The sequence below is a fragment of the Klebsiella sp. BIGb0138 genome (assembly GCF_004342285.1).
Taxonomy (GTDB): domain Bacteria; phylum Pseudomonadota; class Gammaproteobacteria; order Enterobacterales; family Enterobacteriaceae; genus Klebsiella.
This window is the reverse complement of the sequence record NZ_SMCV01000008.1, coordinates 113,179-170,849: the sequence shown is the minus strand read 5'-3', so window position 1 is coordinate 170,849 and position 57,671 is coordinate 113,179. Positions and strand designations below refer to the sequence as shown.

45 protein-coding genes (2 of these 45 only partly in view) are annotated in these 57,671 nt (G+C 57.8%); 29 read left to right on the top strand and 16 right to left on the bottom strand.

The features are described 5' to 3' along the window. Positions 1-955 carry the 3' portion of a 23S rRNA (cytidine(2498)-2'-O)-methyltransferase RlmM gene (rlmM, locus tag EDF73_RS18370; RefSeq protein WP_132730496.1) on the top strand. The gene continues 146 nt to the left of window position 1, outside the view, so only the last 955 of its 1,101 coding nucleotides appear in the window; its start codon lies off the left edge, out of view; its stop codon occupies positions 953-955. Positions 956-1,028: 73 nt separating this feature from the next. On the opposite strand, the gene fucR is transcribed toward rlmM, so the two are convergent. The 5 genes from fucR to fucP form a co-directional block, all read right to left on the bottom strand. Further along, positions 1,029-1,745, bottom strand: a complete 717-nt coding sequence (gene fucR / locus EDF73_RS18365) for an L-fucose operon activator (protein WP_132730495.1) — start codon at positions 1,743-1,745, stop codon at positions 1,029-1,031. A 69-nt stretch (positions 1,746-1,814) separates the two neighbouring features. Beyond that, complete coding sequence (gene fucU, locus EDF73_RS18360; RefSeq protein ID WP_132730494.1) at positions 1,815-2,237, bottom strand: L-fucose mutarotase; 423 nt, start codon at positions 2,235-2,237, stop codon at positions 1,815-1,817. A gap of 1 nt (position 2,238) precedes the next feature. Then, positions 2,239-3,657 carry an L-fuculokinase gene (fucK, locus tag EDF73_RS18355; RefSeq protein WP_132730608.1) on the bottom strand — a complete coding sequence of 473 codons (1,419 nt, stop codon included), beginning with the start codon at positions 3,655-3,657 and terminating at the stop codon, positions 2,239-2,241. Positions 3,658-3,710: 53 nt separating this feature from the next. Next, positions 3,711-5,486, bottom strand: coding sequence for an L-fucose isomerase (gene fucI / locus EDF73_RS18350; protein ID WP_132730493.1), 1,776 nt, complete (start codon positions 5,484-5,486; stop codon positions 3,711-3,713). A gap of 30 nt (positions 5,487-5,516) precedes the next feature. Continuing rightward, positions 5,517-6,827 carry an L-fucose:H+ symporter permease gene (gene fucP / locus EDF73_RS18345; RefSeq protein WP_132730492.1) on the bottom strand — a complete coding sequence of 437 codons (1,311 nt, stop codon included), beginning with the start codon at positions 6,825-6,827 and terminating at the stop codon, positions 5,517-5,519. Between the two features lie 597 nt (positions 6,828-7,424). Between fucP and fucA the strand changes: the two genes are divergently transcribed. Both fucA and fucO read left to right on the top strand, forming a co-directional pair. Next, a complete protein-coding gene (fucA, locus tag EDF73_RS18340) occupies positions 7,425-8,072 on the top strand; it encodes an L-fuculose-phosphate aldolase (RefSeq protein WP_132730491.1) in 648 nt (215 codons plus the stop codon). A 26-nt stretch (positions 8,073-8,098) separates the two neighbouring features. Further along, entirely contained in the window at positions 8,099-9,247 is a 1,149-nt protein-coding gene (gene fucO, locus EDF73_RS18335; protein WP_132730490.1) for a lactaldehyde reductase, read from the top strand. A 58-nt stretch (positions 9,248-9,305) separates the two neighbouring features. Here fucO and xni read toward each other — a convergent pair whose 3' ends face one another. Together xni and EDF73_RS18325 are read right to left on the bottom strand one after the other, a co-directional pair. Beyond that, positions 9,306-10,061 (bottom strand): flap endonuclease Xni, encoded by a 756-nt coding sequence (gene xni / locus EDF73_RS18330; RefSeq protein ID WP_132730489.1) that lies wholly within the window; start codon positions 10,059-10,061, stop codon positions 9,306-9,308. A 123-nt stretch (positions 10,062-10,184) separates the two neighbouring features. Next, positions 10,185-12,128, bottom strand: a complete 1,944-nt coding sequence (locus EDF73_RS18325; protein ID WP_132730488.1) for a sigma-54-dependent Fis family transcriptional regulator — start codon at positions 12,126-12,128, stop codon at positions 10,185-10,187. A gap of 271 nt (positions 12,129-12,399) precedes the next feature. On the opposite strand from EDF73_RS18325, the gene ssuD reads away from it, so the two are divergent. From ssuD to EDF73_RS18285, 8 genes are all read left to right on the top strand, one after another. Continuing rightward, entirely contained in the window at positions 12,400-13,572 is a 1,173-nt protein-coding gene (ssuD, locus tag EDF73_RS18320; RefSeq protein ID WP_132730487.1) for an FMNH2-dependent alkanesulfonate monooxygenase, read from the top strand. Positions 13,573-13,618: 46 nt separating this feature from the next. Further along, positions 13,619-15,019, top strand: coding sequence for an FAD-dependent oxidoreductase (locus EDF73_RS18315; protein WP_132730486.1), 1,401 nt, complete (start codon positions 13,619-13,621; stop codon positions 15,017-15,019). A 71-nt stretch (positions 15,020-15,090) separates the two neighbouring features. Then, entirely contained in the window at positions 15,091-16,497 is a 1,407-nt protein-coding gene (locus EDF73_RS18310; RefSeq protein ID WP_132730485.1) for an LLM class flavin-dependent oxidoreductase, read from the top strand. Beyond that, positions 16,494-17,513: a methionine ABC transporter ATP-binding protein gene (locus EDF73_RS18305; RefSeq protein ID WP_132730484.1), complete on the top strand. Its 1,020-nt coding sequence runs from the start codon at positions 16,494-16,496 to the stop codon at positions 17,511-17,513. Before EDF73_RS18310 ends, EDF73_RS18305 begins: the two co-directional genes overlap by 4 nt. Continuing rightward, positions 17,510-18,208 (top strand): methionine ABC transporter permease, encoded by a 699-nt coding sequence (locus tag EDF73_RS18300; RefSeq protein ID WP_132730483.1) that lies wholly within the window; start codon positions 17,510-17,512, stop codon positions 18,206-18,208. The genes EDF73_RS18305 and EDF73_RS18300 overlap by 4 nt, the downstream gene beginning before the upstream one ends. Then, positions 18,205-19,083: a MetQ/NlpA family ABC transporter substrate-binding protein gene (locus tag EDF73_RS18295; RefSeq protein WP_132730482.1), complete on the top strand. Its 879-nt coding sequence runs from the start codon at positions 18,205-18,207 to the stop codon at positions 19,081-19,083. The genes EDF73_RS18300 and EDF73_RS18295 overlap by 4 nt, the downstream gene beginning before the upstream one ends. 171 nt (positions 19,084-19,254) lie before the next feature. After that, complete coding sequence (locus EDF73_RS18290) at positions 19,255-20,676, top strand: MFS transporter (protein WP_132730481.1); 1,422 nt, start codon at positions 19,255-19,257, stop codon at positions 20,674-20,676. A gap of 10 nt (positions 20,677-20,686) precedes the next feature. Next, complete coding sequence (locus EDF73_RS18285; RefSeq protein ID WP_132730607.1) at positions 20,687-21,910, top strand: acyl-CoA dehydrogenase family protein; 1,224 nt, start codon at positions 20,687-20,689, stop codon at positions 21,908-21,910. Between the two features lie 40 nt (positions 21,911-21,950). Here EDF73_RS18285 and EDF73_RS18280 read toward each other — a convergent pair whose 3' ends face one another. The 5 genes from EDF73_RS18280 to queF all read right to left on the bottom strand — a co-directional run bounded on the left by EDF73_RS18280 (position 21,951) and on the right by queF (position 28,595). Continuing rightward, positions 21,951-22,889, bottom strand: a complete 939-nt coding sequence (locus tag EDF73_RS18280; RefSeq protein ID WP_132730480.1) for an aliphatic sulfonate ABC transporter substrate-binding protein — start codon at positions 22,887-22,889, stop codon at positions 21,951-21,953. A gap of 154 nt (positions 22,890-23,043) precedes the next feature. Beyond that, positions 23,044-24,411: an L-serine ammonia-lyase gene (locus EDF73_RS18275; protein ID WP_132730479.1), complete on the bottom strand. Its 1,368-nt coding sequence runs from the start codon at positions 24,409-24,411 to the stop codon at positions 23,044-23,046. A gap of 54 nt (positions 24,412-24,465) precedes the next feature. Continuing rightward, entirely contained in the window at positions 24,466-25,755 is a 1,290-nt protein-coding gene (locus EDF73_RS18270; RefSeq protein WP_132730478.1) for an HAAAP family serine/threonine permease, read from the bottom strand. A gap of 513 nt (positions 25,756-26,268) precedes the next feature. After that, positions 26,269-27,636 (bottom strand): nucleotide 5'-monophosphate nucleosidase PpnN, encoded by a 1,368-nt coding sequence (ppnN, locus tag EDF73_RS18265; protein ID WP_132730477.1) that lies wholly within the window; start codon positions 27,634-27,636, stop codon positions 26,269-26,271. Between the two features lie 113 nt (positions 27,637-27,749). Beyond that, positions 27,750-28,595: an NADPH-dependent 7-cyano-7-deazaguanine reductase QueF gene (gene queF / locus EDF73_RS18260; RefSeq protein ID WP_132730476.1), complete on the bottom strand. Its 846-nt coding sequence runs from the start codon at positions 28,593-28,595 to the stop codon at positions 27,750-27,752. A gap of 68 nt (positions 28,596-28,663) precedes the next feature. On the opposite strand from queF, the gene syd reads away from it, so the two are divergent. The 8 genes from syd (at position 28,664) to EDF73_RS18215 (ending at position 37,302) form a co-directional block, all read left to right on the top strand. After that, positions 28,664-29,209: a SecY-interacting protein gene (gene syd / locus EDF73_RS18255; RefSeq protein WP_132730475.1), complete on the top strand. Its 546-nt coding sequence runs from the start codon at positions 28,664-28,666 to the stop codon at positions 29,207-29,209. Between the two features lie 776 nt (positions 29,210-29,985). Continuing rightward, on the top strand, positions 29,986-30,315 hold the full coding sequence (locus EDF73_RS18245) for a YqcC family protein (protein ID WP_132730473.1): 330 nt from the start codon (positions 29,986-29,988) through the stop codon (positions 30,313-30,315). Beyond that, entirely contained in the window at positions 30,315-31,109 is a 795-nt protein-coding gene (gene truC, locus EDF73_RS18240) for a tRNA pseudouridine(65) synthase TruC (RefSeq protein ID WP_132730472.1), read from the top strand. Before EDF73_RS18245 ends, truC begins: the two co-directional genes overlap by 1 nt. A gap of 2 nt (positions 31,110-31,111) precedes the next feature. Further along, positions 31,112-31,555, top strand: coding sequence for a flavodoxin (locus EDF73_RS18235; RefSeq protein ID WP_132730471.1), 444 nt, complete (start codon positions 31,112-31,114; stop codon positions 31,553-31,555). A 483-nt stretch (positions 31,556-32,038) separates the two neighbouring features. Further along, positions 32,039-33,391, top strand: coding sequence for a galactarate/glucarate/glycerate transporter GudP (gene gudP, locus EDF73_RS18230; RefSeq protein ID WP_132730470.1), 1,353 nt, complete (start codon positions 32,039-32,041; stop codon positions 33,389-33,391). A 2-nt stretch (positions 33,392-33,393) separates the two neighbouring features. Then, on the top strand, positions 33,394-34,734 hold the full coding sequence (locus EDF73_RS18225; protein WP_132730606.1) for an enolase C-terminal domain-like protein: 1,341 nt from the start codon (positions 33,394-33,396) through the stop codon (positions 34,732-34,734). Positions 34,735-34,752: 18 nt separating this feature from the next. Further along, the gene (gene gudD, locus EDF73_RS18220; RefSeq protein ID WP_132730469.1) at positions 34,753-36,093 is read left to right on the top strand and encodes a glucarate dehydratase; all 1,341 of its coding nucleotides are present in this window, start codon (positions 34,753-34,755) and stop codon (positions 36,091-36,093) included. A gap of 69 nt (positions 36,094-36,162) precedes the next feature. Then, a complete protein-coding gene (locus EDF73_RS18215) occupies positions 36,163-37,302 on the top strand; it encodes a glycerate kinase (RefSeq protein WP_132730468.1) in 1,140 nt (379 codons plus the stop codon). A gap of 110 nt (positions 37,303-37,412) precedes the next feature. Here EDF73_RS18215 and barA read toward each other — a convergent pair whose 3' ends face one another. Continuing rightward, the gene (barA, locus tag EDF73_RS18210) at positions 37,413-40,166 is read right to left on the bottom strand and encodes a two-component sensor histidine kinase BarA (RefSeq protein ID WP_132730467.1); all 2,754 of its coding nucleotides are present in this window, start codon (positions 40,164-40,166) and stop codon (positions 37,413-37,415) included. A gap of 167 nt (positions 40,167-40,333) precedes the next feature. Here barA and rlmD point away from each other — a divergent pair, with 167 nt between their 5' ends. From rlmD to eno, 5 genes are all read left to right on the top strand, one after another. Continuing rightward, a complete protein-coding gene (rlmD, locus tag EDF73_RS18205; protein ID WP_132730466.1) occupies positions 40,334-41,638 on the top strand; it encodes a 23S rRNA (uracil(1939)-C(5))-methyltransferase RlmD in 1,305 nt (434 codons plus the stop codon). Positions 41,639-41,746: 108 nt separating this feature from the next. After that, positions 41,747-43,984, top strand: a complete 2,238-nt coding sequence (relA, locus tag EDF73_RS18200) for a GTP diphosphokinase (RefSeq protein ID WP_132730465.1) — start codon at positions 41,747-41,749, stop codon at positions 43,982-43,984. Positions 43,985-44,099: 115 nt separating this feature from the next. Beyond that, positions 44,100-44,891 (top strand): nucleoside triphosphate pyrophosphohydrolase, encoded by a 792-nt coding sequence (gene mazG, locus EDF73_RS18195; protein ID WP_132730464.1) that lies wholly within the window; start codon positions 44,100-44,102, stop codon positions 44,889-44,891. A 223-nt stretch (positions 44,892-45,114) separates the two neighbouring features. After that, on the top strand, positions 45,115-46,752 hold the full coding sequence (gene pyrG / locus EDF73_RS18190) for a CTP synthase (glutamine hydrolyzing) (RefSeq protein WP_132730463.1): 1,638 nt from the start codon (positions 45,115-45,117) through the stop codon (positions 46,750-46,752). Between the two features lie 81 nt (positions 46,753-46,833). Then, positions 46,834-48,132 carry a phosphopyruvate hydratase gene (gene eno, locus EDF73_RS18185; protein WP_132730462.1) on the top strand — a complete coding sequence of 433 codons (1,299 nt, stop codon included), beginning with the start codon at positions 46,834-46,836 and terminating at the stop codon, positions 48,130-48,132. Between the two features lie 68 nt (positions 48,133-48,200). On the opposite strand, the gene EDF73_RS18180 is transcribed toward eno, so the two are convergent. After that, the gene (locus tag EDF73_RS18180) at positions 48,201-49,310 is read right to left on the bottom strand and encodes an SDR family oxidoreductase (RefSeq protein ID WP_132730461.1); all 1,110 of its coding nucleotides are present in this window, start codon (positions 49,308-49,310) and stop codon (positions 48,201-48,203) included. Between the two features lie 514 nt (positions 49,311-49,824). Here EDF73_RS18180 and queE point away from each other — a divergent pair. Beyond that, a complete protein-coding gene (queE, locus tag EDF73_RS18175) occupies positions 49,825-50,496 on the top strand; it encodes a 7-carboxy-7-deazaguanine synthase QueE (protein ID WP_132730460.1) in 672 nt (223 codons plus the stop codon). A 69-nt stretch (positions 50,497-50,565) separates the two neighbouring features. Here the strand turns inward: queE and queD are convergent, their stop codons facing one another. Further along, positions 50,566-50,928 carry a 6-carboxytetrahydropterin synthase QueD gene (queD, locus tag EDF73_RS18170; protein ID WP_132730459.1) on the bottom strand — a complete coding sequence of 121 codons (363 nt, stop codon included), beginning with the start codon at positions 50,926-50,928 and terminating at the stop codon, positions 50,566-50,568. 318 nt (positions 50,929-51,246) lie between these two features. On the opposite strand from queD, the gene cysJ reads away from it, so the two are divergent. From cysJ to cysH, 3 genes are all read left to right on the top strand, one after another. Then, entirely contained in the window at positions 51,247-53,046 is a 1,800-nt protein-coding gene (gene cysJ / locus EDF73_RS18155; RefSeq protein ID WP_132730456.1) for an NADPH-dependent assimilatory sulfite reductase flavoprotein subunit, read from the top strand. Continuing rightward, entirely contained in the window at positions 53,046-54,758 is a 1,713-nt protein-coding gene (gene cysI / locus EDF73_RS18150) for an assimilatory sulfite reductase (NADPH) hemoprotein subunit (RefSeq protein WP_132730455.1), read from the top strand. Before cysJ ends, cysI begins: the two co-directional genes overlap by 1 nt. Positions 54,759-54,838: 80 nt before the next feature. Next, positions 54,839-55,573 (top strand): phosphoadenosine phosphosulfate reductase, encoded by a 735-nt coding sequence (cysH, locus tag EDF73_RS18145; RefSeq protein ID WP_132730454.1) that lies wholly within the window; start codon positions 54,839-54,841, stop codon positions 55,571-55,573. Between the two features lie 86 nt (positions 55,574-55,659). Here cysH and EDF73_RS18140 read toward each other — a convergent pair whose 3' ends face one another. Next, on the bottom strand, positions 55,660-56,703 hold the full coding sequence (locus EDF73_RS18140; RefSeq protein WP_132730453.1) for an aminopeptidase: 1,044 nt from the start codon (positions 56,701-56,703) through the stop codon (positions 55,660-55,662). A 247-nt stretch (positions 56,704-56,950) separates the two neighbouring features. Between EDF73_RS18140 and cysG the strand changes: the two genes are divergently transcribed. Then, positions 56,951-57,671, top strand: the 5' portion of a protein-coding gene (cysG, locus tag EDF73_RS18135; protein ID WP_165905744.1) for a siroheme synthase CysG. Its footprint extends 686 nt past the window's final position; the window shows 721 of its 1,407 coding nt (coding positions 1-721); its start codon is at positions 56,951-56,953; its stop codon lies beyond the right edge, outside the window.

Here is a 57,671-nt window from a genome sequence, read left to right as displayed (position 1 = left end):
GGCAGATGGCGACAAACTGGTGCGGGAGCTGCCGTTCAGCTCGCTGGTTTTCGCCCGTCAGATGTTTGTCGCCGGCGAGCTGCTGCGCGATCTGCCGCCGGAAGATCGCATTACGCCGATTGTCGGGATGCTGCAAGGCGTGGTGGAGAAGGGCGGCGACCTGCGGGTTGAAGTGGCCGACACCAACGAAAGCAAAGAGCTGATGAAGTTCTGCCGCAAGCTGACGGTGCCGCTGCGCGCCGCGCTGCGCGAAGCGGGCGTGCTGACCAACTATGAAACGCCGAAGCGCCCGGTGGTACATGTGTTCTTTATTGCCCCCGGCTGCTGCTATACCGGGTATTCCTACACCACCAACAACTCGCCGTTCTATATGGGGATCCCGCGTCTTAAGTTTCCCGCCGATGCGCCGAGCCGTTCAACGCTGAAGCTGGAAGAAGCGTTCCACGTCTTTATCCCGGCAGATGAGTGGGATGAGCGTCTGGCCAACGGGATGTATGCGGTGGATCTGGGGGCCTGCCCGGGCGGCTGGACCTATCAGCTGGTGAAACGCAATATGTGGGTCTCTTCCGTGGATAACGGTCCGATGGCGCAGAGCCTGATGGATACCGGGCAGGTGACCTGGCTGCGTGAAGATGGTTTCCGCTATCGCCCGAGCCGTAACAACATCTCGTGGATGGTGTGCGATATGGTGGAAAAGCCGGCAAAAGTGGCGGCGCTGATGGCGCAGTGGCTGGTGAACGGCTGGTGCCGGGAAACCATTTTCAACCTCAAGCTGCCGATGAAAAAACGCTACGAAGAGCTTTCGCGTAACCTGGACTACATCCAGGAGCAGCTGGATGAGCACGGTATCAATGCTCAGATCCAGGCGCGTCAGCTGTATCACGACCGTGAAGAAGTGACCGTTCACGTCCGCCGTCTGTGGGCGGCCGTCGGCGGCCGTCGCGACGAGCGCTAAGACCCGACGCGATCCCGGATGGCGGCGCGGTTCATCTGCGACCTGTCCGGGCTATTGCTTTCCTCGTCCCGCGTTATCTCGCCGCGATCTGCGCATCGGAAATAATATGAGTCACATCATCCAGATGGCCAATGCTGGCCTCTCCCGAACGATTAAATTTACTCTTGTCGATCAGCAATAATGACTGCGCCGAGCGTTTGAGCAGCAGCGATTTAAAATCGGCATTCACCGTATTTGAGTCCCACAGCGCGCCGTGGCTATCGATGCCTTCGCAGGAAAAAATGAACAGATCGATCTCCAGCGATTTGAGCTGTGGAATAAGCGCGGGGCTGACGTAGCAGCCATATTTGCGCTGCAAGGTCCCGCCTGAGCAGGTGAGCTGAATATTTTCGCGTTTACTCAGCTCCTGACAAATCGGCTGGCTATTGGTAAAAACGTGCAGGTTGATATCCGGCAGCTGGCGCGCCAGATACCAGCAGGTAGAGCTGGCATCAAGGGCGATCACCATCCCTTCTTCAATCCAGGCCAGCGCGCCGCGGGCAATGTCCGCTTTATGGGCATAATGGCTTTTGAGGCGGATATGGAAAGGATCGCCGCTGTCCTGGCTTTCCCGATGGATGATTTTGACCCGTCCGTGGTTACGCAGCACTTTCCCCCGCGCCTGCAGTTCGCTGAGATCGCGGCGAATGGTCTCTTTGCTGACGTTAAGCTGTCGTGATAAGGCGTCCGTGGTCAGGCTGCTATGGTTGATCAGCAGGTCGACTATCGCTTGCTGGCGTGCCGCTTTCATTTTCTCACCCTGTTCTCACCCTGTCATTCGATGAGCGCCCGCATCAGGCGGACGCTCCGACAGGTGAGATTACGGCGTTACCCCTTTTTTTAAAAGAATATTCCCATACTTAGCGCGTTCGCCTGTGATAACGATCGCAAAGGCTTTTTGCGCGCGCTCGTAGAAGGCAAAACGGTCGATCCGGGTAATATCCGGGCACGGGCGCTGTGGCGAGAGGGCATCGCGGTAGCGGGTTTCCACCTGCGGATCGAGGGTATCACCTTCGACTGCGGCCATCATCACCAGCGGCGGCGCATAGCTGTCGAGCTCAAACAGCGGAATAATTGCCTGTAACAGCGCGCTGACCGACAGACCGTCGGCACGGAGCACCTGCGGTCCCAGACTGTGGGCCGGGAAGTGTGCGTCAGAAAAAATAATTTCATCCCCATGGCCCATCTCGGCCAGCACCTTCAGTAGCTCGGGGGAAATGAGCGGCGAGATCGTTTTGAGCATTTCATACTCCCTCTATTCGTTCGGGTTCGCTTTGCGGGTAGAAGTAACGGTACTGATAATGCACCTGCGCTCGGGCCTGGCTGGCGCTGACGAACTCGCCGGCACCAAACCAGCCATACATTGCGGCGCCCAGCACGGTGGTTTCGGCGTCATCCAGCACTTTAATCGGTATATCAAGCACGTTGGCTTTGATTTGGTTCCACAACACGTTACGGCTACCGCCGCCAACCAGCAGCAGTTCACTGGCTTTAAAGTGGCCGATTTTCTCCAGGGTGCGCAGATTGTGCTGCAGCTGTGTCGTTAATCCTTCCAGCGCGGCGCGATAAAAATGACCGCGGGTGGTATTGAGCGTGACCCCTTGCCAGCCGGCATTCTGGCAGGCCAGCAGATCGCACTGCATTTTCACCCCTTCGGCGCCGGCGGGAACGAGACGCGCCTCGTCAATCAAGGTTTGCCACGGCGTTTCTGGCGTCCAAAGCAGCTGGCGTACCCACTCCAGCACACCTGATGCCAGCCACTGCATGCCGGGGTTGCTCAGACCGGCCTGGCTGTCCAGCTCGCAGGTTGAACCGGGATACTGGCTCAGCAATGCTGTGTTGACTTCGGCGCTACGCACCATCAGAATTTCCCAGGTGCCGGACGAGAGGACCGGTTCATCCTGCTGTGCGCCGGCGCCAAACAATGCAAACTGGGTGTCGTGCCCGGCGGAGAACACCGGTATCCCGGCGGGGAGCCCCAGCAGCGCGCCGGCATCGGCACGCAGCGATCCAATTTGTTCTCCCGCTTCCACCAGCGTGGGAAACAGGCGGCGCGGTATCCCGACGGCCTGCAGAATTTCCGGGCTGAAATCCCGTTGCTGAATATCCAGCATCTGGCTGGTACCCGCCATGGTGATATCGGTGGTGAACTCTCCGGTCAGACGATGGTTGATTAACGATGAGATAAATAGCCAGGCATGCGCTTTTTCCAGCAGCTGCGGATGATTCTCTTTGAGCCACACCAGTTTATAAAGCGTATTAAAGCTGAAGGCGCCGACGCCGGAGATTTCCTGCAGCCGCTGGGGGGCCACCAGCCGGCCGATGTTGTTGATAACGGCAAGCGTGCGCGGGCATTTCCAGCTGATGGTCGGGTAGAGCAATGCCCCACGTTCATCAACCAGCGCCCCGTCGACGCCAAAAGTGGTGACCGTAATACCGCGAATCCGGCATGCCGCCAGCTGATGTGAAATCTGCTGGCAGCAACGGGCGAAGCGTTGCAGGATCGCCTCCAGCGACCACTGATGCCAGGCGCTGTTTTCCGCCGCGCTTTCGCTGGCATTGGTGGTCGACGCGCGGGCGACAATTTTCCCCTGGCGATCGACGGCGATAGTCCGGACGTTGGTTGCCCCGCAATCGAGGACCAGAATAACCTCTTGTTTCATCATTGCTCCTGAAACAAAAAAGGGGCCCTTTCGTGATGAAAGGGCCTGACGTATTAACGTTTGTACAGCGGACCATAGTTCTGGCAGGCGCGGTAATCCTGGCCTTCGCTATCCATACCGTGTGCCGCCCAACTGGAAGGGCGATAGATTTTTGCCTCTTCCACGTTATGCATGCACACCGGGATACGCAGCATTGACGCCAGAGTAATAAAGTCCGCGCCAACGTGGCCAATGGTCAGTACCCCGTGGTTCGCACCCCAGTTGGCCATCACCGAATAGACGTCGGCAAACGGACCTTTGCCGGTGAGGCGCGGCGCAAACCAGGTGGTCGGCCAGGTGGAGTTGGTGCGGGCATCCAGCTGGTCGTGCATCTCTTTGGGGAGCTCGACGCTCCATCCTTCGGCGATTTGTAGTACCGGCCCCAGACCTTTGATGATGTTCACCCGGGTCATGGTGAACGGCACACCCCCTTCGGTCAGAAAGCGTGAGGAGTAGCCGCCGCCGCGGAAATATTCGTGAATCGCCGGGCACCACTCGGTGGCCGCGAGACAGGCGTCCGCTTCTTGTTGCGAAATTTCCCAGTGCGGCTTCATCGTTGGCTTACCCGCGGCGTCCCGCTGTTTACAGGAACCGTCCAGCGCCGCAGAACCTGAGTTAATCAGGTGAATAATGCCATGTTCCGCCAGTCCGCTGAGAGGTTGGCCGGTCACGCGTTCGACGGCATCCGGCGACCAGTAGGTCCGCACGTCGGCAAACACCTGGGCTGTCCCGGTCAACTGGTGCCCCAGCAGCATCGCCACCCCGTTCAGGCTATCGTTCTCGGTGGCGACGACCAGCGGTTCGCGCACGCCATTCCAGTCAAATGAACTGTTCAGCAGCGCCTCGGCGGTATCGCCATTGGGATATTGATCGGTCCAGTGGCGCTGGCCCTGAAAACCGGCGGCAATGGCGTTGTAGCCCAGCGACTCTTCGATCAACCCTTTTTCCACCAGCTTCGGGTTGCCCTGCATCATGTCGCGAATGCACATTGCCATCAGCAGGCTCTCTTTCAGCACCGACCGGCTTTGCTCTGCGTTGCGCTTATAGTGCTCAGCATTCTGATCCTCGCCGTAGCGAAAGTTTTTATCCGCCCATGCCAGTGCCATTTCCAGCTCGACTTCATCATAGATTTTCTGGTCGATACGACGGCGCAGCTCGGTCATATCTACGGCTTGCACCTTCATTCCAAGCCAGGATTCAAAGAAATTGTGATCGACAATCGAGCCGGCAATCCCCATCGATACGCCGCCAACGGAGAGGTAGCTTTTGCCTTTCATACTGGCGACCGCCAGCCCGGCGCGGGTGAAACGCAGCAGTTTTTCTTCGACATCGACGGGGATGGTATTGTCATCGGCATCCTGGACGTCATGGCCGTAAATAGAAAACGCCGGAATTCCTTTCTGCGTGTGCGCCGCCAGCGCGGCGGCCAGATAGACAGCGCCGGGTCGTTCCGTGCCGTTAAAGCCCCAGATCGCTTTCGGACGCATCGGATCCATGTCGATGGTTTCGCTGCCGTAGCACCAGCAGGGGGTGACGGTAATCGTCACACCGACGTTTTGACGGCTGAATTTCTCTTCGCAAGCGGCGGACTCTGCCATCCCTGCGATGCAGGTGTCGGCAATCACGCACTCAATCTGCGCGCCGCAGGCATGGCGGAGTTTTTCGCTAATCAGCGCGGCAGTGGCCTTCGCCATGTTCATGGTTTGCTCTTCCAGTGACTCGCGTACTCCCATACGACGTCCGTCAATCACCGGGCGAATCCCAATTTTCGGTAAGCTGATGCTTTTCATTCCTGACTCCTCACGTTATTCGGAAAATGTTCAGTTCGTTGCCGCTTGTGAACGGAAACGGGCAAAAATAAAGATGATGGCGAAGCACAGCGCTGGGACCAGTTCAGCGCTGGGGATATTGCCGGCGGCGTCGCTGACAAAGCCCATCACTGGCGTGACGATCCCGCCGCCGATAATGGTCATGACGATAAACGACGAGCCGTATTTGGTGTCCTGTCCCAGGTTTTTGATCCCCAGAGAGAAGATGGTTGGGTACTGAATGGACATGAACGCGCTGCACAGCGTCAGGGCCAGCAGGCCGAGATGCCCGCCGCTGAGCGCGGAGATCAGGCACAGCACCATCGACAGCAGAGCGTAGGCCGCGAGGACTTTATGCGGGGCAAAGCGGCTGATAAGCCAGGTCCCGCTAAAGCGGCCAACGAAGAAGCACACCATGGTGCCGGTCAGATAGTTGGCGGCGAAGCCTGGGGTCATACCGGGAATTTCTTCAATGGCGTAGCGGATCAGATAGCTCCAGCAGGCAGTCTGCGCGCCGACGTAGCAGAATTGTGCCAGCACGGCCCAGCGCCAGTGGCGGATGCGGGCAAGTCTGGCGAACGAGGCGAAGAAGGAGCTCTGTCCGGTTTCATCGTTGTCATCGCTCTGTAACGCCGGGAATTTTGTCAGCATGATCAGCAGCGCGACCAGTAGCACCACGCCGACGATAATCATATACGGGGTCTGGACCGACAATACCAGGCTGTGTTTATAGGCGCTGAGTTGCTCAGGGGCCATTTTATCGAGCACCTCCTGAGATTGATGTGGCACGTGCGACAAAATAAGACTTTGCCCAAATACGACCGCAATAATGGCACCGAAGGAGTTAAATGTTTGCGCCAGATTGAGGCGAAAGTGGCCGCCGCTTTCCGGGCCTAATACTGTCACAAAAGGGTTGGCTGCAGTTTCCAGACATCCGAGTCCAGCTGCAATAATAAATAGCCCGATGAGAAACAGAGTGTAATTCATTATTTCAGCAGCGGGCCAGAATAGCGCGGCGCCGAAAGCATATAAGAATAGTCCGGTGATTATCCCAGCTTTATAGCTGAGTTTCTTCATCAATATCCCGGCAGGGATCGGAATGACAAAGTAACCGAAGTAAAATGCCGACTGAATCAGTCCGGCCTGAAAGTTGGTTAAGGTAAAAGCCTGTTGAAACTGCGGTAGCAGAATATCATTAAGGTTATTGGCGACAGCCCAAAGGAAAAATAATGAGCACAGCAGGGCGAATGGAATAATGTAGCGCTTACTTTGACCGACATCCACCGCGCGAAAGCTGTGCGTCTGTATTGTTGTGTTTCCCATAGCATCCTCATCAGTTCAGAAGAGTGTTCAGCATATTAAGAGCGCGACTGGTAGTGCTCACCAGACCGTCAACAAGGTGAGTTCCTGTATGCCTATACTTGTTATTCATTGCGCGCCGCGGCAGCGCATCTTGAATAATTAGGGTGTATGAATGAACTCATGGATCCATTTTCAAATAAAAAAGGGCCATTAATATGATAATGGTCACACTTTCCTCAATAACGATGATTTTATGTGATTGCTATCACTTTAATTTTTATAAAACAATGACCGTTTGCGATAATTTTATTTAAAAGCCACAGCTTGCATGCCCGATTTAATTAATTATGGGGAAAACGGTCAATTGTTAAGGGGAAAGGGGTGACCGTTTGGAAAAAAGAATAATAATAACGGTCATTTTTTTAGAAGTGAAAATATCCCGCATTAATTAAACTCATTTAATTAATTGATGACGGTCACAGAATACGCGTATGTAAATTCCCTTCTGAGTATTAAATATGATCATAGAGAGTAAAGAAAAGGCTTATTCAACAGGACGCGAGAGCAACATACCGCGGGTCCGTTGGTCTGTTTTTGAATCACTGAAAGAGGTAAATAATGGAACGGAACAAACTGGCGCAGCAGATTATTGAAACTTGCCTGGAAATGACCCGTCTGGGGCTGAATCAGGGGACTGCGGGTAATGTGAGCGTACGTTATCAAGGCGGCATGTTGATTACGCCGACGGGTATTCCTTATGAAAAGCTGACCGAATCCCACATCGTGTGGATCGATGCGGACGGGCGGCATGAGCAGGGTAAACTGCCGTCTAGCGAATGGCGCTTTCATATGGCGGCTTACCACACCCGGCCAGATGCCCAGGCCGTGGTTCACAACCATGCGGTTCACTGCACGGCGGTGTCGATTCTCAACCGGCCGATTCCGGCCATCCACTATATGATTGCCGCCGCTGGCGGTAATTCCATTCCCTGTGCCCCGTACGCCACATTCGGGACGCGCGAGCTGTCGGAATTTGTCGCCGTCGCATTAAAAAACCGTAAGGCGACCCTGTTGCAGCACCACGGACTGATTGCCTGCGAAGAGAATCTGGAAAAAGCGCTGTGGCTGGCGCACGAGGTGGAAGTCCTGGCGCAGCTCTATCTCAGTACGCTGGCGATTGTCGACCCCGTCCCGGTGCTGGATGACGAGGCCATTGCCATTGTGCTGGAAAAATTTAAAACCTACGGGTTACGTATCGAAGAGTGATTCGCGAAGCGGACAGGAGACGGACGATGGCGAACAGAATGATTCTCAATGAGACGGCATGGTTTGGCCGGGGGGCGGTCGCGGCGTTGACCGGGGAAGTCGCACGTCGCGGTTATCGTAAGGCGCTGATAGTCACCGATAAACACCTGGCGCAGTGCGGGGTAGTGGAGAGCGTGACCCGCAGGATGGATGCTGCGGGTCTGGCATGGGAAATCTTTTCCGGAGCGATTCCTAACCCGACGATTGCGGTGGTGCAGGAAGGGCTGCGCGTTTTTCAACACAGCGCGGCGGATTATCTGATCGCGATTGGCGGCGGCTCTCCGCAGGATACCTGTAAAGCTATCGGCATTATCCATAACAACCCGGAATTTGCCGATGTGCGCAGCCTGGAAGGGCTATCGCCGACCCGCAACCCGGGAGTGCCGATCATGGCTATCCCGACCACCGCAGGCACCGCGGCGGAGGTGACTATTAACTATGTGATTACTGACGAAGACAAGCGACGGAAATTTGTCTGCGTCGATCCGCATGATATCCCCCAGGTGGCGTTTATCGATGCCGATATGATGGACGGTATGCCGCCGACGTTAAAAGCGGCGACCGGTGTGGATGCGCTCACCCATGCGATTGAAGGATATACCACGCGGGCGGCATGGGCGCTGACCGATGCGCTGCATATTAAAGCCATTGAGATCATTGCCGGCGCGCTGCGCGGCTCGGTGGCTGGCGATAGTCAGGCGGGAGAGGCGATGGCGCTTGGGCAGTATATTGCCGGGATGGGCTTTTCCAACGTTGGGCTGGGGCTGGTGCATGGTATGGCGCATCCTTTAGGCGCTTTTTACAACACTCCGCACGGCGTCGCGAATGCCATTTTGTTACCTCACGTTATGCACTACAACGCCGATGAAAGCGGTGAGAAATTTCGTGATATCGCCCGGGCAATGGGCGAGAACGTGGAGGGCGTGAGCCTGGAGCAGGCACGTAAGCTAGCCGTTGCTGCGGTTTTCCGCCTTAATCGCGACGTGGGTATTCCGCTGCATTTACGTGATGTTGGGGTACGTAAAGAGGATATTCCGGCGCTGGCGCAGGCGGCCTTTGACGATGTCTGCACCGGAGGCAACCCTCGTGAAGCCAGCCTGGCGGATATTATTGCCCTGTATCATACCGCCTGGTAGCCCAACGCCGGGCCAGTGCGCAGGGCGATGCTGGTTCGCCCTGCTTATTCAGCAGCGCTCAGGGCCCCAGCCGCAGCTGCTGTAAATTGCCGTCGAGCTGTAAATCGGTCTGCAGACGGGCTATCTCGCGGCAGGTGAAGGCCATCTCTTTATGCTCTTCCAGTTTTTTGCGCCACTTTTCCGGGACCTCGGCAAGGCGCGCGTAGAGCCCTTCCAGATCCTGATACTCCGTCAACAGCTGCGCGGCGCTTTTGGGCCCGATCCCCGCGACGCCCGGAACTTTGGAACTGCTGATCCCCGCCAGCCCCCAGTAATCAGGCAGTTGCTCCGGCGTCACGCCAAACTCTTTGGCGATAAAAGGGGCGTCCAGCCAGCGTTTCTGGAAGTAGTCGCGGATCAGAATCGTCGGCGACAGCAGCTGACAGTAGCCTTTATCGGTGGACACGATAGTTGCCTGATGCCCGGCGTGCGCGACTTTAACGGCCAGCGTTGCGGCAAGGTCGTCCGCTTCACTGCCGGCTAAGGCCCAGCAGCGAACCCCGCGTTGTTCGAATGCGGCGCGCAGCGCGGGCATTTCAGCTTCCAGGGTTTCCGGCATCGGCGCGCGCCCGGCTTTATATTCCGCCAGACGCTGGTGCCGCCAGCCGTGGGCGCGATCTTCATCGTCAAACACCGCGACGGCATGCGTGGGCTGGCTATGGACGATGAGCTGTTCCAGCGCGTGCAGGCAGGTGTCGACGCAGGGGGAGCCCTGTACCGCATGGATGCGGCGAATCAGGTTGAGCGCGTCGACGATTAACAGATGAACAGCCACAGAGACCCCCTTTGAGCCCGCGGCGCAGGCTCTGATTCATAATATCTTAAGGGTATCATCGCCGCGCGCGGGAGGCTATCGGCAGGGGGATAACCAGGAACAAACCTCGCAAAAAGCTTAATCTTAATCAACGTGCAGTAGCAGACCCAGCTCGCTGTTGGTCGCTTCGCCGTACCAGACCGCATCGCGGACCGTGACGGGTTTGTTGATAAGACCCAGCGCATAAAAACGATCGGCGATGGTCTGCTGTGCGCGGATAACTTTCAGGTCCATCATCCGCGGACGGTGGCTGCGGCGCGCCAGCGCCAGGGCCAGCGAAGCGACGTTAATCCCCAGTTCGGCGGCGAGCAGCCCGGCGGCCTCATCGCGACGGCGGTCGATAAACTGCCCGGTTTGCGTCAGCTCGTGCAACAGCCGCTGCATGATGTCGCCATGTCGGGTGACGTAGTCGCGGCGCGAGAGATAGAACTGGTGGTTATGGACCCGACCTTCGCCGTTGGCCACCACCCGCAGCTCCCCGGTGTGTTCGGCATCGCTTAGCAGCGGGTCCCACATCATCCAGGCGTCCACCGCCAGATAATCGCTGGCGGTCAGCGGATATTTCGGCGGGATGTAGACAATTTTGACGTCATTCAGCCCCAGCCCGGCCTCCTCCAGAATCTGCAACAGCAGCCAGTGAACGTTGGAGCCCTTATTCAGCGCAATGCGCTTGCCGCGTAAATCGCCGAGGGTGCGGATATCACTGTGCTGCGGGACGACCATAGCGACGCTTTGCGGCGCCGGCGGCTCCCAGGCCACATACACCAGCTCGCTGTTGCTGGCCTGGGCAAACACCGGCGGGGCTTCGCCGGTTGTGCCAAAATCGATTTCGTTACAGGCGAGAGCGTGCAACAGCTGTGGTCCAGCCGGGAATTCGCTCCACAGCACGCTCACGCCGAGATGGGCGAAGGCGCTCTCCAGACTCTGCCGGGCCTTTAAAATCCCCAGGTTGCCGAACCGCTGATAGCCAATGCGCAGCTCGCGGTCCGCGGAGACGGCGGCGGGCAGGTGACGCAGCGTTGGCTCCCCTCGCCGGCGGCTCTTTATCAGGCCGAAGTTCGCCAACTGGGTACGTAAGGTGTGGCGACTGATGCCCAGCAGCGCCGCCGCCTGGCTTTGATTGTCATCGCAGTGGGCCATTGCCCCGCGGATCAGCGCCCCGGTGACCCGTTCCCACAGTGGCTCGCCGGGCTGGGTCAGCTGCTGATGGATAAAGTCATCGAGGGCATTATCCGTTGCCGCCATCGGCGTATCGTGCAGGGTGGTCAGGCGCAGCTGCGCGGGCGTGATCTCCTCTTCCTTACTCAGCAGCACCGCATTATGCAGGGTGTTTTCAAGCTCGCGGATATTGCCGGGCCACGGGTAGTCCATCAGCCTCGCCAGCGTTTCCGGCGCCAGGCGGCGGGTCGGACGCCCAAGGCGACGGGCGTACAGCGTTAAAAAGTGATTGGCCAGCTGGGGAATATCCTGGCGGCGCTGGCGCAGCGGCGGCAGCGGCACGATGGCGATATTCAAACGGTAGTAGAGGTCTTCACGAAAGCGGCGTTCGCGGATCGCCTGAGCTAAATCGACATGCGTCGCGGCGATGACCCGGACGTTAACTTTGATGGCTTTACGCGAGCCGACGCGGGTGATCTCCCGCTCCTGCAGCACGCGCAGCAGTTTGACCTGCAGCGGCAGGCTGAGCTCGCCGATCTCATCGAGCAGCAGCGTCCCGCCCTCGGCGGCTTCAAACCAGCCGGGGTGGCTCTGAACGGCGCCGGTAAAAGCCCCTTTTTCATGGCCGAAGAGCTCCGCCTCCGCCAGGCTCTCGGTCAACGCGCCGCAGTTAACGGCCAGAAACGGCTGCTGGCGACGCGTGCTGTGGTGGTGCAGATAGCGGGCGACCACCTCTTTGCCGGTGCCGGTTTCGCCGACGATCAGCACGGTGGCCTCCGTTGGGGCCAGCTTATCCAGCAGACTCTGAAACGCTTTCGACGCCGGGTCGACCAGCACGGGCGTATCGGACAGGGATTCAGGATTGAGCATGGTGGACCTCCGGTAAATGACGCCTTGAACTTATCCTTTGCCAGCGACAGAAACCAGAGGTGCATGACGCCGGGCTGTTGCAAAATCAACAGCGGGCGCACATGAACTGGCGCATTTGCAACAGCAAAATGGGCAAGGTTAAATTATAATTATATGATTTTATTGGATTAATTATTCGTTCACCGTTGGCATGATTATCGCTAACACTCATATAACCAAATTAAAACATCTCTTCGATGAATATCGAATATGGTTATATAGGAAATGGATAATGACGCAGAAAGCGAACGATACGATCAATGTGTTCTGGTTCTTGCCCACCCACGGTGACGGCCGTTATCTCGGGACCACCGAAGGCGGACGCCCGGTGGATTTACCCTATTTACAGCAGGTAGCCCTCGCCGCCGACAGTCTGGGCTATTACGGCGTGCTGATCCCCACCGGAAAAAGCTGCGAGGACTCGTGGCTGGTGGCGTCGGCGCTGGCGCCGTTGACCCGCCGCCTGCGCTATCTGGTGGCGGTGCGCCCGGGTTTACAGCCGCCGACGCTGGCGGCGCGGATGGCGGCCACGCTCGACCGGCTGTCGGAAGGCCGGCTGCTGATCAACGTGGTGACCGGCGGCGATCCGGTGGAGAACAAAGGCGACGGGATTTTCCTCGACCACCGCCAGCGCTACCAGGTGACCCGCGAGTTTCTCGACGTCTACTCCCGCTTGCTGAAAGGCGAAAAGGTGGATTACCACGGGGAACATATTCACGTTGAAGGGGCGGAAGTGCTCTTTCCGCCGGTGCAGGAAAACGGCCCGCCGCTGTACTTTGGCGGCTCGTCGGAGGAGGCCATTGACGTCGCCGCTGAGCAAATCGACAGCTACCTGACCTGGGGAGAGCCGCCGGCGCTGGTGGCGGAGAAGCTGGCTATCGTCCGTGAACGCGCCGCGGCGCGCGGGCGTACCCTGCAATACGGCATTCGTCTGCATGTGATCGTCCGTGAAACGGAGGAGGAGGCCTGGGCCGCCGCCGACCGTCTGATTGCCCATCTGGATGATGACACCATTGCCCAGGCGCAGAAGATCTTCGCGCGGATGGATTCCGCAGGCCAGGCGCGTATGAGCGCGCTGCATAACGGCTCGCGCGACAATCTGCGTATCGCGCCGAATCTGTGGGCCGGCGTCGGACTGGTACGCGGCGGGGCGGGGACAGCGCTGGTCGGCAACCCGCAGCAGGTGGCGGAACGCATTCGCGAATATCAGGCGCTGGGGATCACCAACTTTATCTTCTCCGGCTACCCGCATCTGGAAGAGGCGCACCGCTTTGCCGATCTGGTGATGCCGCTGCTGCCGCTGGCCAGCAGCGCCCAGCCAAAGGCGCGCAGCGTCAATACCGGGCCGTTCGGCGAAACCATCGGCGGCGACAAACGGCCGGTGAAACAGGTCAGCGCCAGCTGAAGGGAGGTGGGTATGTTTCGCTTGTTCCTGCTTAAGGCGGTGGCCTATGCGCGCTGAGCCTCATATCGCTATCGTCGGCGGCGGCTTTAGCGGCGCGGCGGTGGCTATTCATCTGCTGCGCCTGGCGCCGGAACGGTTGCGGGTCACGCTGCTGGAGCCGCGCGCCGTGCCGGGGGCCGGCGTGGCCTATTCCACCGTGGAACCGAGCCATCGCATCAACGTCCCCGCCGCGCGGATGCAGCTGGCCGGCGAGGAGGACGGGGCATTTGACCGCTGGTACCGCCAGCAGCCCGCATTTGCTGAGGATCCGCAGGCGCAGCGTGAGGATGGTTCATTGTATCCGCAGCGCGGCCAGTTTGGCCGCTACGTCAGCCAACGCTTCGCGGATACGCTACGGGCGAGCGCGGGGCGGCTGGTCCACCTGCGCGAACAGGCGCTGACCTTTGACGAACATGGCATCATCACTACCGATAGCGGCCGTCTGCTGAAAAGCGATCTGTTGATCCTCGCGGTGAGCCATCCGCCGCCGGCGCTGCCGCGGCTGGCGGCTCCTTTTCACGACCATCCGGCGCTGATTGCCAACCCGTGGCGTGCGGACAGCCTTACGGCGATCGCCCCCGACGCGCGGGTGGCGGTGATGGGAACCGGGCTGACGATGGCGGACTGCATCGCCACCTTATCCCGGCTCGGGCACCGCGGGCCCATTACCGCTTTTTCCCGCCACGGTCTGTTGTCCCGGGGGAACGTCAGCAGCGCGGCGGCGCCATGGCCGGGCGATTATCGCCAGGGCACGCTGCGCCAGCGGCTGCGGCAGGTCCGCAGCGATGTCAGGCGTGCCGCAGAGCAGGGGCTCCCCTGGCAGCTGGTACTGGACGCGGTGCGTCATCAGGGTCAGAGCATCTGGCAGGCGCTGACGTTTGCCGATCGCCAGCGCTTCCTTCGCCACCTGCGTCGCTACTGGGACGTGCATCGTTACCGGATTGCGCCGCAGGTCGCCGAGGTGCTCGACCAGCGGCAGCGCGACGGCAGCCTGCAGGTGCTGGCCGCGAGGCTGACGGCGCTGGAAGGCGATTCCCGTACGCTGAGCCTCACCCTGACGCCGCGCGCGGGCGAGCGCATCGCGCTGACCGTCGACCACCTGATTCTGACCACCGGCCCGGCCCACGGCGGGTTAACCGACAGCCAGCCGCTATTGCGCGACCTGACCCGCCGCGGGCTGATTCGCGCCGATGCCCTGGGGCTGGGGCTGGATGTCGATGCCCACTCCCGGGCGATTGGCCGCGAGGGACGCGCGACGGCGAACCTCCTGATCTCGGGCCCGGCGGCACGCGGTTATTTTGGTGAGCTGATGGGGCTGCCGCAGGTGGCCGATCATGCCGCCGCCGTGGCCGCTGAAGCTTTACAGGCGCTGGGGATCGGGCAATCCGCCCGATGTCCGACGATCTGAACCCTCACCCCCTTTATTCCCTGATTCTGTAAGCGTGCGATCCGTTGGCGGAGCGCACCGTGGAGAGAGCTATGTCATCACAACGTGAAATTCGCCTGAATGCTTTTGATATGAACTGCGTCGGTCACCAGTCGCCGGGGCTATGGGCCCATCCGCGCGATCGCTCCTGGCAGTATAAGGACCTGGATTACTGGGTCGACCTCGCGCGGCTGCTGGAGCGCGGTAAATTCGACGGCCTGTTTATTGCCGACGTGCTGGGCGTCTACGACGTGCTGAACGGCAACGGCGACGCGGCCATTCGCCAGGCGACGCAGGTGCCGGTGAACGATCCGCTGGCGCTGATTACCCCGATGGCGCTGGTGACGGAGCATCTGGGCTTTGGCCTGACCGCATCGCTGTCGTTTGAGCATCCGTATCCGTTTGCCCGCCGCCTCTCGACCCTCGATCATCTGACCAGGGGCCGGGTGGGCTGGAATATCGTCACCTCATATCTGGAAAGCGGGGCGCGCAACATTGGCCATCAGGCGCAGACCGATCACGATGCGCGCTACGACTACGCCGATGAATATCTCGACGTGATCTACAAGCTGCTGGAGGGCAGCTGGGAGGACGGCGCGGTGCTGCGCGATCGCGAGCGGGGGATCTTCAGCGATCCGCAGAAAATCCATCCGATCAACCATCAGGGCAACTTTTTCTCGGTGCCGGGGATCCACCTCTGCGAACCGTCGCCGCAGCGTACCCCGGTACTGTATCAGGCCGGCGCGTCGAGCCGCGGGAAGCAGTTTGCCGCCGGGCACGCCGAGTGCGTTTTTGTCGCCGCGCCGTCGAAAGTGCTGCTCAAAAAGACCGTGGCCGATATTCGCCGCCGCGCCGCGGAGGCCGGGCGCGACCCGCGCAGCATCCTGATTTTCAATCTGCAAACGGTCATCGTGGGCGAAACCGACCGCGAGGCGCAGGCCAAATGGCAGGAGTATAAATCGTACGTCAGCTATGAAGGGGCGCTGGCGCTGATCTCCGGCTGGACCGGGATCGACTTCGGCCAGTATCAGCCGGATCAGGTGCTGAAATACCTGCATACCAACGCCATCCAGTCGGCGGTAGAGGCCTTTTCCACCGCCGATCCCGATCGTCAGTGGACGGTCCGGGCGCTGGCTGACTGGGTGGGGATTGGCGGCTTCGGCCCGCTGATTGTCGGCAGCGCGGAAACGGTGGCCGACGAGCTGCAGGCGTGGGTCGAAGAGACCGATGTCGACGGCTTCAATCTGGCCTACGCCGTTACCCATGAAACCTTCCGCGACGTGGTGGATCTGCTCATTCCCGAACTGCAAAAGCGCGGCGTCTTCAAGCAGGAGTATCGCGAAGGCACGCTGCGCGAAAAACTGTTCGGCGCCGGGCCGCGTCTGGTCGCGCCGCATCCGGGGGCGGGCTATCGTCGCGGCGCCCGCATCGACGTCGCGGCAGGGGAGAAGGTGACATGATCGAGATAGATAACCTGCATAAAAGCTACCGCGCGGCGGACGGGCGGCTCAGCGAGGTGCTGAAAGGGCTCTCGCTGCGGGTGCCGACCAGCTCCATCACCGCGGTGGTGGGGCCAAGCGGCGCGGGGAAATCGACCCTCGCACGCTGCATCAGCCTGCTGGAGCGCCCCGACAGCGGCAGCATTCGGGTCAACGGCCAGGATTTGTCCTTGTTGAGCGGGGAGGCGCTGCGCCGCGAACGGCGGGCGATCGGCACCGTTTTTCAGTCCTCGGCGCTGCTGAATCGCAAAACCGCCTGGCAAAATATCGCCCTGCCGCTGGAATATCTCGGTGTGGTCGAGCGCGATATTAAAGCCCGGGTCGGCGAACTGCTGGAGAGCGTCGGGTTGAGCCATAAAGCGGATGCCTGGCCGGCCCAGCTTTCCGGCGGCCAGCGTCAGCGGATTGGGATCGCCCGCGCGCTGGCGCTGCGCCCGTCGGTGCTGCTGGCGGACGAGGCCACCTCCGGGCTGGATCCGCAGGCCACCGCGGCGGTGCTGAATTTGCTTAAACGCCTGCGCGATGAATACCGCCTGGCGATCGTGCTGATCACCCACGAGATGGATGCGGTACGGACGGCGGCGGACGCGGTGGCGGAAATTCGCGACGGGGCGATTGTCCAGTTCGGTCAGGTGAAAGAGCTGCTGGCGCGCCCGGATTCTCTGTTGGGTCAGCAGCTGCTGCCGCTCTCTCCGGTTGCGGCCCATAGCGACCTGCTGCTGCGCCTGAGCTATCGCTGGGATGTCCCGGTGGCGACCGACTGGATCAGCCGCCTGAGCCAGCAGTTTGCGCTGCAGATCGATCTGCTCGGCGGTCACGTGGAGGTGATCAACGGCCGGCTGGCGGGACGGCTGCAGGCGGGGGTGCGTTTCCAGGGCGAACGTCTGTCGGCGGCGCGGATGCTGGCGCTGCTGGCGCAGCTGGGTATTTCGGCGGAGATTCTTGACGACGCGCCGGAACTCAAGGAGGCGGTATGAAACCTTCGGTAATCAGCCAGGATACGCCCTGGAGCGAAATCCATACGCTGCTGCTGCCCGCCTACGGCGAAACCTGGCTGATGGTGGCCATCGTGATGCTGTTTGTGGTGACCCTCGGCGGGGTGGTCGGGGTGGTGTTATTCAACGCTTCACCGCGCGGCCTGTTCCCGCACGCCGCGCTGTACCGGGTGCTGAACTGGGTGGTGAACATGGGACGCTCCCTGCCGTTTCTGGTGCTGATGGCGGCGATTATTCCCTTCACCTTCTGGCTCACCGGGACGACGATCGGCATTCCTGCCGCCGTGGTGCCGATGATCGCCGCCGGGGTACCGTTTTTTGGCCGGCTGGTGGAAAACGCGCTGCGCGAACTGCCGGCCGAGGTCACCGCCGTGGGGGTGGTGTGCGGCGGATCGCGCTGGCAGATCATCCGCAGCGCCCAGCTTAGCGAAGCCCTGCCCGCGCTGGTGGCGGCGGTGACGCTCAACCTGGTGTCGATGATCGAATACTCCGCCATTGCCGGCACCATCGGCGCGGGAGGCATCGGCTATCTGGCGGTGGTGTACGGCTACCAGCGCTTCGACAACCACATCATGATCGCCACCATTATCGCGCTGATCGCCACTATTCAGCTGATTCAATTTTTCGGTGACCGTCTGGTCAACAAACTTCGCCACACGCAGGGGATTGCTTCATGACAACAGAACAATTTGAGTTACGTAAGGCCCGCCGCTGGCCGTGGCTGGCGGCGCTGGTGGTGATTGTGGCGCTGGCCGTCGCCTTCTGGTGGTGGCGGGGACAGGCCCAGTCGCAGCAGGTGGTGTTTGGCACCACCCTGAAAATTCATTATGAACCGGCGATGGCCGGCGAGCAGCGGATCATTGAGTACATCGGCGAGCATATTGCGCCGGATTATGGCCTGAAGCTGGAGGCGGTGGGGGTACAGGATCCGGTGCAGGCGGACCGGGCGGTGGCGCAGGGGGAATATGCCGGAACCATCTATCAGCATCAATGGTGGCTGAAACAGGTGGTGGACGCCAACGGCTTCGCGCTTTCAACAACGGTGCCGGTATTCCAGTGGGCCTTTGGGATCTACTCCGAACGCTATAAATCGGTCAAGGATCTGCCGAACGGCGCAACGATCGTGGTGCCGGATGATGGCGCCAACCAGGGGCAGGCGCTGTGGCTGCTGCAGCGCATCGGCCTGATTACGCTCGACCCGGCGGTGGAACCGCGTACGGCGAAGCTGAAAAATATCGTTGGCAATCCGCATCAGTTTAACTTCAAAGAGCTGGACTTGTTAACCATGCCGCGGGCGCTCAATTCGGTGGATGCGGCAATCGGCTATGTCTCGCAGTTTGATGCCGGAAAAGTGTCGCGCGATAAAGGCATCTTATTCCCGCCGGCGCCGCGTACCTTTGCTTCGCAATTAGTTATCGGGACGCCTTATTTATCGCAGGAGAATATCGTCAAATTGAAGCAGGCGTTTTCCGACCCGCGCATTCAAAGCTGGTTGAAAACCACCGACGATCCGCTGGTGAAAGACGTGCTGGTGCCGGTTTCCGCGGAATAATTTTTGCTGATCGATGACCATGCAGGACGGGCGAAAGCGCGTCCTGCTTTTGTTGCCTTTATTAAGTAACTTATTGAATATATTGATTTTTATATGCGTTTTTGTTGGTTCCACTTTATCGGCTGGCGGCCTATAACTTCGATCACCTGCACAACATAATAAGGTGAAAACATGAGTACGCTGTCTGTTGATAATCCCGGAGTGGCCTCCGCGCCGGTGAGTAGCGTCGGGGACGTGGCGCGGCTGATTAATTCGGGCAAGGATCAGGCTAAATATGCGCGGATGATTGTCTTCCTCGCTCTCGGCGGCGTCTTTCTCGACGCCTATGATTTAACCACGCTCTCCTACGGCATCGATGACGTGGTGCGTGAATTCCAGCTTTCGCCGCTGCTGACCGGCCTGGTCACCTCATCCATTATGGTCGGCACCATTATCGGCAACTTAATCGGCGGCTGGCTGACGGATAAATATGGCCGCTATTCGGTGTTTATGGCCGATATGCTGTTTTTCGTCGTCTCGGCCATCGCCGCCGGTCTGGCCCCCAATGTCTGGGTGCTGATCGGCGCGCGCTTTCTGATGGGCATCGGCGTGGGTATCGATCTGCCGGTCGCCATGTCCTACCTCGCTGAATTCTCCCGTTTTACCGGCAAAGGCAATAAGGCCGCGCGCCTCGCCTCCTGGTGCCCGATGTGGTACGCCGCCTCGACGCTCTGTTTTCTGATTATCTTCGGTCTCTATTTCCTGCTGCCGCAGGCGCACCTCGACTGGCTGTGGCGCGCCTCGCTGCTGTTTGGCGCCGTTCCGGCGCTGCTGATTATCGCCGTGCGCAGCAAATTTATGAATGAATCGCCGCTGTGGGCGGCAAACCAGGGGGACCTGACTTCGGCGGTGCGCATTCTGCGCGACTCTTACGGCATTGCCGCCCATGAAGCGCCGGCCGAACGTCCCGCGCCGCCGCCGAAAGTGAGCTTCCGCGTGCTGTTTGAAAAGCCGTATCGCGAGCGCACCATCGTCGCCGGGGTGATGAATATTTGTATCTCCTTTGAGTACACCGCCATCGCCTTTTTCCTGCCGTCGATCCTCGCCCGCTTTCTCGGGGCCGGGGTGTTTGAAACCATCTCCGCCTCACTGGGGTTGAACGCGCTGTTTGCCTTTACCGGCGGGCTGCTGGGGATGCATCTGGCGTGGAAATACCCGTCGCGCCACGTGGCGATGGCCGGCTTCGCGCTGCAGTTTATCGCCCTGATCGCCCTTGCGCTGGTCGGCCAGCCGCATGCCACCGCCGGGGTCGTGCTGGCGATCGCGATGCTTGGCCTGTGGCTGTTTGCCGAGGGCTTCGGCCCCGGCGCGCAGCTGATGATCTATCCGGCGCTTTCCTATCCTACCGCGATTCGCGCCACCGGCGTCGGCTTCAGCCGGGCGCTCTCCGGTATCGGCAGCGCGCTGGCGCTGTTCGTGCTGCCGCTACTGCAGGCCTCCCTCGGCACTCAGATGTTCTGGGTGGTGTCGCTGGCCGCCATTATTCCGATCTTCTTCCTGCTTGCGGTCCGCCACGAGCCGACGCGTCACGATATTGACGACAGCCACCATTAAGGAACAGATGATGACATTACTCTCTACCGGCACCGATTATGAACAGCTGGCCGCGGCTTTCCGGCCGATTTTCTCGCGTATTGCGCAGGGGGCGGCAAACCGCGAACAGCACCGTATTTTGCCCGACGAGCAGATTCGCTGGCTGAAGGAGGCGGGGTTCGGCACGGTACGCATTCCGCGGGAAAAGGGCGGCTGGGGCGCGTCGCTGCCGCAGCTGATTGCCCTGCTGATTGAGCTGGCCCAGGCCGACTCCAACCTGCCGCAGGCGCTGCGCGCCCATTTTGCCTTTGTTGAAGATCGCCTGAATCAACCGGACTCCGCGCAGCGCGATCGCTGGTTGCAACGTTTTCTCGATGCAGAGCTGGTGGGCAGCGGCTGGACCGAAACCGGCGGGGTCAAGCTTGGGGAGGTGATTACCCGGGTGACGCCGGACGATCGCGGCTGGCAGTTAAACGGCGAGAAGTTTTACAGCACCGGGACGCTGTACGCCGACTGGATTGATGTCTTTGCCCGCCGCAGCGACAACAACGGCGATGTCATTGCGCTGGTCAGCACCCGGCAGAGCGCGGTGGAACGCGAAGACGACTGGGATGGCTTTGGTCAGCGTCTGACCGGCAGCGGTACTACCCGCTTTAAGCAGGCGCAGGTTGAGCAGGAACATGTCTATGATTTTGCTGAACGCTTTCGTTATCAGACCGCCTTCTATCAGCATATCTTACTGGCGACGCTGGCGGGAATCGGCCTGGCGGTGGAACGCGACGCCGCCGAGGGGGTGAAAAAACGCACTCGTATGTACAGCCATGGCAACGCCGCGGTCCCGCGCGAGGACGCGCAGGTCCTGCAGGTGGTGGGGCAAATCAGCAGCTGGGCGTGGGCGACCCGCGCGGCGGTGCTGCAGGCGGCGGAATCTTTACAGCAGGCCTATGTGGTTCATGCCAGCGGCGACGAAGCGCTGATTGAACAGCGCAATCGGCTGGCGGAAGTCGAAGCGGCGCAGGCGCAGGTGGTTGCCAGCGAGTGGGTGCCGCGTGCGGCGACCGAGCTGTTTAACGCCCTCGGCGCGTCGGACACCCGGGTGGGTAAGGCGCTCGATCGCCACTGGCGCAACGCGCGCACGGTGGCCTCGCATAACCCGGTTATCTACAAAGCGCGCAATATTGGCAACTGGCTGGTCAACGGCGAGGCGCCGACCTTTATCTGGCAGATTGGCGACGGCGAAAAGGCGCAGGGGTAAAAAGAGAGAAGGCGACGGGGAGGCCCGTCGCCGACAAGGGTTATTTATCCTGCGACCAGGTGGCGCTGCGAACATCGACCTTCACCGGCAGCAGGCCGATACGGGTGAAGGTATCCGCCAGCGCCTGCTGTTCGTTATAGACCGCAGGGGTCATGCGTTCGGCGCCATAGGGCAGGCGGGCAAGCGCTTTCAGCCAGATCGCTTTATCCAGCCCGGTTGAAGTGGCAAGGATCCCGGCGGCATCGTCCTGATGGGCGTTAGCCCAGTCGCTTAGCTGACTTAACTCATCCACCACCTGTTTTGCCGTATCCGGGTGGTTTTCGGCAAATTTGCGGCTGGCGAGATAGAAGGTGTAATGCGGCACCAGCCCTTCGGCGTTGCTGATTTGCCGCGCCTTCGCGTTGGTTTCGACTTCGGCAAGGTACGGATCCCAGATCACCCAGGCATCGATGGCGCCACGCTGGAAGGCGGCGCGGGCATCGGCCGGGGGCAGATAGACCGGCGTGATGTCTTTATAGCTCAGACCGGCTTTTTCCAGCGCGGCCACCAGCAGGTAGTTGACGTCGGAGCCTTTATTCAGCCCCACGCGCTTGCCTTTCAGATCGGCCACGTTGTGAATCGTTGAGTTTTCCGGCACCACGATCGCTTCGGTTTTAGGGTTGGCCGGTGAGTGCGCGAGATAAACCAGATCCGCCTGGGCCGCCTGGGCAAAGGCCGGCGGCGCATCGCCGGTGGCGGCCAGGTCGATACTGCCGACGTTCAGCCCTTCCAGCATCTGCGGGCCGGCCGGGAATTCCACCCAGCGTACGGCGATGCCCTGTTTTTTGAAGGTCTCATCGAGGGAGCCGCGGTATTTGAGCAGGGCGAAGATATTGGCTTTCTGGTAGCCGATGTTGACGGTTTCCGGCGCCTGAGCCAGCGCGGAAGCAGAGAGGCCGAGCACCAGCGGCAGCACAGCCAGATGGAACCTTTTGGACATGATTTGTTCTCCTGTAACGGTTAACCGTAAGGTAACAAATTGCCCTTATAACCAATAAATAACTAAATTTTAATCTATATAACAAAAAGAGTGGTTGGCGCGGAGGGAAGGTGGGGAAAGGCCCGGCAGCCGCGGCTGCCGGGCCTGAGAGGTCCTAATCGCAGGCGACGATTTTCATCGCCAGGCCGCCGCGCGAGGTTTCGCGGTACTTAGCGTTCATATCTTTGCCCGTTTCGTACATGGTTTCGATGACCTTATCGAGGCAGACGCGCGGTTCGCTGGTGCGGCGCAGCGCCATACGCGCCGCGTTCACCGCTTTGACGGCGGCGATAGCGTTACGCTCGATGCAGGGAACCTGTACCTGGCCGGCAACCGGATCGCAGGTCAGACCCAGATTGTGCTCCATGCCAATTTCCGCTGCGATACACACCTGGCCCGGGCTACCGCCCAGCAGTTCGGTGAGACCGGCCGCCGCCATCGAACAGGCCACGCCGACTTCACCCTGGCAGCCCACTTCGGCGCCGGAAATCGAGGCGTTCATCTTGTACAGTGAGCCAATCGCGCTGGTCACCAGCAGGTAACGTGCCAGTGAATTGGCATTGACCTTACGGATAAACTTGTCGTAATAGGCCAGCACCGCCGGCACGATACCGCAGGCACCGTTGGTCGGCGCAGTCACCACGCGGCCGCCGGCGGCATTCTCTTCGTTCACCGCCAGAGCAAACATGTTGATCCAGTCAACCACCGCCATCGGGTCGCTGTTGGTATTGTCCTGGCTGACCAGCATCCGGCGCAGGGCGGCGGCGCGGCGCGGGACGCGCAGCTTGCCCGGCAAAACGCCTTCGGTAGTGATTCCGTGCTCGATACCGCCGCTCATCACTTCCCAGACGGCGGCGAAGTGCTGCTCCAGCTGCTCTTTGCTGTGCAAAGCCAGTTCGTTTTGCATCATCAGGCCGGAAAGCGAGAGCCCGGTTTCACGGCAGTGCCTTTGCAGATCCGCCGCGTTTTTATACGGATAGGGCACTTCCACCGGAGCTTCATTGCTCTGGCCGAAGTGTTGTTCATCGACAATAAAGCCGCCGCCAATGGAGTAGTAGGTCTGGCTGTAGAGCACCTTGTCGCCGCCCAGAGCGGTAACCCGCATGCCGTTTTCATGCAGCGACAGGTTGTCGGCATGGAAATTCATGCACCGATCGACCGGGAAGGCGACTTCCTGCTGGCCGTTCGCCAGCATCAGGCGTCCGTGGGTGTTGACGTCCTGAATAAACGCCGGGATAGCGTCAATATCAACGCTGTCAGGCAGGTTGCCTGCAAGACCCATAATAATCGCGATGTCGGTATGGTGCCCTTTGCCGGTCAGGGAAAGAGAACCGTACACGTCGACAACGACCTCGGTGACGTCGGCAAGCAGCCCGCGCGCGATAAGGTCGTCCGTGAATTGTTTGCCCGCCTTCATTGGTCCAACGGTATGGGAGCTGGAAGGGCCAATGCCGATTTTAAAAATATCGAATACGCTGATCATAATGCATCCAGTACTGTCGGGAAGCGCGCCGCCTGCTGGCGGCGCGGGGGGAGATTAGCTGAACAGAGAGTAGAAAATCGCGGAGATAGCAATCAGGCCCATAATCACCACGAAGACGTTGCTGACGTGGCCGCTGTATTTGCGCATTGCCGGGACTTTCTGGATAGCGTACATCGGCATCAGGAACAGAATCATCGCGATAATCGGGCCGCCCAGGGTTTCGATCATCCCGAGAATGCTCGGGTTCAGCGTCGCCACAATCCAGGTGGTGATCAGCATGAACAGCGCCGTGATTTTGTTCAGTTTGTTGATTTCGATGGTTTTGCCTTTACCACGCAGCGACTTAATCACCATGCCGTTAAAGCCTTCGCGCGCCCCCAGGTAGTGGCCGAGGAACGATTTGGTGATGGCAATCATCGCAATGATCGGCGCCATCCAGGCAATCACCGGCGCATTAAAGTGGTTCGCCAGATAGGAGAGAATCGAGATGTTCTGCGCTTTTGCCTCTGCCAGATCGGCCGGAGAGAGGCTCAGTACGCAGCTGAAGACGAAGAACATCACGGTCAGCACCATCATGATGTGAGCGCGCGCCAGGATGCTGGAGCACTTCTTCTCCGCGCCTTCGCCGTACTCTTCACGTTTCGCCACGGCGAAGGAGGAGATGATCGGCGAATGGTTAAAGGAGAACACCATTACCGGAATCGCCAGCCACAGGGTCATCCACAGGCCGTTGCCGGTGGCGGTGGCGCTGCTCAGGGAGAGCGTTTCCAGCGCCGCGCCGTTCCACTGAGGAATCAGATACAGCGCCAGGATCATCAGGGCGATCACGAACGGGAACACCAGAATGCTCATCGCCTTAACGATCATCTGCTCGCCGAAACGAACGATGGTCATCATTCCGACGATCAGAATCAGGGAGAGAATGGCCCGCGGCGGCGCCGTCATCTGCAGCTGATGCGTCATGAAGCTTTCGACGGTGTTAGTGATAGCCACGCTATAAACCAACAGGATCGGGTAGATGGCGAAGAAGTAGAGCAGGGTAATCAGCTTGCCTGCGCCGACGCCGAAGTGTTCTTCGACCACTTCGGTGATGTCCTCGCCCGGATTCTTGCCGGAAAGCACAAAACGGGTCATTCCGCGGTGGGCGAAAAAGGTCATCGGGAAGGCAAGGATTGCCATGATAATCAGCGGGATCATCCCGCCGACGCCGGCATTAATCGGCAGGAACAAAACGCCCGCGCCGATCGCCGTGCCGTACAGGCCCAGCATCCACATGGTATCGGTTTTGCGCCAACCGCTGCGAGTTTCACCCGAAACGATAGTGCTGGTTTGAGTGGTTTCCATCTGTATCTCCTGGAGGAAGCGACCAAATATAATGATTAATATCAATTAAGTAATATGAAATTCGTTTGATTACGGTTTTATAGTGATTTTCTCCGTAACAAGTGGGGCGGAAAGATACATTTATGTGGGAAATGCATCAGTGATCGCGATCCCAATTGCAATAATCCACTTTCTATGTGTGTATTTTTAGTTCAACAGACTGTTTCTGGTGATCAGCCAGATATTTGTGGCGCGAAGGCTAACATTTACAGGATATGAGATAAAAGCAGGGGGGCGGAATAACGATGTTTTTACTGTAAAAAGGCGATGCTGACGATGTTTCGTCGATTAAATACATTTTTCCTGGTGATATTTATCGCCTGTTCTGGAAACGCAAACGATTGGCTATGTAAAAATGTCGCAATGTATTCATAACGGAACGAACCCAGGGCAGGGGGAAAAGGAGAGAGGAAGGGGGAGGAAAGCCGGGTCAGGCGTTCGGCGCCGTGACCCGGGATGCAGGTTAACTCACTATCAGGAACAGATTTCGTAACACGGAATATAGGCGGTACCGCCCGGGAGCTTCATACGATGCTGGGCGACGAAGCCCTGCAGCAGATCGTCCATCCGGCGCATCATCTGCGGATCGCCATGCAGCTTGTAGGGACCAAATTTTTCAATCGCCTGGATCCCCACCTCTTTGACGTTACCGGCCACGATGCCGGAGAACGCGCGACGCAGATCGGCCGCCAGCATCTCGACCGGTTGATCCGGGTAGAGCTTGAGGTTGGCCATGTTTTCGTGCGTCGGATCGAACGGCATTTGCAGGTCCGGGGTAATGCGAATCGACCAGTTAAAGCTATAGGCATCGTCGGTTTCCCGGCGGCTCTCTTTCACCAGCGGCATCGCTTTCTTCATCTGCCGCGCCACTTCGCTGGCGTCGTCGATGATGATGCGGTAGTGGCGACGGGCCGATTCGCCCAGCGTATGCACGATGAACTCATCCAGCACGCGGAAATAGTCGGCGCTCTCTTTCGGCCCGGTGAGGATCAGCGGCAGCACCTGCGCCTTGTTGGCCGGGTGCATCAAAATACCCAGCAGGTAAAGCAGCTCTTCCGCCGTGCCAACGCCGCCCGGGAAGATAATAATGCCGTGGGCGATGCGCACAAACGCCTCAAGACGTTTTTCGATATCCGGCATGATCAGCAGCTCGTTGACCAGCGGGTTCGGCGGCTCGGCGGCAATAATGGACGGTTCGGTCATGCCGATGAAACGGCTGTCTTTGTAACGCTGCTGGGCGTGGCCGACCGCGGCGCCTTTCATCGGCGCTTCCATCGCTCCCGGGCCGCAGCCGGTGCAGATGTTCAGCTCGCGCAGACCCAGCTGGGTCCCCACGCGGCGGGCGTACAGATATTCGTTTTCGTTGATCGAGTGGCCGCCCCAGCAGACAATCATATTCGGCGCTTCGCCGACGTGCAGGGCGCGGGCGTTACGCAGAATCGAAAACACCAGGTTGGTGATATGGACCGAGCTTTCGAGGTCGAGATTCGGGAAGCGCACGGTGTTGTGAATCTGCCCGTAAACGAACAGGATATCGCGCAGCACGGCAAACAGGTTGGCCTGCAGAGAACGGATAATACGCCCGTCAACGAACGCCTCTTCCGGCGGGTTGATCAGTTCCAGCTTCACGCCGCGTTCGCGACGCAGCACGTTGATATCGAAGTTTTCAAAACGAGACAGTAGCTCCTTGCTGTTATCGGTCAGGCTCCCCGAGTTGAGTACAGCAAGCGAGCAGTTGCGAAAGAGTTGATAGAGGTCACTACTGGCGGTGCGTTTAAGCATATCCACTTCCAGCTGTGACAGCATATCCATTGAACCAAGCGGGCTAACATGTGTAATCAAGTGAACTCCTTACAGGACGATTATCGTCTTCCTGTGATTACAATAGCCTTGCCCGTGGCGTTTTCACAACCTTGCGTACGCGTGAAGGCACGCAAAGTTGTGAAAAATTTTTGCTACTGGCGCGCCAGGCGAGCGATAGACGGAACAAATTCCGCGTTGCTGCGCCAGGGATTGATGTCCAGGCCGCCGCGACGGGTATAGCGGGCGTAGACGGAGAGCGATTGCGGCTGGCAAAAGCGCAGGAGATCATTAAAAATCCGCTCGACGCACTGCTCGTGGAATTCGTTGTGATGACGGAATGAGACCAGGTAGCGCAGCAGCTTTTCGCGATCGATCTTTGGCCCGCGATATTGAATCTGTACCGAGCCCCAGTCCGGCTGGTGGGTGATCAGACAGTTGGATTTCAGCAGATGGCTGACCAGCGTCTCTTCAACGATCTTTTCGCCTGCGGCATCCTGCAAATAGTCGGTGCTGAACTCATAGTTATCGATCGCAATATCCTGATCGTCGATGCAGGTGCCGTGGAGATGCGCCACCGGCTGGCCTTCGAGTTCGTCGAGCCGATAGAGCGAAACGCTGACCTCACCCTGCGCGCAGGCGCTAAGATCGCGCGTCAGCGTGGCCTGTACCTCCTGCCAGCTGGCGAAGCGGGTCTGGTTAAAACTATTGAGATAGAGTTTAAAGCTTTTGGATTCCACCAGGTTGACGCTGGTGTCGCTGAGCTCAACGTGACCGACGGCAACCTGCGGCAAACCTTTGGCGTTCAGCCACGACAGTTCATACAGCGTCCAGATGTCGCCGCCGTGAAAAGGCAGATTGTCCGCGCGCAGGCCGAGCGGATCGCGGTTGAGGCTACGCGGCACGCCCTGAAGCAGGGAGGCATCATAAGTATCGCGGTAATCCGTTGATTTACCGAGCGTCAGGCCGGACAGCGCCTGATGATTATCGTAAGAAGACATGTTTCACCATAGTAAAGCGGGTACACTATACGCCAAGTGTATCCTGTCTGACGTGAAGAGAGAAACCGGTGGACTATCAAACCGCAGCAGCGCTGCAAGCCTTCACCCAACGTTATTGCGCTGCCTGGCAGCAGCAGTACGCAAGCCTGCCGCGAAGCGAAGAACTTTATGGCGTACCGTCACCCTGCATCAGCGCGACGGAAGGCGATGCCATTTTCTGGCAACCGCAGCCCTTTTCATTAGCTCAAAATATCAGCGCGGTTGAACGGGCATTAGATATTGTGGTACAACAGCCGATTCATAGTTATTATACCACCCAGTTCGCCGGTGACATGGCCGCGCGCTTTGCCGGTGAAACCATGACGCTGCTGCAAACCTGGAGTCCGGATGACTTCCAGCGCGTGCAGGAGAATTTAATCGGTCACCTGGTGGTGCAAAAGCGGTTGAAGCTGTCGCCCACGCTGTTTATCGCCACCCTGGACAGCGAGCTGGATGTCATTTCGGTCTGTAATCTGAGCGGTGAAGTTGTCAAAGAGACGCTCGGCACGCGCAAACGGACCACGCTTTCGCCTTCGCTGGCAAGTTTCCTTACCCAGCTTGAGCCGGTTCTGTAATCCATTCTTCCTGCCCCTTTGTGAGAGATCTCTTACAAGACCTGTAAGAGATCGTCATCATTTAAGCCATTTTTTCACGGCTTAATTTCTAATAAAACAATGTAATTCAGTTTGTTATGCTTATTCTTGCCTTTTTTGGGGGGGATGAATCTTAAGAGATTCGCTCAAGAAGGCTTGTAAGACGGGGCGGAATCAGGGATCCTATGTCTGTCGACAGGAAGTCGCGAAAAGAAGTGAACATCAGGATGATGACGCTTCTGCAGGACCCGCCGGGAAGGCGTAGCAAGGACAGGCTTCAGGATGAAGCACAGGACAACGCAGGAACGCGTAATGGACACCTCCAGGATGGAGAATGTGAGCCGCTCATGAAGAACGGTGGATCAGGAAGATCGGGATAGACTTAAGGATAGGTAATTTCACATCGGGGTGGTGTGGAAGCAGGATGCACGAGTTTACGGATGAACATGGTCAGGAGACCTCAGGAAAAGTTTTCATGGACGAGCAGGGAGCACCAATGTAGCTGGATTGCTGCGAAACGAACCGGGAGCACTGTTTATACAGTGCTCCCTTTTTTTATGCCTGACGCCTGCTGGCAGCAGGTTTCTTTTTTGGGGCGAGAGAGGTGAACGGCCGGGGCCGCTTTCTTCCGGTCAACCAGATGACGCTCACGCCGGCTTGCCAGGACAACTCTCCCCCCACACCCCGCATGATTTAGAGTATATTTCGCGGCTGTATTTGCTATCCTGCGCCCGGTTTACAACTCATCGAGGTTTCTCATGACTCTTCACCTTAGCGTGCGTGAGCGTTTGCACGCGCTTGAAGCGCTGCTGCGCGAAACAGAACACTGGCAGGAGACGGCGCCGGAAAGCCGCGCATTTGCCAGCGATCAGCCTTTCTGCATGGATACTCTCGAACCGCTGGAGTGGCTGCAGTGGGTGCTGATTCCTCGTATGCATAACCTGCTCGATAGCGAACAGCCGTTGCCCCACAGCTTTGCCGTCGCACCATACTATGAGATGGCGCTGGACGCTGCACATCCCCTGCGCGAGCGGGTGCTTGCCGAGCTCCTGCTGCTCGATACGCTGTTTGCGGGTGATGACGCCTGATGCTGGAGATTATCTATCAGGACGAATGGCTGGTGGCGGTGAACAAACCCTCCGGCTGGTTAGTGCATCGCAGCTGGCTGGATCGCGATGAAAAAGTGGTGGTGATGCAAACCGTGCGCGATCAGATCGGCCAGCACGTGTTTACCGCCCATCGCCTCGATCGCCCGACATCCGGCGTCCTGCTGATGGGGCTGTCGAGCGAGGCGGGCAGGCGGCTATCTCAGCAGTTTGAACTGCATCAGATGCAAAAGCGCTACCACGCGGTGGTTCGCGGCTGGCTGAGCGACGAAGCGGTGCTGGATTACCCGCTGGTCGAAGAGCGGGATAAAATCGCCGATAAATTCGCCCGTGAAGATAAAGAGCCCCAGCCGGCGGTCACCCATTATCGTGGCCTGGCGACGGTAGAAATGCCGGTGGCGACCGGGCGCTACCCGACCACGCGCTATAGCCTGGTTGAGCTGGAGCCCAAAACCGGGCGCAAACATCAGCTGCGCCGTCATCTTTCCCATCTGCGCCACCCGATTATCGGCGACAGCAAACATGGCGATCTGCGACAGAACCGCAGCGCCGCCGAGCACTTTTCCTGCGATCGTCTGATGCTGCACGCCAGCCAGCTCGCGTTAACTCACCCTTTTACCGGCGAACCGCTGGTGATTCGCGCAGGCCTTGACGATGTCTGGATGCGGGCGCTGTCGCAGTTTGGCTGGCGCGGCCTTCTGCCGTTAAATGAAAGGGTTGAGTTTGCTGACGACAGCGGTCAGGATGAAGGTATTGAGGTCAATTCAGGGAGATAATCATGGCAGAAGTCGGGATTTTTGTCGGCACGATGTACGGTAACTCGCTGCTGGTTGCCGAAGAGGCGCAGGCCATTCTGAGCGGGCTGGGGCACAAAGCGACGGTTTACGAAGATCCTGAAGTTCAGGACTGGGAACCGTACAGCGGTAAATATGTGCTGGTGGTGACATCCACCACCGGGCAGGGCGACCTGCCGGATAGCATCGTCCCTCTGTTCGAGGGGATTAAGGATATGTATCAGCCGCACCTGCGCTACGGGATTATCGCCCTGGGCGACAGTACCTACGCCAACTTCTGCGGCGGCGGCAAAACCTTCGACGCGCTGCTGCAGGAACAAGGGGCCAGGCGTATTGGTGAAATGCTGATGATTGACGCCAGTGAAGACCCGGAACCGGAGGGTGTTTCCAACCCCTGGGTAGAACAGTGGGCAAACCTGCTCGAATAAACGGCTGAAAAGTTGCGCCCTCTCCCTACGTAGAGGGCGTTCCTTATCGATGCCAGTGCCAGATAAACGATCGAAGAGAGTTTATCAACTCTGCCTGGCCCAGGCTTCAGGCATTTGCCCTACAACCCCGCATCTTACGCGGTTTTTTCCGGTGATTTCCACCGGGTCAAGAGAGACGTTTCACACTCCTGCTGTTTGTAACGTCATTTCCGTTGTTAACCGGGGTTGCTTTTCATTTCCGTGAACCATCCCCCATCCAGTCAGGCATACGCCACAAATCCATTTCTAAACCTCCGCTAAAGCTGTGTATATGCACGGTGAGCCGGCGAGGTCCTCTTTTTATACTTTCCCTGCCAGTTAAAAAATGCAGTACGCCAGATATAACGAAAACTATGAAAAACACCAACACGTCATTCTGATTACCCTACAGGTTGTGCTGTTCAGAATGAACGTAGCTAACTGCTATGATTCAGGAGTGCAACAATGAGTACATTAAGTCAGGCGGCGAGCGGGGCGGAAAAACGCACCAACGCCCGCTACTGGATAGTGGTGATGCTGTTTATCGTCACATCCTTTAACTATGGCGATCGCGCAACGCTGTCGATTGCCGGTTCGCAAATGGCGAAGGAGATTGGGCTGGATCCGGTGGGCATGGGCTATGTCTTCTCCGCATTCTCATGGGCCTACGTTATTGGTCAGATCCCCGGCGGGTGGCTGCTCGACCGCTTCGGCTCAAAGCGAGTCTATTTTTGGTCAATTTTCATCTGGTCGATGTTTACCCTGCTACAGGGCTTCGTCGATATCTTTAGCGGTTTCGGCATTATTGTCGCTCTGTTTACCCTGCGTTTCCTGGTTGGGCTGGCGGAAGCGCCCTCCTTTCCCGGCAACAGCCGTATCGTAGCCGCCTGGTTCCCCGCGCAGGAGAGGGGCACGGCGGTGGCGATTTTCAACTCCGCGCAGTACTTCGCGACCGTCATCTTCGCACCGATCATGGGCTGGTTAACCCATCAGGTGGGCTGGTCGCACGTCTTCTTCTTTATGGGCGGACTGGGGATTATTATCAGTTTCATATGGCTTAAAGTCATTCATGAACCCAATCAACATCCCGGCGTGAACAAGAAAGAGCTGGAGTACATTGCCGAAGGCGGCGCGCTGATCAACATGGATCAGAAGAAAAACGCGCAGAAGGTGCCGTTCAGTGAAAAATGGGGCCAGATTAAACAGCTGATCGGTTCGCGCATGATGGTGGGGATCTACATTGGTCAGTATTGCATCAACGCCTTGACCTACTTCTTTATTACCTGGTTCCCGGTCTATCTGGTGCAGGCGCGCGGCATGTCGATCCTGAAAGCCGGGTTCATCGCCTCTGTTCCCGCCGTTTGCGGCTTTGTCGGCGGCGTGCTGGGGGGCATCATTTCCGACTGGCTGATGCGGCGCACCGGCTCGCTCAATATCGCCCGTAAGACGCCGATCGTGTTAGGTATGCTGCTGTCGATGGTCATGGTGTTCTGTAACTACGTGAATGTGGAGTGGATGATTATCGGCTTCATGGCGCTGGCCTTCTTCGGGAAAGGGATTGGCGCGCTGGGCTGGGCGGTGATGGCCGATACCGCGCCGAAGGAGATCAGCGGCTTGTCAGGGGGCCTGTTCAACATGTTCGGCAATATCTCCGGCATCGTCACGCCGATTGCCATTGGTTACATCGTCGGAGCCACGGGGTCATTCAACGGCGCGCTGATTTATGTCGGGGTGCATGCGCTGGTGGCGGTACTGAGCTACCTGGTGCTGGTGGGTGATATCAAACGAATTGAACTGAAACCTGTTACGGAGCGTTAATGATGAGTACTCAATCCACACCCGTTATCACCGATATGAAAGTTATTCCGGTGGCGGGCCATGACAGCATGCTGTTGAACATCGGCGGGGCGCACAACGCATGGTTTACCCGCAATATCGTGGTACTGACCGACAGCGCGGGCAACACCGGCATCGGCGAGGCGCCCGGCGGAGAGGTGATTTATCAGACGCTGGTTGACGCCATTCCGCAGGTGCTGGGGCAGGAGATTGCGCGCCTGAATAAGGTGGTTCAGCAGGTTCACAAAGGTAACCAGGCGGCGGATTTCGACACCTTTGGTAAAGGCGCCTGGACTTTTGAATTACGGGTGAACGCGGTGGCGGCGCTGGAGGCCGCGCTGCTGGACCTGTTAGGCAAGACGCTGAATGTCCCGGTTTGTGAACTGCTGGGGCCAGGTAAACAGCGTGATGCGGTCACCGTGCTGGGCTATCTCTTCTACATAGGCGATCGCCAAAAAACCGACCTGCCGTACCTGGACAGCACCCCAGGCGATCACGAGTGGTATCATCTGCGTCATCAGGAAGCGCTAAACAGTGACGCCGTGGTCCGCCTCGCCGAAGCCGCGCAGGATCGTTACGGCTTTAAGGACTTCAAACTCAAGGGCGGCGTATTGCCGGGCGAGCAGGAAATTGACACCGCTCGCGCGCTGAAGAAACGTTTCCCGGACGCGCGAATTACCGTCGACCCGAACGGCGCCTGGCTGCTTGATGAGGCGATTACGCTGTGTAAGGGCCTGCAGGATGTGCTGACCTATGCGGAAGATCCTTGCGGCGCCGAGCAGGGCTTCTCCGGCCGCGAAGTGATGGCGGAGTTTCGTCGCGCCACCGGTCTGCCGGTGGCCACCAACATGATCGCCACCAACTGGCGCGAAATGGGGCACGCGGTGATGCTCAATGCGGTCGATATTCCGCTGGCCGATCCCCACTTCTGGACGCTCTCCGGCGCGGTGCGGGTGGCGCAGCTGTGTGATGACTGGGGCCTGACCTGGGGCTGTCACTCTAACAACCACTTCGATATTTCACTGGCCATGTTTACCCACGTCGGCGCAGCCGCGCCGGGCAACCCGACCGCTATCGATACCCACTGGATTTGGCAGGAGGGGGATTGCCGCCTGACCAAAAATCCGCTGCAAATTGAGAACGGCAAGATCGCCGTACCGGATGCGCCGGGCCTGGGCATTGAGCTGGACTGGGAGCAGGTGCAAAAAGCCCATGAGGCGTATAAGACGCTGCCGGGCGGCGCGCGTAATGACGCCGGTCCGATGCAGTATCTGATTCCCGGCTGGAAATTTGACCGTAAACGCCCGGTCTTTGGCCGTAGCTAACTGAAAAAGGATTCACGCATGACCACGCAATTTTCAACGCCCGTTGTCACTTCGATGCAGGTTATTCCGGTTGCCGGTCACGATAGTATGCTGATGAATCTTAGCGGGGCGCATGCCCCCTATTTCACCCGCAACATTGTGATTATCAAAGATAACTCGGGTCATACCGGAGTGGGGGAAATCCCCGGCGGAGAGAAAATCCGCCAGACGTTGGAAGAGGCCGCGGCGCTGGTGGCGGGCAAAACCCTCGGCGAATATAAAAATATCCTGGGCAGCGTACGTAATCGTTTTGCCGACCGCGATGCCGGCGGCCGCGGTTTGCAAACTTTTGATTTGCGTACCACTATTCACGTAGTGACCGGGATTGAAGCGGCGCTGCTGGATCTGCTTGGGCAGCACCTGGGCGTTAACGTCGCCTCTCTGCTCGGCGAGGGGCAACAGCGCAGCGAAGTCGAAATGCTGGGTTACCTGTTCTTTGTCGGTAATCGCCATGCCACGCCGCTGGCCTATCAAAGTCAGGCTGACGAGAAGTGCGACTGGTACCGACTGCGTCACGAAGAGGCGATGACCCCGGATGCCGTGGTGCGTCTGGCAGAAGCCGCTTACGAAAAATATGGTTTCAACGATTTTAAACTCAAAGGCGGCGTGCTGGCGGGTGAGGAAGAGGCGGAATCCATCGTGGCGCTGGCGAAACGCTTCCCGCAGGCGCGCGTGACGCTTGACCCGAACGGCGCCTGGCGCCTGGATGAAGCGATTAAGATTGGTAAACAGCTGAAGGGCGTGCTGGCCTATGCGGAGGATCCGTGCGGCGCCGAGCAGGGCTTCTCCGGCCGCGAGGTGATGGCGGAGTTCCGCCGCGCCACCGGTCTGCCGACGGCCACCAATATGATTGCCACCGACTGGCGGCAGATGGGTCATACCCTGTCCCTGCAGTCGGTGGACATTCCGCTGGCGGATCCGCATTTCTGGACCATGCAGGGGTCGGTGCGCGTTGCCCAGATGTGCCATGAGTTTGGTCTGACCTGGGGTTCGCACTCCAATAACCATTTTGATATTTCGCTGGCGATGTTTACCCACGTCGCGGCGGCTGCGCCGGGCCGTATCACCGCCATCGATACCCACTGGATTTGGCAGGAAGGTAATCAGCGTTTGACCAGACAACCTTTTGCCATCAAAGGTGGCATGGTTCAGGTACCGTCAACGCCGGGTCTGGGCGTCGAGCTGGATATGGACCGCGTGATGCAGGCCAACGAGCTGTATAAAAAGCACGGACTGGGCGCGCGCGATGATGCGATGGCCATGCAGTATCTGATCCCGAACTGGACGTTTGATAACAAGCGCCCGTGCATGGTGCGCTAAGGACAATCCGGCTCCTGCGGGGGCCGGCGTTTTTTGATACCTGGTGTTGGTTCATTTTAAGGACAGCGTATGAAAATAGTGATTGCACCGGATTCATACAAGGAGAGCCTGAGCGCCCTGGACGTCGCGACGGCGATAGAAACGGGATTTCGGGAGATTTATCCTGAGGCGGAGTATATCAAACTGCCCGTCGCCGATGGCGGGGAAGGCACCGTCGAGGCGATGGTTGCCGCCACTCAGGGGCATCTGGTGCAGGTTGCCGTTACCGGTCCGCTAGGTAAACCGGTGAATGCGTTTTACGGCCTTTCCGGCGATGAACGCTGCGCTTTTATCGAAATGGCGGCGGCGAGCGGTCTTGAAAGCGTGCCGCCGACGTGCCGTAACCCATTATTGACCACCTCCTGGGGAACCGGAGAGCTGATTCGTCATGCGCTGGATGCCGGCGTTCAGCAGATTATTATCGGCATCGGTGGGAGCGCCACCAACGACGGCGGCGCTGGAATGGTGCAGGCGCTCGGCGGGAAATTGCTGACTGAGGAGGGCCAGCAGATCGCTGCCGGCGGCGGAGCGCTCGAACAGCTGGCGCGAATTGACCTGAGCGAGCTGGATGGACGACTGGCCGATTGTCATATCGATGTGGCCTGCGATGTGACCAATCCGCTGATTGGGCCGGAAGGCGCAACGGCGGTGTTTGGCCCGCAAAAAGGGGCGACGGCGGAGATGATCGTCCGTCTGGATCGGGCGCTGGGGCATTTCGCGCGGATCATTCAACGTGATTTAGCCGTCGATGTTCTGCAGCTGGAAGGGGGCGGCGCGGCGGGCGGCATGGGCGCGGCGCTATATGCTTTCTGCGGAGCAAGGCTACGGCCTGGGATTGAGATTGTGACCGATGCGCTGCGCCTCGCGGATCGGGTGGCGGACGCCGATCTGGTCATCACCGGCGAAGGGCGTATTGATAGCCAGACTATCCACGGTAAAGTCCCGGTCGGCGTGGCGAAGGTTGCGAAATACTACAACGTGCCGGTGATTGGTATCGCCGGGAGTCTGACCGCCGATGTCGGCATCGTTCATCAGCACGGCCTGGACGCGGTGTTTAGCGTGATCTATTCGATTTGTACCCTGGAAGAGGCGCTGGAACATGCCGCTGATAATGTGCGTATGACGGCGAGAAACGTCGCCGCGGTGCTGAAAATGGGCGGCCGGCTTTAGCGCTTTCCCCGGCCGCGCTACGCTGGCCGGAGCCGCACCGCGATTTGTCTTCCCCCCGTAGGGCGCGAGCGGGTGGCCCGGTTAAGCGTTGCGCTATCCGGGCCGGTCGCTTATATGCCCAGCATTTTGCACGCTTCCCGCGTGACGTTATCCATCTCATCCAATAGTTCCAGAAGCTCTGGCTCCAGCTCCTCGGCGGCGGTCCCGTTCCGCAACTGGCTCTCGAGGGTTTGACACAGCTTCTTCAGCCGCGGAACGCCGCTGTAGCTGCAGCTTCCGTGGAGCTTATGAATCAAATCCACCAGACCTTCTGGCTCTTCGCCAACCAGCTGTTCTTCCACTTTATTGCGCACTTCCGGCATAAAGGCGATCAGCATCTGCAGCATCTCCCGCGCCAGATCCGGCTTCATCGCGGCCTGCCGCAGCGCCAGCTGCCAGTTGAGGGTGACGTTGTGGTCAATCGGCGGCTCGACAGGCTCCGGAGCGCGCGGAGGGGCGGCATGCATTCCCGGTTGATAGCGCAACAGCAGGCTGTGCAGCTTATCTTCTTCGATAGGCTTCGCCAGATAATCGTTCATTCCGGCATTCATCAGCTTCTCTTTTTGCCCGTCAAAGGCGTGAGCGGTGACGGCGATAACCGGGGTTTGCTGGTGGTGAGGAAGATGACGAATCAGCTCGCAGGCGCGAATACCGTCCATGTCCGGCATCTGAATATCCATCAGAATCAAATCCAGCTGCATCTCTTTGGCCTGCTCGACGGCGCGCTGGCCGCTATCGCACAGCGTGACGTGCTGCACCAGATCTTCGAGCAGCACGCCGATAAGCTTCAGGTTCGCCGGGTTATCATCAACCGCCATCACCGTCATCGGCAGCTTATTGCTGTCGGAGTGGGGCAGCATCACCGGCGTTCTGATGCGGCAGGAGGCCGTTAGCGCCGGGAGCAAACGCGTGGCGGTCAGCGGCTTGAGCAGGCAGGCGGCAACGCCGTCTCGCTTCAGCGCTTCGGCATTAATTTGCGCATGGCAGGGGAGCGCCAGCAGTAAATGGTCGGCCATGGCGCAGGCTTTCACCAGCTTGTCTTTTTGCTGGTTAAGGTCGCGCATCGAAACCGGGATCCCGACCAGCAGGATATCGTAATGCGCCTCCGGCAGCGCGGAAAACGTCGGGCTGTAGACCACCTCCAGCGGCGTGGTAGCCAGCAGTTCCATGGTGCACTGCGCCGCCGTGGCATTGGCTTCGATATAGGCCAGCGTTTTGCCCGCCAGGCAGTGGGTCAACGGACTCTCCGGAATGGCGTTGGGATTGAGATCGAGGCTGATATGGAACCAGAAGGTGGAGCCGCGATTCGGCTGGCTGTGGAAAGAGATGTCGCCGCCCATCTCCTTCACCAAGCGCTGGGTAATCACCAGACCCAGCCCGGTACCGCCATGACGCCGGGAAATGCTGGCATCGGCCTGGCGGAAAGCCTGGAACAGACGCGACTGATCGCGCTCGGGAATCCCGATCCCGGTGTCGTGAATTTGCACCTCGATCTGCACGCTGGTGTTGCTGAGGGCACGCTGTTCGACCAGCACATCGATATTGCCGTGCTCGGTAAACTTGATGGCATTCCCCACCAGATTGGTGATGATCTGCTGCAGGCGCAGCGGGTCGCCGATAATATTATCCGGCACATCGTTTTTGATATTCAGCGTCAGTTCCAGCCCCTTGTCATGCGCCGAATGCGCCAGCAGGGTGACGACTTCATCGAGCGCATTACGCAGCAGGAACGGGATGCTTTCCAGAATCAGTTTACCGGCCTCCAGCTTGGAGAAGTCCAGCACGTCGTTGATGATCGCGAGCAGGTTGTTCGCGGAACGCTCGATGGTGGTCAGGTGATCGCGCTGGGTGGCGTTTAAATCGGTTTTCAGCGTCAGGCGCGTAAAGCCAATGACGCCGTTGAGCGGGGTTCGCAGCTCGTGCGACATGTTGGCGAGGAATTCGGATTTGATACGCGCCGCTTCCTGGGCGCGCTTTTTCGCCAGGTCCAGCTCAACGTTCTGAATCTCCATCTGCTCGAGCGTTTCGCGCAGATCGGATGTCGCCTGATCGATGTTGTGCTGCATCTCTTCGTGATAGGCCGCCAGCGACATCGCCATTGAGTTGATACCATTTTTCAGCATATCCAGCTCGCCGAGCATAAACCCTTCGACGCGGCTATCCAGCTGCCCGCGGCGAATGCGGTCAACGGTATTCACCATATTGCGGATGGGGCCGGTCACATCGCGCATCAATCGCCAGCCGAAAATCAGCGCAATGCCGATACAGAACAGCATCATGACGCTGGAGATAAAGATCTCTTTGTACTGCTGCAGGCGCACCGATTTGAGATCCAGCTCGAGAGCCACATAGCCCAGCATATTGCCCGGCATTTTGGCATCGGTCACCGCTGATTCGTCGGGGGAATAGCTCTCCGAGACGATCGGGGTGCGCAGAATCATCACATCCCCTTTGCGCACCGCGCTGAGCTGGCGGGGAAATGGCGCCCCTTTATCCAGACGGAGCTCGCTGGGGTTGAGCTGAAAGTTGGAGGTGACGAACAGACGATTGTGCGAGTCGTAGATCGAAATTGCGCGCACAATATCGGAATGACGGCGATGGAGTACGCTAATCAGCTGGCCGATGGACTCGCGGTTTTGCAAATTCATGCCATATTCACTGGAGACCGCCAGCGGTTCAATAATACTGGCTCCGGCGTCTTCCAACTGACGCTGCAGATCGTGATAGCGATGCGCGACGAAGAAAATACTGAGCAGCAAACCGATGAGTACGGTCGGCGCCAGAATAAGAATCATCATGCGAGCACGTAGGCTGTAGTTGGTCATGCGGTTCCATTATGGGAGAATATACGCTTCATCCTTCAAGTGCCTCTGCGTGGCGGCTGCAGTGACCGGCTGAGAATAAGTCGCCGGGGATGTCCGCCTGCCGCCGGACGCATCTTGAATGGACTCGTGTATAGAGTCAGTTTATTTGATTGAGACAAATCTCTACGATGGCGCAATTCTACTCTGCAAAACGGCGTGTGACGACGCGCCAGATCATAACCGTTACCGTCAATGACCTTGATCCCTTTGGTCAGGGCGTTGCTCGTCACCAGGGAAAAGCGCTTTTCATTAGCGGCCTATTGCCGCAGGAACAGGCTGAGGTTGTCCTGGTTGAAGACAAAAAACAGTACGCCAGGGCCCAGGTCAAACGCCGTCTTAGTGACAATCCACAACGCCAGACGCCGCGCTGCCCGCATTTTGGCGTCTGCGGCGGGTGCCAGCAGCAGCATGCCAGTATCGCGCTCCAGCAGCAAAGTAAACGCGCCGCGCTCGCCCGGCTGATGAAGCGTGATGTCGACGATATTATAGCCGCTTCGCCGTGGGGATATCGCCGCCGTGCGCGTCTGAGCTTGAATTATCAGCCAAAGACCCAACAATTACAGATGGGCTTTCGCAAGGCGAACGCCAGCGACATTGTTGATGTCGGGCAATGCCCTGTTTTGGCGCCCGCTCTTGGTGCGTTGCTGCCGGCGGTGCGCGAGTGTCTGAGCGGACTGAAAGCGCTGCGCCAACTGGGGCATGTCGAGCTGGTGCTGGCGGATAACGGCCCGCTGATGGTTCTGCGCCATACCGCCGCCTTACCCGTCGGCGATAAAGAAAAACTGGAACGATTTTCGCAATCTCACGGTCTTGCTCTGTATCTGGCGCCGCAAAGCGAGATACTGGAACATATTAGTGGCCAGGCGCCATGGTATACGTCAGACGGGCTACGCTTACTGTTTAGTCCGCGCGACTTTATCCAGGTTAACGATGGCGTTAATCAGCTAATGGTGCGCACGGCGCTGGAGTGGCTGGATATTCAGCCGCGGGACCGGGTGCTGGATTTGTTCTGCGGCATGGGTAATTTTACCCTGCCGCTGGCAAAACGCGCCGCGAACGTCGTGGGCGTGGAAGGCGTACCGGCGCTGGTGGCGAAGGGGCGGGAAAATGCCGCGCTCAATCAGTTGCACAACGTGACATTCTTTCATGAAAATCTGGAGGAAGATGTCACCCGGCAGGCCTGGGCGAAGCACGGTTTTGATAAGATATTACTCGACCCGGCGCGAGCCGGGGCGCCAGGCGTGATGCCGCAGATTATAAAATTAGCCCCGCGGCGCGTGGTCTACGTTTCCTGTAATCCGGCGACGCTGGCGCGCGATAGCGAACTGCTGCTACAGGCAGGGTATAAGATTCAACGCCTGGCCATGCTGGATATGTTCCCGCATACCGGGCATCTGGAATCAATGGTGTTGTTTGAGCACAGAGATACATAGCATCGTTCAGGTTACGCCGGGGCTGCCAACACCTGGCGTCTTGCAGGATGAAGTGTAAACGTTGAGGCTTGCCGACTTCGGCAGGCCGGGTCCCTTAAGGAGAGGACAATGGTTGCGGTAAGAAGTGCACATCTTAATAAAGCTGGTGAATTTGACCCGAAGAAATGGATCGCGAGTCTGGGAATTTCCAGCCAGCAGTCGTGTGAGCGCTTAACCGAGACCTGGGACTATTGTCGCGAGAAAACGCAGGGACATCCGCAAGCGGATCTGCTGCTATGGCGCGGCGTGGAGATGGTCGAAATCCTCTCCACGTTAAGTATGGATATCGATACGCTGCGGGCTGCGATGCTGTTCCCGCTGGCGGACGGCAACGTCGTCAGCGAAGAGGTGATGCAGGAGAGCGTTGGCAAATCCGTGGTGACGCTGATTCACGGCGTGCGCGACATGGCGGCCATTCGCCAGCTGAAAGCCACCCACACCGACTCCGTCTCCTCTGAACAGGTCGACAATATTCGCCGTATGCTGCTCGCGATGGTCGACGATTTCCGCTGCGTGGTCATCAAGCTCGCCGAACGAATTGCCCATCTGCGGGAAGTGAAAGATGAGCCGGAAGACGAACGCGTGCTGGCGGCAAAAGAGTGTACCAATATCTATGCGCCGTTGGCCAACCGCTTAGGCATCGGTCAACTGAAGTGGGAGCTTGAAGATTACTGCTTCCGCTACCTGCATCCTGACGAATACAAGCGCATTGCCAAACTGCTGCACGAGCGCCGTATCGATCGTGAACATTACATTGAAGAGTTCGTTGGCCATTTGCGTTCGGAAATGAAAACCGAAGGGGTGAAGGCCGAAGTCTACGGGCGGCCGAAGCACATCTACAGTATCTGGCGAAAAATGCAGAAAAAACATCTCACCTTTGATGAGCTGTTTGACGTGCGCGCGGTGCGAATTGTCGCCGAACGTCTTCAGGACTGCTACGCCGCGCTGGGGATTGTACACACTCACTATCGCCACCTGCCGGATGAGTTCGATGATTACGTGGCGAACCCGAAACCTAACGGCTACCAGTCGATTCATACCGTGGTGCTGGGGCCGAGCGGTAAAACGGTCGAGATTCAAATCCGTACCCGGCAGATGCATGAAGATGCCGAGCTGGGCGTTGCCGCGCACTGGAAGTACAAAGAGGGCGCCGGAGCGGGCACGGGCGGCGGTCGCGGCTATGAAGATCGCATCGCCTGGCTGCGTAAGCTGATCGCCTGGCAGGAAGAGATGGCGGATTCTGGCGAAATGCTCGATGAAGTGCGCAGCCAGGTCTTTGATGATCGGGTGTACGTCTTTACGCCGAAAGGCGACGTGGTGGATTTACCCGCCGGCTCGACGCCGCTCGACTTCGCCTACCATATCCATAGCGATGTCGGCCACCGCTGCATTGGCGCCAAAATCAGCGGGCGCATTGTCCCGTTTACCTATCAGCTGCAAATGGGCGATCAGATTGAAATCATTACCCAGAAGCAGCCCAATCCGAGCCGTGACTGGCTGAACCCGAACCTTGGCTACGTCACCACCAGCCGCGGGCGCTCCAAAATTCATGCCTGGTTCCGCAAGCAGGATCGCGACAAGAATATTCTCGCCGGGCGGCAGATCCTCGACGATGAACTTGAGCACCTGGGCATCAGCATCAAGGATGCAGAAAAGCACCTGCTGCCGCGCTACAACTTCAACGAGCTGGACGAGCTGCTGGCGGCCATCGGCGGCGGCGATATTCGCCTTAACCAGATGGTCAACTTCCTGCAATCGCAGTTCAATAAGCCAAGCGCAGAGGAACAGGACGCGGCGGCGCTGAAACAGCTGCAGCAGAAGAGCTGGGCGCCGCAGAATCGCAGCAAAGATAATGGCCGGGTGGTCGTCGAGGGTGTCGGTAACCTGATGCACCATATCGCCCGCTGCTGTCAGCCGATCCCAGGCGATGAGATCGTCGGTTTTATCACCCAGGGGCGCGGGATCTCCGTGCATCGGGCGGACTGTGACCAGCTGGCGGAGCTGCAGTCGCACGCGCCGGAGCGCATCGTGGATGCGGTCTGGGGCGAAAGTTACTCCGCGGGCTACTCGCTGGTGGTGCGCGTTGTCGCCAACGATCGCAGCGGCCTGCTGCGCGATATCACCACCATCCTCGCCAACGAGAAGGTGAACGTGCTGGGCGTTGCCAGCCGCAGCGATACCAAACAGCAGCTGGCGACCATCGATATGAACATTGAAATCTACAACCTGCAGGTGCTGGGCCGCGTGCTCGGCAAGCTGAATCAGGTGCCGGATGTCATTGACGCCCGACGCCTGCACGGCGGGTAATGGTTTATCCCTCCCTCCACCGCCCTCTCCCCGCCGGGGAGAGGGAAAGCGCGCTATGTTCTCCTGCGTTTGCGCCGGAGAAGCGAAAAAGACCAACATTTTGCAAGGAATCACCATGACTCAAATCGACCGCCTGCTCGGTATTATGCAACGTCTGCGTGACCCGGAAAACGGCTGTCCGTGGGATAAAGAGCAGACCTTCGCCACCATCGCCCCCTATACCCTCGAAGAAACTTACGAAGTCCTGGATGCCATCGCGCGTGAGGATTTTGACGATCTGCGCGGCGAGCTGGGCGACCTGCTGTTCCAGGTGGTGTTCTATGCCCAGATGGCGCAGGAAGAAGGGCGTTTTGCCTTTGACGACGTGTGTGCCGCCATCAGCGACAAGCTGGAGCGCCGCCATCCGCATATCTTCGGCGAGGCGACCGCCGGCAACAGCGCAGAGGCGCTGGCGCGCTGGGAGCAGATAAAAAGCGCCGAGCGGGCGGAAAAGGCGCAGCACTCCGCGCTGGATGATATTCCGCACACTCTGCCGGCGCTGATGCGCGCGCATAAAATTCAGCGGCGCTGTTCGACTGTGGGCTTCGACTGGACATCTCTGGGCCCGGTGCTGGATAAAGTGCATGAAGAGATCGATGAGGTCATGCACGAGGCGCAGCAGGCGGTAGTCGATGAGGCTAAACTGGAGGAGGAAGTCGGCGATCTGCTGTTCGCGACGGTGAATTTATCCCGCCATTTAGGGGTGAAAGCCGAGGTTGCGCTGCAAAAAGCCAACCTGAAATTCGAGCGGCGTTTCCGCGAAGTGGAGCGGATTGTGGCCTCGCGGGGCCTGGAAATGACCGGTATTGACCTCGCTGCCATGGAAGAAGTGTGGCAGGAAGTAAAACGCCAGGAAACTGATCTCTAACGAAATTTTGCGATCAAGCGCAATTTGTGTGATTTTTTAAATGACAAGCGTTTGATTTGCGTCAAAAACATTTACCCAAAAGGGGCTATTTTCTCACTCCTTATGTTTGTCATGACCTGGAAAGGAGACGGAGAATGAAAGTTTGTGGCGCTCGTCGTGTTCGGGTATACTACTTTCCCGTCCTGGTTATTCCATCGTTTCACCCTAACTTCTCAGGTTCAGCATGACAACGAACTATATTTTTGTGACCGGCGGGGTCGTATCCTCTCTGGGTAAAGGCATTGCCGCAGCTTCCCTCGCAGCTATTCTTGAAGCCCGTGGGCTTAACGTGACCATGATGAAACTGGATCCGTACATCAACGTCGATCCAGGGACCATGAGCCCAATCCAACACGGGGAAGTGTTCGTTACTGAAGACGGCGCTGAAACCGATCTGGACCTGGGTCACTACGAGCGTTTCATCCGCACCAAAATGAGCCGCCGCAACAACTTCACGACGGGCCGTATCTACTCCGACGTACTGCGTAAAGAGCGTCGCGGTGATTATCTGGGCGCAACCGTACAGGTTATTCCGCACATCACCAACGCGATTAAAGAGCGCGTGCTGGCCGGTGGCGAAGGTCACGACGTGGTGCTGGTTGAAATCGGCGGTACCGTCGGTGATATCGAATCCCTGCCGTTCCTCGAAGCTATCCGCCAGATGGCGGTAGAAATCGGTCGCGAACATGCTCTGTTTATGCATTTGACCCTGGTGCCGTACATGGCGGCAGCCGGTGAAGTCAAAACCAAACCGACTCAGCACTCCGTTAAAGAGCTGCTTTCCATCGGTATCCAGCCAGACATCCTGATCTGCCGTTCCGATCGTGCGGTACCGGCGAACGAACGTGCGAAAATTGCATTGTTCTGCAACGTTCCGGAAAAGGCTGTTATTTCTCTGAAAGATGTCGATTCCATTTATAAAATTCCAGGCCTGTTGAAATCTCAGGGGCTGGACGATTATATTTGTAAACGATTCAGCTTAAACTGTCCGGAAGCAAACCTGGCCGAATGGGAGCAGGTGATTTACGAAGAAGCCAATCCGGCAGGCGAAGTCACTATCGGTATGGTCGGCAAGTACATTGAACTGCCGGACGCCTATAAATCGGTGATTGAAGCGCTGAAACACGGTGGTCTGAAAAACCGCGTGACCGTTAACATCAAGCTGATTGATTCGCAGGATGTGGAAACGCGCGGCGTCGAAATTCTGAAGAATCTGGACGCTATCCTGATCCCTGGCGGCTTCGGCTACCGCGGCGTTGAAGGTAAGATTGCCACGGCGCGCTATGCACGTGAAAACAATATTCCATACCTGGGGATTTGTCTGGGTATGCAGGTTGCGCTGATTGAGTTCGCGCGCAACGTCGCGGGGATGGAAAACGCCAACTCCACGGAATTTGTGCCAGACTGTAAGTACCCGGTAGTGGCGCTCATTACCGAATGGCGTGATGAAGAAGGCAACGTTGAAGTGCGTTCCGAGAAGAGCGATCTCGGCGGCACCATGCGCCTTGGCGCGCAGCAGTGCCAGCTGGATGACGAAAGCCTGGTCCGCCAGCTGTACGGCGAACCGACAATTACTGAACGTCACCGTCACCGTTACGAAGTCAACAATATGTTGTTGAAACAGATTGAAAATGCGGGCCTGCGTGTTGCGGGCCGTTCCGGGGATGATCAGTTGGTCGAGATCATCGAAGTGCCGAACCACCCGTGGTTTGTCGCTTGTCAGTTCCATCCGGAGTTTACTTCAACGCCACGTGATGGCCACCCGCTGTTTGCCGGTTTTGTTAAAGCGGCCAGCGAGTATCAAAAGCGTCAGGCGAAGTAAAATGAGTTAGAACGGCAATGCACCCATTTGGGTGCATTGTTTGTCTGGAGTTTTAGTTTAACTTGTACTGAGGAAAACCTAATGTCCAAAATCGTTAAAGTCATCGGTCGTGAAATCATCGACTCCCGTGGTAACCCGACTGTTGAAGCCGAAGTACACCTGGAAGGTGGTTTCGTTGGTATGGCAGCAGCTCCGTCAGGTGCTTCTACGGGTTCCCGCGAAGCGCTGGAACTGCGCGATGGTGACAAATCCCGTTTCATGGGTAAAGGCGTACTGAAAGCTGTTGCTGCGGTTAACGGCCCGATCGCTCAGGCAATCATTGGCAAAGACGCCAAAGATCAGGCTGGCATCGATAAGATCATGATCGACCTGGACGGTACTGAAAACAAATCTAACTTCGGTGCGAACGCCATCCTCGCCGTGTCTCTGGCTAACGCCAAAGCCGCTGCTGCTTCCAAAGGCCAGCCGCTGTACGAACACATCGCTGAGCTGAACGGCACCCCGGGCAAATACTCCATGCCGGTTCCGATGATGAACATCATCAACGGCGGTGAGCACGCTGACAACAACGTCGACATCCAGGAATTTATGATTCAGCCGGTTGGCGCTAAATCCCTGAAAGAAGCCGTACGTATGGGTTCTGAAGTGTTCCACAACCTGGCTAAAGTGCTGAAAGCGAAAGGTATGAACACGGCTGTGGGCGACGAAGGCGGCTACGCGCCGAACCTGGGTTCCAACGCTGAAGCGCTGGCGGTTATCGCGGAAGCGGTTAAAGCTGCAGGCTACGAGCTGGGTACCGACATCACTCTGGCGATGGACTGCGCAGCGTCTGAATTCTACAAAGACGGTAAATACGTTCTGGCCGGCGAAGGCAACAAAGCGTTCACCTCTGAAGAGTTCACTCACTTCCTGGAAGACCTGACCAAACAGTACCCGATCGTTTCTATCGAAGACGGTCTGGACGAGTCTGACTGGGACGGTTTCGCATACCAGACTAAAGTTCTGGGCGACAAAATCCAGCTGGTTGGTGACGATCTGTTCGTAACCAACACCAAGATCCTGAAAGAAGGTATCGAGAAAGGCATCGTTAACTCCATCCTGATCAAATTCAACCAGATCGGTTCTCTGACCGAAACTCTGGCTGCGATCAAAATGGCGAAAGACGCTGGCTACACTGCCGTTATCTCTCACCGTTCTGGCGAAACTGAAGACGCGACCATCGCTGACCTGGCCGTTGGTACCGCTGCAGGCCAGATCAAAACCGGTTCTATGAGCCGTTCTGACCGCGTTGCTAAATACAACCAGCTGATTCGTATCGAAGAAGCGCTGGGCGAAAAAGCACCGTACAACGGTCGTAAAGAGATCAAAGGTCAGGCATAAGCCCGTCCTAATCTGATATGCAAATGCCAGTCTGCGGACTGGCATTTTTTTTATCGCTCTTCCGGCGATTATTTAAAATCGACCGCCATCTGTTGGGGAATAGACAGCCCGCGGGTGGTCTGCACACAGCGATCGATGTAGTCGGTAAAGCGCGGAGGTTTCGGCATCCCCATGCTAAGCAGCTTAGCGTTGCTGAACCGTACGTTAAGCGTGGCAAAGGCGCCATACAGACGCATTGCTTTGAGCATCAGGCGTTCGTTGCAGGGACCAAAGATATCCTTCAGTTCACGGCGCATCTTCACCAGCGTCTCATAGCTCACCTGCGCATACTTATCGCCGACCGGAACCTGCTGCAGCGCGGAAGCCATCGCGCTATCAATCTCGGCAAATTTTACGCTGCTCTCTTCTCCCGCCGAAATATGGACCACTTCACCCTGAGCGAGCCGGTTGTCGAGCAGCAGCATCAGCGCATCGGCGCAGTAGTCGACAGGAATCACATCGATTCTGTCCTCCATCGAACACATGAATTTCTGCAACATGAGCCCCATACTGAAGACCCAGAAAATGCTGCTGGAAGGCTGGCAGCCGTGATGAGTATGGCCCACGACGATAGAAGGGCGGGCAATCGTCAGCGGTAGCGTCGGGCAGGTTTGCTGCATCCGCTGTTCTATGGTTGATTTGGAATGGGTGTACTCGACAAGATGTTCGGCGCGTTCACGGAATTCGGCGTTTTCCGCCACCAGAGAGTCGGGTGCCGGCGAGCATGACATAGCGGTGCCAACGTGCAGGAAGCGTTGCAGCCCGGCAACCTGGGACATGCGCTGGGCAAACTGCAAGGTGCCTTCGACGTTCACTTTCCAGATCAGCGGATTATTGCCGAAGGAGGCGACGGCGGCGCAGTTGAGCACGTGGGTGACCTGCTCCAGACGCGGATCGGCGAGGAAGCCTGCCGGGTTCGCCAAATCACCCGCGAGAATATGACGGGGGGCCAGCATCGCCAGTTTCTCCTCGCAGACATTGAACTTACGCATATTTTCTTTGACCCGGGCCAGAGCCGCTTCATCGTTATCGGCACGCACCAAAAGCAGCAGATTAATCCCATTCCTCTGGTTCAGGATATTCTCTAAAACCGCTCCCCCCAGAAATCCGGTAACGCCTGTAATTAATAATGTATTCATGAATGCAGTCTCATCATGGTTGGTCGGCGGGATTTTAGGCGGAGAAAACTAAACGGTGAGTCAATAGAAAATGGCGCTGGAAAAGGCTTTCTTAAGGCTGAATTAAGGTAACGAACGGGCGTGGATAGCATTGGACATCAGCGAGTTGCCGAAGATTCTGTTTTTCATGTTTCCATTTGTACAGCGATGATTTTTATTATTATTTTAATATCCTTTCCCTCTTTTTAACCTTTGCGAAAAGGTAATAATTAACATATCTGGTTACAACAATGGAATACGTTGCTGAACTCCGAGCGGACCCGATAATAAGCGAGGGAGTTTATTACCTGGCTGACGAATAATAAGCAACGGCGTTGTGAAAATAAGTCCAGGGGCCCGGGATTTTATCGCTGGATGGGCTATAAATAACAGCAGGGCTGACGGCACAACGGACCCCGGACAATCGCAGCTGCGGACAAGACCTCAACCCGCAAATCTGCGATAATGATCGTTTCGAACCTGAACAGAGATGATTATGCAGTACCCGATTAACGAGATGTTCCAGACCTTGCAAGGCGAGGGTTACTTCACCGGCGTGCCTGCCATTTTTATTCGTCTGCAGGGATGCCCGGTTGGTTGCGCCTGGTGCGATACCAAACATACCTGGGACAAACTTGCCGATCGGGAAGTGTCGCTGTTTAGCATTCTGGCGAAAACCAAAGAGAGTGATAAATGGGGCCCGGCCAGCGGAGAAGATCTGCTGGCGATCGTTGGACGCCAGGACTGGACCGCGCGTCATGTGGTCATCACCGGCGGCGAGCCCTGCATTCATGATTTAACCCCGCTGACCGCACTGTTTGAGCAGAACGGCTTTAGCTGCCAGATTGAAACCAGCGGCACTCATGAAGTGCGCTGTACCCCGAATACCTGGGTGACGGTATCGCCGAAGGTGAATATGCGCGGCGGCTATGACGTGCTGTCGCAGGCCTTGCAGCGGGCGGATGAAATCAAACATCCGGTCGGACGCGTGCGTGATATCGAAGCGCTGGATGAACTGCTGGCAACGCTGAGCGATGAAAAATCGCGGATTATTGCCTTGCAGCCGATCAGCCAGAAAGACGACGCGACGCGCCTGTGCATTGAGACCTGTATCGCCCGTAACTGGCGGCTATCGATGCAGACGCATAAATATCTCAATATCGCCTGATGACAAAGGCCCGGTCGCGCGATGCGGACCGGGCCTTTCTGTTCTGCTGGCCGGGTAAACGGCGACGTTTTACTCGCCGCGATAGACGCAACCCGCCGTGCAGGTCTCTTTAATCATCACCGCGCTCAGCAGCGGTACCAGAGGTTTCATCTGTTCCCAAATCCACTTCGCCAGCACTTCGCTGGTTGGGTTTTCCAGACCGGGAATATCATTCAGGTAGTAGTGATCCAGACGGTCGTAGGTCGGCTTAAATGCGGCCTTCAGCTCGGCAAAATCCATGATCCAACCCGTATGGGGATCGACTTCACCGGTAATCTCCAGACGCACCATAAAAGAGTGACCGTGCAGACGACCGCACTTATGACCTTCCGGTACGTGAGGCAGGCGATGGGCGGCTTCGAAGGTGAAATCTTTAAACAGGGTGGTGGACATCTTTTACTCTCAATAAGACAAAAAACCGCCGTAGGGTACCGGAAAGCGCCTTTTTTATCATTAACTAAAACGGCCCTGAACGGAAAATAGACGCTTGCACCGCGCCGTATCATAATAATTCTTTATCTTTCATGTGTTTAATTAATCGTTTTTGTTGTTAATAACTATAACTAAAACAGGTTAGTCCATTTGGTTATTTGTTATTTCCATCCCTTCTTTAATTGTTACTATGAGCGCCGTTAACCTTACATTCTCTTCTGTTTTTGCCGCGCTGACAGGGTGCGAATAACAGCTTAGCTTACTGGAACATAACGACGCATGACGACACAGGTCCCACCTTCCAATTTGCTGCCGCTTAACCCGGAGCAAATGGCGCGCCTGCAGGCGGCCACGACAGACTTCACCCCGACCCAGCTTGCCTGGGTTTCCGGCTACTTCTGGGGCGTGCTGAACCAGCAGCCCGGCGCGGCGATAGCGGCGCCCGCTCAGGCAGTGGAAGTCCCGAGCATTACCCTTATTTCGGCGTCGCAAACCGGCAACGCCCGTCGGGTGGCGGAAGCGCTACGTGACGATCTATTAGCGGCACAGCTGAACGTCAAGCTGGTGAACGCAGGCGACTATAAATTCAAACAAATTGCCTCCGAAAAGCTACTGGTTATCGTGACGTCGACGCAAGGTGAAGGTGAATCGCCGGAAGAGGCCGTTGCGTTGCATAAGTTTCTGTTTTCCAAAAAAGCGCCGAAGCTTGAGGGGACCGCCTTTGCGGTATTTGGCTTAGGCGATACTTCTTACGAATTCTTCTGCCAGTCCGGTAAAGACTTCGACAGCCGACTGGCGGAACTGGGCGGCGAACGTCTGCTGGACCGCGTGGACGCTGACGTGGAATACCAGCCTGCGGCGGCGGAATGGCGCGCGCGCGTCGTGGAGGTACTGAAGGCGCGTGCGCCGGCGGCGACGCCGGCTCAGGTGGCGACCAGCGGCGCGGTGAATGACATTCACTCCAGTCCTTATACTAAAGAAGCGCCGCTAACGGCGACGCTGTCGGTCAACCAGAAAATTACCGGCCGCGATTCAGAAAAAGACGTGCGTCACATTGAAATCGATCTTGCTGACTCCGGCCTGCGTTACCAGCCGGGCGATGCGCTGGGCGTGTGGTACCAAAACGACCCGGCGCTGGTCAAAGAGCTGGTTGAACTGCTATGGCTGAAGGGCGATGAACCGGTCGCCGTCGAGGGCAAAACGCTGCCGCTGGCGGAGGCGCTGGAGTGGCATTTCGAGTTAACGGTCAATACCGCTAATATCGTTGAGAATTACGCCACCTTAACCCGCAGCGAAACGCTGTTGCCGCTGGTCGGCGACAAAGCGCAGCTCCAGCACTATGCGGCGACCACGCCGATCGTCGATATGGTGCGTTTCTCTCCGGCGCAGCTGGATGCCGAAGCGTTAATCGGCCTGCTGCGTCCGCTGACGCCGCGTCTTTACTCCATTGCCTCATCGCAGGCGGAAGTGGAGAGCGAAGTCCACGTCACCGTTGGCGTGGTGCGTTACGACATCGAAGGCCGCGCGCGGGCGGGCGGTGCGTCGAGTTTCCTCGCCGATCGCCTGGAAGAAGACAGCGAAGTCCGCGTCTTTATCGAACACAACGACAACTTCCGTCTGCCTGCTAACCCGCAAACGCCGGTCATTATGATTGGTCCGGGCACCGGAATTGCGCCGTTCCGCGCGTTCATGCAGCAGCGTGCGGCGGAAGGTGCGCAGGGGAAGAACTGGCTGTTCTTTGGTAACCCGCACTTTACGGAAGATTTCCTCTACCAGGTGGAATGGCAAAGCTACGTCAAAGAAGGCGTGCTGAGCCGTATCGACCTGGCCTGGTCCCGCGATCAACAACAAAAAGTCTATGTTCAGGACAAGCTGCGCGAGCAGGGGGCCGAACTGTGGCGCTGGATTAATGACGGTGCCCATATTTATGTCTGCGGCGATGCCAATCGTATGGCGAAAGACGTTGAGCAGACGTTACTGGACGTGATTGCCGAATTCGGCGCGATGGACGCCGAAGCGGCGGACGAATTTTTAAGTGAGCTGCGCGTTGAGCGCCGTTATCAGCGAGATGTCTACTAATGAGCGAAAAACACCCCGGCCCTCTGGTGGTCGAAGGCAAACTGGTTGATGCCGAACGCCTGAAGCTTGAGAGCAATTTCCTGCGCGGTACTATTAAAGAAGATTTGCAGGACGGCCTGACTGGCGGTTTCAACGGCGATAATTTTCTGCTGATCCGCTTCCACGGCATGTATCAGCAGGATGACCGTGATATTCGCGCCGAGCGCGCGGCGCAGAAGCTCGAACCGCGCCACGCGATGATGCTGCGCTGCCGCCTGCCGGGCGGGGTTATCACCACTAAACAGTGGCAGGCGATTGATAAATTTGCCGGTGAGAACACCATTTACGGCAGCATTCGTCTGACTAACCGACAGACCTTCCAGTTTCACGGTATTCTGAAAAAGAACGTGAAACCGGCCCATGAAATGCTGCACGACGTGGGGCTGGACGCGCTGGCGACCGCCAACGACGTCAACCGTAACGTGCTGTGTACGTCTAACCCGAACGAGTCTCAGCTACATACTGAAGCCTACGAGTGGGCGAAAAAGATCTCCGAACATCTGCTGCCGCGCACCCGCGCGTATGCTGAGATCTGGCTCGATCAGAAGAAGGTCGCCACCACCGATGAAGAACCGATCCTCGGCCCGACCTACCTGCCGCGTAAGTTCAAAACGACCGTGGTGATCCCGCCGCAGAACGACATTGATCTGCACGCCAACGACATGAACTTCGTGGCGATTGCCGAAAACGGCAAGCTGGTGGGCTTTAACCTGCTGGTGGGCGGCGGTCTGTCGATTGAACACGGCAACAAGAAAACCTACGCCCGTACCGCCAGCGAATTCGGCTATCTGCCGCTGGAACATACGCTGGCCGTCGCGGAAGCGGTCGTCACCACCCAGCGCGACTGGGGCAACCGTACCGACCGTAAAAATGCGAAAACCAAGTACACCCTTGAGCGCGTTGGCGTCGAGACCTTCAAGGCCGAAGTTGAGCGTCGCGCCGGGATTAAGTTTGAGCCGATCCGTCCGTATGAGTTTACCGGACGTGGCGATCGCATTGGTTGGGTAAAAGGGATCGATAAGAAATGGCACCTGACACTGTTTATTGAAAACGGGCGTATCCTTGATTATCCAGGTCGTCCGCTGAAGACCGGTCTGCTGGAGATCGCGAAGGTCCATAAGGGCGAGTTCCGTATTACGGCCAATCAGAACCTGATCATCGCGGGGGTGCCGGAAGCGGAAAAAGCGCGGATTGAGAAGCTGGCGCGCGATCATGGGTTGATGAATGCGGTCACCCCGCAGCGTGAAAACTCGATGGCCTGCGTTTCATTCCCGACCTGCCCGCTGGCGATGGCCGAAGCGGAGCGCTTCCTGCCGTCGTTTATCGATAAGGTGGAAGGGGTGATGAGCAAACACGGCGTGAGCGATGAGCATATCGTGACCCGCGTGACCGGCTGCCCGAACGGCTGCGGGCGCGCGATGCTGGCGGAAGTTGGCCTGGTGGGGAAAGCGCCGGGGCGCTATAACCTGCATCTTGGCGGTAACCGCAGCGGGACGCGAATTCCGCGCATGTATCGCGAGAATATTACCGAGTCGGAAATTCTCGACTCGATTGACGAACTGGTAGGGCGCTGGGCGAAAGAGCGCGAAGCGGGTGAAGGCTTCGGCGACTTTACGGTGCGTGCGGGCATCATTCGCCCGGTGCTCGACCCAGCCCGTGATTTCTGGGAATAAGTTTTTATCTGCACCCGACGGTGCTCTCTTCCCGTTGAGGGGAGAGGGCCAGGGTGAAGGGAAAAATCAACGAGGTAACTATGTCCGTACTCGATCTCAACGCGCTTAATGAACTGCCGAAAGTCGAACGCGTGCTTCAGCTGGCGGAAACCAACGCCCGGCTGGAGAAACTCAGCGCCGAGGAGCGTGTGGCATGGGCGCTGGAAAATCTTCCCGGCGACTATGCGCTCTCTTCCAGCTTCGGTATTCAGGCGGCGGTCAGTTTGCATCTGGTGAACCAGATTCGTCCGGATATTCCGGTGATCCTCACCGATACCGGCTACCTGTTCCCGGAAACCTATCAGTTTATTGATGAGCTCACCGATAAGCTGCAGCTGAACCTGAAAGTTTATCGGGCGCAGACCAGCCCGGCGTGGCAGGAAGCGCGCTATGGCAAACTGTGGGAGCAGGGCGTTGAGGGCATTGAGAAATACAATGAAATCAACAAAGTCGAGCCGATGAACCGGGCGCTGCAAGAGCTGAATACCGCAACCTGGTTTGCCGGCCTGCGCCGCGAACAGTCCGGCAGTCGCGCCACGTTACCGGTGCTGGCGATTCAGCGCGGGGTCTTTAAGGTGCTGCCGATCATCGACTGGGATAACCGGACCGTCTATCAGTACCTGCAAAAGCACGGCCTGAAATACCATCCGCTGTGGGATCAAGGATATCTCTCGGTAGGCGATACCCATACCACCCGTAAATGGGAACCGGGGATGGCCGAAGAAGAGACGCGTTTCTTTGGTCTGAAACGCGAGTGCGGACTGCACGAGGGATAAATCCTCGTAACCCTTTAGTCCTGAGACAAGCCCTCAGTCTTCACGTTGAGGGCTTTTTTGTGTACCGACGAAGCAACGGCGTGCGGTTAGCTATGCTTCTCCGCCTTCGCCAGCTCTTTAAGCAGCGGCAGCATCACCTTGACGACATCGCGGCTGCGGTGCTCAATGCGGCCCGGCAGGGCTTTATCAATATGCTGCTGGTTATCCAGCTGCACGTCGTGCCAACTGGTGCCCTGCGGGAAGGAGCGAGATTTGTTACGCTGCTGAGCGCCATCTTTCTTGCCCAGCGCCCAGTTTGTGGCTTCCACCGAGAGCACCGGGATCCCGGCGCTGTCAAAAACGCTGGCGTCATTGCAGCAGCCGGTGCCCTGCGGATAATCATGATTGCGGCCGGGGTTGGTATAAGCGGCAATCCCCAGACCGCGCGCGATGGCCAGCGCCCGGTCCCGGGTGAGTTTACGAATCGGCGCCGGGGTGCTGCGGCCGCTGTTAAAATAGAGTTTATCGCCCACCACCAGATTATCGAGATTAATCACCAGCAGCGTGTTTTTCTTCTCCTCGTCGCTCATCCGCTTGAGCAGGTTTTGCGCACCGAGATTGCCTTCTTCTTCACCGCTCGAGGCGACAAAACGGATGCCGTAGCGGGTGGGTACACTCTTCAGACGTTCGGCGAGCTCCAGCAGGACGCCAACGCCCACGGCGTTATCGTCGATGCCCTGCAGGGTTAAGCCGCCGAGGTTGTGTTCGACATCGTCATCGCTCATCGGCGCATAGGTATCGAGGTGCGCCATCACAATGATCTGCTGGCGAGCCGTCCCCTCATGGGCCGCAATTACCGTGCTGCCGGTGACGTTTTGCCAGTTTTGCCGCTTATTTTTATTGCTGTAGATATAGCGCGCATGGAAGCTACGCACATCGCTCTGATAGCCCATTTGCGCAAATTGCTGACGCACATAGTCCGCCGACAGCATCTCTGCGGGCGTTCCGGTCATTCTTCCGGGGAAGACGGTGGCGATATGACGAGCCTGAGTATTTGCGGTATCGCCCATGGCGCTGAAAACCGGGGCGGAGAAGACAAAACCTGCGCCAAGCGCCAATGGAAGAAGGCGGCGGCACAACGCGGAAAACATAGAGGGGTCCTTTCTCGAAGGTAACAATTTAACGCTTCTAGTATGAAACTGTGACCGTGGTTAAACAATTTCATTTGCTCTTAAATAGCGGAAAAATCGCGTGTTAAGCACTTTTTGATATTTGCTTTTCCAGGTCGTTATTCTTTTGGGTAACTACTCATTCCATTTAGTAATTTCATTTGCTCTAAACGGCACCCTATAGTCGCTGTATGACTGATTGTAAGCGAGTTGTTGCTACGTGGATTATTTGCCCTTATTTGCCGGGTTGAAGAACAGGCCCGTGCTGGTTATCGGCGGCGGGGAAATTGCCGCGCGCAAAATTATGTTTCTGCGTCGCGCCGGGGCAAGCGTTCAGGTGGTGGCTGAGGCGTTATCTCAGGAGATCGCCGGGCTGGTTGCACGTCAGGAGATCCAGTGGCGCGCCCGCGAATTCGAGGAACGCCAGATTGACGACGTGTTTCTGGTGATTGCCGCGACCGAAGATGACGCGCTCAATCAGCGGGTGTCCGCGGCGGCGAACGCCCGTTACCGACTGGTTAACGTGGTCGACAATCAGCCGCTTTGCTCAGCGGTTTTTCCCTCGATAGTCGACCGCTCTCCGCTGCTGATCGCCATCTTTTCTGGTGGAACCGCACCGGTATTATCAAAGCTTATCCGCGAAAAAATTGAAGCGCTGCTGCCAACCCATCTGGGGCGAGTTGCCGAGGCGGCAAGCGAGTGGCGCCAGCGGATTAAAACGCACCTGAGCACCACGGCGGCGCGGCGTCGCTTCTGGGAGCGGGTCTTTAACGGCCGCTTTGCCAGCCTGATGCTCGCCGGAAACCGGGCTGCCGCCGATAGGGCGCTGGAGGAGGAGCTATACCAGCCGGAAAAACGGCCTGGCGAAATCATTCTCGTTGGCGCGGGGCCGGGAGATGCCGGGCTGCTTACGCTGCGCGGCCTGCAGGCGGTTCAGCAGGCGGACGTGG

Coding starts and splice junctions, on each gene's coding strand:
- barA (WP_132730467.1), bottom strand. CDS start 40,166: ATGACCAACTACAGCCTACGTGCTCGCATGATGATTCTTATTCTGGCG.
- gudD (WP_132730469.1), top strand. CDS start 34,753: ATGACCACGCAATTTTCAACGCCCGTTGTCACTTCGATGCAGGTTATT.
- fucI (WP_132730493.1), bottom strand. CDS start 5,486: ATGAAAAGCATCAGCTTACCGAAAATTGGGATTCGCCCGGTGATTGAC.
- EDF73_RS18315 (WP_132730486.1), top strand. CDS start 13,619: ATGCGCGCTGAGCCTCATATCGCTATCGTCGGCGGCGGCTTTAGCGGC.
- EDF73_RS18300 (WP_132730483.1), top strand. CDS start 17,510: ATGAAACCTTCGGTAATCAGCCAGGATACGCCCTGGAGCGAAATCCAT.
- queF (WP_132730476.1), bottom strand. CDS start 28,595: ATGTCTTCTTACGATAATCATCAGGCGCTGTCCGGCCTGACGCTCGGT.
- fucA (WP_132730491.1), top strand. CDS start 7,425: ATGGAACGGAACAAACTGGCGCAGCAGATTATTGAAACTTGCCTGGAA.
- ssuD (WP_132730487.1), top strand. CDS start 12,400: ATGACGCAGAAAGCGAACGATACGATCAATGTGTTCTGGTTCTTGCCC.
- EDF73_RS18325 (WP_132730488.1), bottom strand. CDS start 12,128: ATGCTCAATCCTGAATCCCTGTCCGATACGCCCGTGCTGGTCGACCCG.
- gudP (WP_132730470.1), top strand. CDS start 32,039: ATGAGTACATTAAGTCAGGCGGCGAGCGGGGCGGAAAAACGCACCAAC.
- EDF73_RS18285 (WP_132730607.1), top strand. CDS start 20,687: ATGACATTACTCTCTACCGGCACCGATTATGAACAGCTGGCCGCGGCT.
- cysH (WP_132730454.1), top strand. CDS start 54,839: ATGTCCGTACTCGATCTCAACGCGCTTAATGAACTGCCGAAAGTCGAA.
- cysI (WP_132730455.1), top strand. CDS start 53,046: ATGAGCGAAAAACACCCCGGCCCTCTGGTGGTCGAAGGCAAACTGGTT.
- EDF73_RS18310 (WP_132730485.1), top strand. CDS start 15,091: ATGTCATCACAACGTGAAATTCGCCTGAATGCTTTTGATATGAACTGC.
- rlmD (WP_132730466.1), top strand. CDS start 40,334: ATGGCGCAATTCTACTCTGCAAAACGGCGTGTGACGACGCGCCAGATC.
- EDF73_RS18305 (WP_132730484.1), top strand. CDS start 16,494: ATGATCGAGATAGATAACCTGCATAAAAGCTACCGCGCGGCGGACGGG.
- EDF73_RS18290 (WP_132730481.1), top strand. CDS start 19,255: ATGAGTACGCTGTCTGTTGATAATCCCGGAGTGGCCTCCGCGCCGGTG.
- fucO (WP_132730490.1), top strand. CDS start 8,099: ATGGCGAACAGAATGATTCTCAATGAGACGGCATGGTTTGGCCGGGGG.
- truC (WP_132730472.1), top strand. CDS start 30,315: ATGCTGGAGATTATCTATCAGGACGAATGGCTGGTGGCGGTGAACAAA.
- EDF73_RS18245 (WP_132730473.1), top strand. CDS start 29,986: ATGACTCTTCACCTTAGCGTGCGTGAGCGTTTGCACGCGCTTGAAGCG.
- EDF73_RS18140 (WP_132730453.1), bottom strand. CDS start 56,703: ATGTTTTCCGCGTTGTGCCGCCGCCTTCTTCCATTGGCGCTTGGCGCA.
- fucK (WP_132730608.1), bottom strand. CDS start 3,657: ATGAAACAAGAGGTTATTCTGGTCCTCGATTGCGGGGCAACCAACGTC.
- EDF73_RS18225 (WP_132730606.1), top strand. CDS start 33,394: ATGAGTACTCAATCCACACCCGTTATCACCGATATGAAAGTTATTCCG.
- queE (WP_132730460.1), top strand. CDS start 49,825: ATGCAGTACCCGATTAACGAGATGTTCCAGACCTTGCAAGGCGAGGGT.
- EDF73_RS18270 (WP_132730478.1), bottom strand. CDS start 25,755: ATGGAAACCACTCAAACCAGCACTATCGTTTCGGGTGAAACTCGCAGC.
- EDF73_RS18215 (WP_132730468.1), top strand. CDS start 36,163: ATGAAAATAGTGATTGCACCGGATTCATACAAGGAGAGCCTGAGCGCC.
- EDF73_RS18180 (WP_132730461.1), bottom strand. CDS start 49,310: ATGAATACATTATTAATTACAGGCGTTACCGGATTTCTGGGGGGAGCG.
- fucR (WP_132730495.1), bottom strand. CDS start 1,745: ATGAAAGCGGCACGCCAGCAAGCGATAGTCGACCTGCTGATCAACCAT.
- mazG (WP_132730464.1), top strand. CDS start 44,100: ATGACTCAAATCGACCGCCTGCTCGGTATTATGCAACGTCTGCGTGAC.
- cysJ (WP_132730456.1), top strand. CDS start 51,247: ATGACGACACAGGTCCCACCTTCCAATTTGCTGCCGCTTAACCCGGAG.
- queD (WP_132730459.1), bottom strand. CDS start 50,928: ATGTCCACCACCCTGTTTAAAGATTTCACCTTCGAAGCCGCCCATCGC.
- EDF73_RS18275 (WP_132730479.1), bottom strand. CDS start 24,411: ATGATCAGCGTATTCGATATTTTTAAAATCGGCATTGGCCCTTCCAGC.
- EDF73_RS18280 (WP_132730480.1), bottom strand. CDS start 22,889: ATGTCCAAAAGGTTCCATCTGGCTGTGCTGCCGCTGGTGCTCGGCCTC.
- pyrG (WP_132730463.1), top strand. CDS start 45,115: ATGACAACGAACTATATTTTTGTGACCGGCGGGGTCGTATCCTCTCTG.
- eno (WP_132730462.1), top strand. CDS start 46,834: ATGTCCAAAATCGTTAAAGTCATCGGTCGTGAAATCATCGACTCCCGT.
- EDF73_RS18295 (WP_132730482.1), top strand. CDS start 18,205: ATGACAACAGAACAATTTGAGTTACGTAAGGCCCGCCGCTGGCCGTGG.
- relA (WP_132730465.1), top strand. CDS start 41,747: ATGGTTGCGGTAAGAAGTGCACATCTTAATAAAGCTGGTGAATTTGAC.
- EDF73_RS18235 (WP_132730471.1), top strand. CDS start 31,112: ATGGCAGAAGTCGGGATTTTTGTCGGCACGATGTACGGTAACTCGCTG.
- fucU (WP_132730494.1), bottom strand. CDS start 2,237: ATGCTCAAAACGATCTCGCCGCTCATTTCCCCCGAGCTACTGAAGGTG.
- fucP (WP_132730492.1), bottom strand. CDS start 6,827: ATGGGAAACACAACAATACAGACGCACAGCTTTCGCGCGGTGGATGTC.